Raw genomic sequence first — 57,671 nt, 5'->3', positions numbered from 1 at the left:
GACCCATTCGACGAATGGGATCCTGCGGTCACTTGTTCTCCTTGGTGTCGGCGTCGTCCACGACCTCGGCGTCGACGACATCGGGATCACTGTCGGCGGCAGCGCCGGCCTCACCGTCGGCGGACTCCGCAGCGGCGTTGGCGTAGATCGCCTGGCCGAGAGCCTGCGACTCCTCGGACAGCTTCTCGATCGCGGTCTTGATCGCGGCCGAGTCGGTGCCCTTCAGTGCTTCCTTGGCGTCGTTGACCGCAGCCTCGACCTTTTCCTTCACGTCGGCCGGGACCTTGTCCTCGTTGTCCTTGAGGAACTTCTCGGTCTGGTGGACCAGCGACTCCGCCTGGTTGCGGGTCTCGGCCTCCTCGCGACGCTTGCGGTCCTCGTCGGCGTGCGCCTCGGCGTCCTTGATCATGCGGTCGATCTCGTCCTTGCTCAGGCCGGAACCGTCCTGGATGCGGATCGAGTTCTCCTTGCCGGTGCCCTTGTCCTTCGCGGTGACGTGCACGATGCCGTTGGCGTCGATGTCGAAGGTCACCTCGATCTGCGGGACACCCTGCGGCGCAGGCGCGATGCCACCCAGCTCGAAGCTGCCGAGCAGCTTGTTGTGCGAGGCGATCTCACGTTCACCCTGGTACACCTGGATCTGCACCGACGGCTGGTTGTCCTCGGCCGTGGTGTAGGTCTCCGAGCGCTTGGTCGGGATGGTGGTGTTGCGCTCGATCAGCTTGTGCATCACGCCGCCCTTGGTCTCGATGCCGAGGGACAGCGGGGTGACGTCGAGCAGCAGCACGTCCTTGACCTCGCCGCGGAGAACGCCGGCCTGCAGGGCGGCGCCGACGGCGACGACCTCGTCCGGGTTGACGCCCTTGTTGGGCTCGCGGCCACCGGTCAGCTCCTTGACCAGGTCGGTGACGGCCGGCATACGGGTGGAACCACCGACGAGCACGACGTGGTCGATGTCGCCGACGGAGATGCCCGCATCCTTGATGACGGCCTGGAACGGTGCGCGGGTGCGCTCGAGCAGATCAGAGGTGATCCGCTGGAACTCGCTGCGCGACAGCTGCTCGTCGAGGAACAGCGGGTTCTTGTCGGCGTCGACGGTGATGTACGGCAGGTTGATCGAGGTGCTCTGCGAGCTCGACAGTTCGATCTTGGCCTTCTCGGCAGCCTCACGCAGACGCTGCAGGGCCATCTTGTCCTTGGTCAGATCGATGCCGTTCTGAGCCTTGAACTTCTCGACGAGCCAGTCGACGACACGCTGATCCCAGTCGTCACCACCGAGGTGGTTGTCGCCGGAGGTCGCGCGAACCTCGACCACACCGTCGCCGATCTCGAGCAGCGAGACGTCGAAGGTACCGCCACCGAGGTCGAAGACCAGGATGGTCTGCTCCTTCTCGCCCTTGTCGAGTCCGTAGGCCAGGGCGGCCGCGGTGGGCTCGTTGACGATGCGCAGCACGTTGAGGCCGGCGATCTGGCCGGCTTCCTTCGTGGCCTGACGCTGGGAGTCGTTGAAGTAGGCGGGCACGGTGATCACGGCGTCGGTGACGTCCTCACCGAGGTACGCCTCGGCGTCGCGCTTGAGCTTCATAAGCGTGCGCGCGCTGATCTCCTGCGGGGTGTACTTCTTGTCGTCGATCTCGACCGTCCAGTCACCCTCACCCATGTGGCGCTTGACCGAGCGGATGGTGCGGTCGACGTTCGTGACCGCCTGGTTCTTGGCCGGCTGACCGACGAGCACCTCGCCGTTACGCGCAAAGGCGACCACGGACGGCGTGGTCCGCGAGCCCTCGGCGTTGGCGATGACCGACGCTTCGCCACCCTCGAGCACCGAAACCACGGAGTTGGTGGTGCCGAGGTCGATTCCAACAGCACGAGACATGTTTGGCTTCCTCCTAGTTTGTGGGTGTGCACCCAAGTCCTTTGGCCCCGCGGTTCGATGACGCGGGGATGATGTCCGAAACCCGGCGGGACCGGACTTCAGTGCGTCCGACTCATGTCCTACTCACAATGGAGCGTCGAGTCAAACTTACTTGAGTCAGTGTCACTCAGGTTTCTCGAAGTGTGTAACGGAACCCCTTCCGGGTTTGTTCCCGGATGACTGGAGAAAGTTGAGCGAGTTTCGCTCAACTGGCGACCTGATGATGTGGTCCTTGACACACCTGGGCCCGCCGGGCAGATTCACCAGCAACAGGAAGCACACGATTCCACTTGACCGTTGCCGAGGATCGCCCATGACGCAGACCAGTCCTACACCCACGAGGGGCACCAGGGACTCCCCGCCCTGTCGTCCGTATCGCATCGCCGTCTGGGGTCCCGGCGAGGTGGGCGGTGCCGTCATCCGGGCCGCACTCGCCGACCCCGCCTTCGAGGTGGTGGGCGCCCTCGTCCACAACCGTGAGAAGGACGGTAGGGACATCGGCGAGCTGGTCCGGACTGATCCGATCAAGATCGGCGCCACCCGCGACCGCGAGGCGTTCAAGGAACTCGACGTGGACTGTGTCGTCCTCACCCCGGCGCCGGCCGCGGTGATCAAGGGGCTCGACGACGACGTCGTCGATCTGCTGGAGGCGGGGAAGAACGTCGTGGCGACCGCGGCGTACCACAATGTGTCGATGCCGAACTGGCTCAGCCCGTTCCGCAAGTCCCCGCACCGGATGCTCGAGGCCTGCCATGCCGGCGGCGCCACCTTGCACGGCACCGGCGTCCATCCCACGTTCATCGTCGAGCGGGTCGCGATGACGATGGCCAGGGCGATGTCGTCGGTCAGTCATGTGCGGTCGGTGGAGGCCGTCGACTTCTCTCGTGCCGGATCGATGTGGGGCGGGTTGGGAGCACTCGGCTTCGGCGCCGAACTCGACTCCCTCAGTGCCGAATCCCCGGTCGCACGCGGCGGCGACATCTACTACGCCGATCTCACCGGCAACGTCGCCCATGCGCTGTACGGCGCGGACAGTTCCGAGGTGAGGGTCGAGACGTCGCTACGCGGAATCCCCGCCGAACGTGATGCGCAGGTGGGCGCGACCACCATCAGGAAGGGCACTGCGGCCGCCCTGCACCTGACGCATCGCGGCTACCTCGGTGACCATCATTTCTTCACCAACGAGGAATGCTGGTATCTCGCTTCGGTACCCACTCGGCCCGCTCGCTCCGCTCCCGGCGCCGAAGCGGTGTATCGAGGCGACGATCTGCCGTTCGGCGGGTTCACCAGCCCGATCGCGTACACACTGGTCATCAGCGGCGAACCGGCCGAGATGCGCACCCAGCTCGAGTTCGGCGTCGGGTCCGGCCACACCAACCCGATCACGACCGCGTCGGTACGGGCCGTGCTCGACGCCATCCCGGCGGTGGTCGACGCCGAACCGGGCATCCTCATCGACGACATCGGACCCCACTACCGGCACGACGACCGGGTCCGGCTCCCGTGACCGAGGACGCCCGACCAGAGGTCGCCGCGTGGAACGGTCTGGTCGACGCACTCCGCTCCGCCGGTGACAAACTCGCCGCCGACACCGCGGGCCTGGCCCCGGCAGAACAGGCCGACGGATTCCGCGCCCTGGTGCGCGCGTTGTCGAATCAGTTGTCTCGCTTCGAGGCCGACCGAGAACGCCCGGAGCTCATGCCGTTCAACGGGTGGCGGCACAAGTTCCTGATGGACAACCCCGATTTCCGGTACTGGGTCACCGAGGTCCGAGGTGACCGCGCCTACCGCATCCGCGGGAACCGCGGCGATGCGTCGTACATGTCGGTGACCGTCTACCGCCGGACCGGCGGCATCGGCGCCGAGGCAACGGCCCGCATCGACAGCGACACCATCAGATTCGACGACGACGGCGCCTTCGAGATCGTGCTCGGCGGCACCGCGCCGGGAGCCGGTGACCGGCTGGAGCTACCGGAGAAGGCCGGCGTCGTCTGGGTCCGGTTCTTCCACGACGACGTGGCTCGGGACGAAATGGGTTGGTGCAGTATCGAGCCGGTCGTCGAACCGCCGGTGCCGCCGTCCATCGACGCGGCGAGACTCGCGTCCTCGCTGGACTCTTTGGCGGCCACGACCTCGATGCTCCCGACGATCTTCGAGATGTCGACCAAGGACGATCTCGATCCACCGAACGTGTTGCGGCACTGGTCGGAGATGGCCGGTGGCGCCGTGTTCACCGAACCCGGAATCCACTACGTCCGCGGCGGCTGGCAGCTCGGACCCGGCGAGGCGCTGGTCGTCGAAGGGGATGTCGTCGAGTGTCGGTACTGGAACATCCTGGCGTACAGCCGCTTTCTGAACTCACTGGACTTCCGGTACCGAACGGTCTCGTACACGGGCACGACCGCGACCGTCGTCGACGGACGGTATCGGTTCGTGGTCGCGGCGGAGGACCCGTGCGGTTCGGGCGACTGGATCGATTCCGAGGGGCGCGACTTCGGGATCATCGTGATGCGTTTCCTCCAACCTGCCGACGCGCCTCCTCTGCCGTCCGCTCGGGTGGTCCGGCTCGACGAACTGCGAGGCGAGTGATGGTGACGTGGACGCCACCGCAGCGGAGTGAGGTCGCCGAGAGCATCTACGCGGCCGCAGAAGCCGATCGGATTGCCCGTCCCGAGCGGTACCGGCTAGGGGTCGAGGCAACCGACACGATCGTCGAACGGGCCACTGCCGAGCACGGTGTCGAGGGATTGGGCGACCCGACACTGTGGCGGCCGGGCCTGGAGCAGTATCTGGCGTCGGCGGCCGAGGACGGGCGTCTGAACGCTGTCGGCATCCGTAATGCGCAGGACGCGGTGATCGGGAAACTGCGGGCGCGCTCCATCTTCGACAAGACCCTGCGGAAAAGCCCGGAAGTGGCCGAACGCGAGGTGCTCCCGCCGATCGTGATCATCGGCGGCTGGCGCACCGGGACGACGTTCCTGTACCGGCTCATGGCGCGCGACCCCAGGCTCCGCGCGCCGCGTCCGGTGGAGCTGTACGCCCCGTGGCGGGTCGCAAGGCTGTCCCCGGAGGAACGCGAACGGCTGATCGAAACGCAGGCCGCCGAGCCCAACCCGCTCCACGTGCTGAATCCGGCGATGGCCGCCGTCCACGATTCCGGACCGGCCCTCCCGGAGGAGTGCGTCCTCGGCATGGGAACGACCATGCGCAACTGGGGCTCCAGTTCGACAATGCGCCTCGACAGCTACTCCCGATGGCTGGCCGATCGGGACTTCACCGGCGAATACGCAGCACATCGGACGATGCTGCAGATCCTCGACGACGGTTCCCGGCGGCGATGGCTGCTGAAGGCACCGGCCCACACGCCCGAACTGGCCGCACTGGCCCGGACATACCCGGGTGTCTGCATCGTCCACCTGCATCGCGACATCGTGGAGACCGTGGCGTCGGGCGCCAGCCTGTTCGCGACCTACCGGTCGACCTACAGCGACGAGGTCGACGGCCACGACGTCGGCCGCTTCCAGATCGAGCAGTCGGAGTTGTGGTTCCGTCGAGCGCTCGAGTTCCGCGCCTCCCCAACGGCTGGTTCGGCGACCGTCGTCGACATCGACTACCGGGACCTGGTGTCCCGCCCTGGGGAGACCGTCGAACGGGTTTACGCAGCAGCGAATCTCGATGCCCCGGATGTGGCGGCGATGCTCGCCCAGCACAATGCGGAGCAGCCGCGGCACGGCAAGGGAAAGCACCGCTACAGCCCGGAGGAGTTCGGGATCGATCCCGGCGCGCTGCGTGAGCGGATGGCGTTCTACACCGAGGCCGTCGACGAGTGGACGTCGAGCGCTGCCCCACGGTGATCGACGGCTCGCGGTTCACGCACCGTCGGGTTGCACTTGGATCTCTGTCCCCCGGTTACTGCTCGGCGATCTACCGTGCGGCGCTACCGTCGGAGGTGCCGAGGTCGGGAGGTCGAGATGGGCGACGCCACATCGAGCACCACCCGCTGGGTTCCATGGCGAGTGGCGCCGGCGTCGGGTTTCGAGGTCGACGATCCGACCGGTAGGGGCAGCGTCGGGACCGTTCAGATCGACGAGCGGCAGTTCGTCGTCCTCAACACCTTTCGATACTCCGACCAGGGCGTCGAGAACGATCTGGTGGCCAAGCTGGTACGCGGTGGCATGGGGCAGTCGCAGGCCCGTGCGGCGGTCGACCGGGCCCGGACGTTCGTTCCGCGCGAGGACAACCCGACGGATCTGGCATCGGTCCCGCGCTTCATGCGCTGGTTCGAGGACTCCTACGGAAAGCACTCGCTGGCGGCGTTGATCCACGACGAGCTCATTTCCGACGCCGTCAACTCGGGTGCGCTCGGCAGCGACACCCTGTCCGATCGGTTCTTCCGGGAGATGATGCGCACGTCCGGCGTGCCCTGGCTGAAGCGTTGGCTGATGTGGTCGGCCGTCGCGCTTCGTACCCGTTGGGTCGCAGGCGGTTACCGTCGTCTGAGCATCGTGCTGTGGTTGCTGCTCAGCGTCGTGGGGATCACCGCGACCATCGGCTCCGCGGGTGCGCTGCTGTTCGATTGGCCGTGGCTTTTCGATTGGCCGTGGCCGGTGTCGTCGCCGGGTTGGTCGCTCACCGTGGCTCTGCTCATGATCTTCATCGCCGCGCCCCTGTGGGGACGGCAGTGGGCCGCCAGCCTCATCGCGGCGGTCGGCGCGTTGTGGCTGGTACCCGCCGCTGCCGTCACCAGTCTCGCCTGGATCGTCTACCGCGTGCTGGAGGGGTTCGCCCGCACTCTGCGGCTTCGTTGACACGACCAAGCGGGGCGCCGTCCGGTAGTCCGGACGACGCCCCGCTCGATCGTTACCGACGTCAGGCTGCGCTGACCTGTTCTCCCGCTGCGGGTTCCAGCGCCTGCGCGACGATCTCGGCGACGTCGGTCATCGGGCGCACATCGAGTGCGTCGAGGACCTCGACCGGCACGTCGTCGAGATCGGGCTCGTTGCGCTGCGGGATGAAGACGGTCTTCAGCCCGTTGCGCTGTGCGGCAAGCAGTTTCTGCTTGACCCCACCGATGGGCAGGACGCGGCCGTTCAGCGTGACCTCGCCGGTCATGCCGACCTCGGCGCGCACCCGTCGACCCGTTGCCATGGACACCAGCGCGGTGACCATGGTGACGCCCGCACTCGGACCGTCCTTGGGCACCGCTCCGGCCGGAACGTGCACGTGGATGGTCTTGTTGAGCGACTCGGGGTCGACGCCGAGCTGCTCGGCATGCGCCCGCACGTACGACAGCGCGATCTGCGCCGACTCCTTCATCACGTCGCCGAGCTGACCGGTCAGCTTCAGACCGGGCTCGCCGTCGGTGGCGTTGACCTCGATGAAGAGGACATCACCACCCATTCCCGTGACGGCGAGACCCGTTGCGACACCGGGCACTGCGGTCCGCTCGGCCGATTCCGGAGTGAACCGGGGCCGGCCGAGGTAGTCGCGCAGGTCCGGCTCGTCGATGGTGATCGGTGCGGTGGCAGTCCCCTGTGCGAGGTTGGTCGCCGCCTTGCGGAGCGCCTTCGCGAGAAGCCGTTCGAACTGTCGCACACCGGGTTCCCGGGTGTAGTTCGCCGCGATCTCGCGGAGCGCCGCGTCGGTGACGGTCACCTCGTCGGTCGTCAACGCTGCCCGCTCGGCCTGTCGAGGCAGCAGGTAGTCGCGAGCGATGGCCACCTTGTCGTCCTCGGTGTAGCCGTCGAGGGTGACGAGCTCCATGCGGTCGAGCAGGGCCGACGGGATGTTCTCGACGACGTTGGCGGTCGCGAGGAACAGCACATCGGACAGGTCGAGGTCGAGATCGAGGTAGTGGTCGCGGAAGGTGTGGTTCTGCGCAGGGTCGAGGACCTCGAGCAGGGCCGCGGCCGGGTCACCCCGGTAGTCCGAGCCCACCTTGTCGACCTCGTCCAGCAGCACAACGGGATTCATCGATCCCGCCTCACCGATGGCGCGCACGATGCGGCCGGGCAGGGCCCCGACGTAGGTACGACGGTGACCGCGGATCTCCGACTCGTCACGCACACCACCGAGGGCGACGCGCACGAACTTGCGGCCCAGCGCCCGGGCGACGCTCTCGCCGAGCGACGTCTTGCCGACGCCGGGCGGGCCGGCGAGCACCATGACGGCACCCGATCCGCGTCCGCCCACGACCTGCAGGCCGCGTTCGGCGCGTCGAGCACGCACGGCCAGGTATTCGACGATGCGGTCCTTCACGTCGTCGAGACCGTGGTGGTCGGCGTCGAGGATCTCACGGGCACCCTTGATGTCGGTGGAGTCCTCGGTGCGCGTGTTCCACGGCAGGTCGAGAACGGTGTCGAGCCAGGTACGAATCCACCCGGTCTCCGGCGACTGGTCGCTGGCACGTTCGAGCTTGCCGACCTCGCGCAGTGCAGCTTCGCGGACCTTCTCGGGTAGTTCGGCCTCCTCGATGCGCGACCGGTAGTCGTCGGCACCCTCGGGCTCGTCCTCACCGAGCTCCTTACGGATGGCGGCGAGCTGCTGCCGGAGCAGGAACTCCTTCTGCTGCTTGTCCATCCCCGCGCGGACGTCCTCGGCGATCTTCTCGCTGACCTCGGACTCGGCGAGATGGTCACCCGTCCACTCGATCAGCAGCCGCAGGCGCGCGGCGGTGTCCGGCGTCTCGAGGAGTTCGCGCTTCTGCTCGTCGGTGAGCCAGGACGCGTAACCCGAGGTGTCGGCGAGGTTCGACGGGTCGGACATCTTGTTGACCGCGTCGATCAGCTGCCACGCCTCGCGGCGCTGCAGCATGGCCAGGACGAGCTTCTTGTACTCGCCGGCCAGAGTCCGCACCTCGTCGGTGACCTCCTGGTCCTCGACCTCGGTGGCCTCGACCCACAGCGCGGCCCCGTGGCCGGGTGTCCCGGTCCCGATCTGCGCGCGCTTCTCACCCTTGACGACGGCCGCGAGACCGCCGCCCGGGATACGCCCGACCTGCACGATCGAGGCGACCACCCCGTACGTGGGGTACCGGTCGTCCAGCCGTGGGGCGACCAGCAGTTTTCCGCTCTCACTCGCCCGCGCAGCGTCGACGGTGGCCTGAGCTGCGTCGTCGAGCGGGATCGGCACGACCATGCCGGGCAGGACGACGACGTCCGGGACGAAGAGGACCGGCAGTGAATATGTCTGCGACATGAAACCTCCAGAGTTAAGTCTGATCGACTCAACTGAGGTGGCTGGAAGTTTGTTCCCAACTGATTTATGCCAGGGGCGAACGGGTGGCGATCAACGTACGGGCACCGCCTCGTCGACCAGTTGCTCGCCATGCGCTGACCCTTGCTTACCACCGCTCAGGTGTCAGCACTCCACATGAATCCATCCGGGTCGCTGAACTGCCCGGCGTCGCCGGCGATCACCAGCCGATGCGAGCCGGAACCCGCGGCGTCCTTCGCCGCGGCCTTGCGGCCGTACAGCGCGAGCTTCACCGCGTCCGGGCCGCTCTCGAACTCGACGTATTTGCGGCCGTAACTCTTCCCGACCATGAATCCACGGTCGGCGTAGAACTGCTTGGTGGCCGCGACGTCGTCGACGGCGAGCAGCAGGACCAGGTCGTCGACTGTCCGGGCTGGTGCGCCGGCCGGTTTCTTCGACGAGCTGGCAACCTTCCAGATCGCACCGTCAGGCGCCTGGACCACGCCGCCGTACCCCCAGAAGGACTTCTTGGCAGGCTTGAGCACGGTGGCACCGGCGTCGATCGCGGGTCCGAGGAAGGAGTCGGCGACTGTCGGGTCGGCAACCACGAGTGAGATCACGAAGGCACGGAAACCCTGGCTTGGCGCCTCTGCGGCCCGGAACCGCAGGCGGTCACCGAGTCCGAAGGCCTTGTCGTAGAAGACCTCCGCTGCGCTGATGTCGGGAACTTCGAGGGTGAGTGCGTTGATGTTCGTCATACTTCGACGCTATGGCGCGTCGAACCGTCCCCGCTTCTCGATTCCTGATCGATCGTGCGTCACCGTCAGACTCTCCTCGGCTGGCTTCGATACGGCTCGTCGCAAGCTCCTCGCCTACTCAACCAGCAGGCAGGGACGCCTCGACGCGGGCTCCTCGCCTACTCAACCAGCATGCGAGCGCCGCGGTTTGGTCAGCCGGGGAGGTCGACGAGGCGGGTCGCGAAAACGACAACCTGGGCGACGACCAGCACCGCCAGCGCGACGGCGAACGCCGCCGCCGTGATAACCACTCCCGCGGAGGCCTTCAGCGCATCCCACACACTCTGTAGCGTCATGACCGCGCTCCGAGGCGCGTCGTGGCGAACAAAGGACCTGAGGACGGGTGTCGGCGTACCGACATCGAGTCGAGGGGCATGGGCTGACCTCCGTGCGGACAAATACCCCGGACGACGGTGTCCGGGGTCACATTTATGTACCACACACATCAGGGTTGATGCGACATAACGGACCCCTTGATCAAATGACCAAATCGCATCGGCCCCTTGGTTACTGGCCAGTCCGAAACCCGATCGGCCACGAACTGCGGTCACACAACCGGCGATCTCCGAGGAGCCTGCATGTCGATCCTGTCCCCCGCCACCGCACGGCAGCCGCTGGGCCGCGCGGTCGCCCGCATCGCGCTGGGTGCCGTCCTGGCGATCGCCGGGATCGGCCACCTGACTGCGCAGCGCGACGAGTTCCAGGCCCAGGTCCCCGACTGGGTGCCGTTCGGCAAGGACTTCGTGGTCCTGGCGTCGGGCGGGGTGGAGATCGCGTTGGGCGCGGCGCTCATCGCCCTGCCGCGGCGTCGCAAGGTCGTCTCGTGGATCGTCGCGGCCTTCTTCGTGGCGGTGTTCCCCGGCAACATCCATCAGTATGTCGAGCACATCGATGCCTTCGGCCTCGACACCGACCAGAAGCGTTTGACGCGCCTGTTCTTCCAGCCCGTGCTGGTGCTGTGGGCGGTCGCAGCAGGGACCGGTGAGGTTCATAGCTCGAAACCGCGGTGAGAGCGCGGGTTCGAGCTATAGATCGGCGGCTAGTTCGCGACGGGTGCAGGCATCCTGGCAGGCGGTGTCCACCCCGGCCCGGACCTGCGGCCGGAAGCCCGTGCCAGAGCTGATGGTGAGTGCAGCAACAAGCCCGCCCACAGCGCAGAACGCCGCACAGATGTACATCGCAGTCTGGAATCCGTCGCCCAGCGGCTCACCGGGACCGGCGTCGATGCCGGCCACCGCTGGCAGCACCGCCACGGCCAGCAGCCCGGCGACGCGAGCCACCGCATTGTTCACACCCGACGCGGTCCCCGCGAGCGCGTCGTCGACCGCTCCCAGTGCGGCCGCCGTCAGCGGCGCGACGGTCACCGTCATACCGAGTCCGAACAGCAGGACACCGGGAAGCACATGCGCCAGGTAGTCCGTCCCCGGTTGCACCCGAGCCATAAGCGCGAAGCCTCCGGCGGCGATGAGCGGGCCGACGGTCATCGGCAGCCGTGGCCCGGTGGTCTGGGCGAGCTTCCCCACCAACGGAGACCCGAACAGCATGATGAACGTGCTCGGGAACATCGCCGCACCCGCTTCGAAGGCCGAGTAACCCAGACTCTGCTGCAGCTGCAGGGCGAGCAAGAACAGCGCGCCGCCCAGAGCCGCATACACCAGCAGCGTCGTCAGGTTGGCACCGGTGAACTGCGACGACCGGAACAACCGCAGCGGCAACAGCGGTGACCGCACCCGCGTCTCGATGACCGCGAACGCCACGAGCACCGCCACGCCCACAAGGCCCGCGGTAATCGTTGCGGTCGACCAATCACGCGACGGGCCCTCGATCAGCGCGTAGACGACTCCGGCGAGACCCAAGGCCATCGTCACGGCTCCCGCGACATCGAGCCGACGCGGCGCAAACGGATCGCGCGACTCCGGCACGTGCTTCATCGCGATGACCAGGGCACCCAACGCCAGTGGAACGCTCAGGAAGAACGCCCAGCGCCACGACGCCGCGTCGACGAGCCAGCCGCCGACGAACGGTCCCAGCGCACTGGTCGCGCCGGACATCCCGGCCCACAACCCGACCGCCGCACCGCGATCCGAGGGCGCGATCTCCGCATTGATCAGCGCCAGGCTGCCGGGTACGACCGCTGCGGCCGCCACACCCTGGACGAGTCGGGCGGCCACGAGCCACTCGACGGTCGGGGCAACCCCGCACCCGATCGTCGCCACCGCGAACGTCGCCAGGCCGACGGTGAAGACGAGCCGACGCCCGTATCGATCACCGGCGACGCCGCCGAGCAGCAGGAGTGAGCTCAGGGTCAGCAGATAACCGTCGAGGACCCACTGTTGTCCTCGGAGTCCGGTGTCGAGGTCACGCGCGATGGCCGGCAGTGCGACGTTGACGACCGTGCCGTCGAGAAAAGCGACGCCCGATCCCAGCACCGCGGCGACGATCAGCCACCGACCGGCGGTCGACGCAGCGGGTATCCCGCCTGATGCTGTGTCCGTCGGGCCGTCCGCGGCCATGTGCCCTCCCGAGTTCCCGGGGTCGCTGTCTACCCAGGGTCACGGTCGGATCGCCTACGCGCAACCACCGGTGGACCGACCCGTCAGAGCGTTAGCCGCGCAGGTCAGCGGCGACGGCCTCGACCTGGCCGACCAACTGGTGACCGCCGACCTCGTGACGGTGCACCTGCGCGTCCGGGAGCAGTGCGGCGTTGAGGTCCAGGTGCCCGAACGGGACCTCCTCGTCGTCGACGCAGTGATGTAGGGACAGCTCGACACCACTGGGTGGCGTACCGGCGAAGTCGTACTCCTCGACGCCCCACCCGTTCGGCCCCCAGTTCGGCATCGCCAGGAGAACAGCGCGTCTCGGTCCGGCATACCCCGGCTCGGCAAGCACGTGCAGCAGGATCGACGCGCCGAACGAGTGGGCTACCAGAAGGTCGTCGGCGCCCATCGTCGACAGCCGGGTGCGCAACGGATCAGCCCAGGCCCGCAGGGACATGTCATCGCTCGAGAACTCCGGCATGTCGATCGGCACACCGAGCGCCTTCCCGAGGCCGTCGGCGATCGGGCGGTCGTCGGCGAAACCACCTGCGCCGTGGGCGAACAGCAGCCGACGCATCGTTGGTCCCTTCGTAGTCGTACAGCTACAGGGACCGACTCCGTCCGATGCGATTTCTCATCGAGGGTCGCGAGCCCTTCGAGGGTCGAAAGGAGGGTCCGCTCCTGAGAAGCGCCCGGATCCCGACTGCCGAACCTCAACTCGACCGGCAGACGTCGATCGAAGTCTGCCGGTCGGGTTGACGTCGACCGGTAGTCAGGTGAGCGACGGTGCCTCACCAGGCCTTCGAGGCTCGTCGCTTGCGCTCCTCGCACCTCAGGCAGCAGAGCTGGGTGCGTCGCGTTCTTTCGGATCAGGGAGCGAGAGGGGCACGCACGCCCGCCCCAACAGCGAGCGGCGACCCCCTCAGGGAGTGAGAGGGTTCGCCCGCCCCCAAGCGGGACTCACTTCCCCTTGAGCGGCTTCTCGGCGAGCTTCTCGGCCAGCCAGTCGACGGTCTGCATGCCGAACAGATCGGTGCCCCAGCCGTAGAGGTTGGTGAGGAACCGGACCATGCTGCAGTCGGTGGGCTGGTAGTCGACCTCGGTGCCGCCGCGGCGGTAGTCGGCGGCGAGCTTCCGGGAGTCCTTCGCGGGCACCAGTGACATCGGCGAGTCGTCCTTCGCGCACGACGCGATCAGCACCGGCGCGGTCGGCGACTTGCGGCCCAGCTTGTTGTCCTCGTAGACGGGCTGGAAATCGGCGATCTCGGCCGGGTTCTCACCACTCTTGAACAGCGTGTTCATCGGCACGAACGGCATGGTGAAGTAGGCCGGGGTCTGGCATTGGGTGCGGAAGACGTCGGCGATGGCCTTGCCTGCCGGGGTGAACTTCTCGTCGAATTTCATTGCCGGGTAACGCGGTTCGAGACCGAGCAGCGTCGCGAGGACAAAGGCCGAGCCGACCGACCCGTCGGCGGTGGCGATGAAGTTCTTCTGGTCGACGACCATGCCCTCGAGGACGACGCCCTTGATATCCAGTTCGGGCGCATACTTTTTCGAGTTCTCCGCGGCGAAAGCCGCGCCGACACCGCCGCCGGCGATGCCGAACATGCCCAGCGGCGATGCCTCGGAGAGCTCGTTTCCGTCGTGCCGCAGCGCTGCTCGCAGACCGTCGAGTAGCGCCTTGCCCGCGAACTTGCCGGCGAAGACGCCGTGCGGCTTGGGATCACCGTCGTTGCCGACGTCGCTCATCATGACCGCATAACCCTTGCCGAAGAACTGGCCCAGCGGGCCCAGCGCCGACCACGAAGCGCCGTCCATCGGGTCACCGCCGGTCCACATCGTGGACGGATGGCAGTAGGCGCCGACGCTGTCGTCGGCGAGCTGGTAACCGATCAGCGGCCGGGTGGCATCGGGCTTGCCGTCGCGCGGGATCATCAGCAGACCGGTCGAGATCTCCGGCTCGTCGTGCAACCCGCGGGTCACGTACATCAGCTTGTAGGCGTCGAGCTTCGCCGGACGCCAGCCCATGAACTGGACGGCGACCTTCTTGGCTTTCAACACATCTCCGGGCTTCTCGCGCCCGGACAGGCGAGGCTCGGCATAGAAGGGGTCACCGGCGACCAGCGGGTGGATGACCTCCTGCGGGCTCGCGAGGCGACCATCACGCAGCGCGCCGACGACGAAACCGTTCACCACCTCGTTCAGGCCCGGCGTCCGGTTGGGCGCTGCGGTGGCCGGCGCGACCAGTGCGATACCGGAGACGACCATCGCCAGGACGGCCACGAGCGTGATCCGTCGGGACACACGCGAGAAGGATGAGATCACTGGTAGGTCACCTTGATCGAGGTCAGAACCGACTGCATCAGCGGCAGCAGGTTTCGGGTGGGACGGTGTGTTTCCATCTGCTCGAAGTACGGAACGCTCATCGCGGCGCGCAGTGCGGGCCAGTGGTACTCGACCTGGGTGCGGTACTTCGGCAGAAGTTCGGTGGAGATGTAGATCCAGCGGTCCTCGTAGACCGACCAGTTCCACTCCGGCAGCGGCAGACTCACGGTCACCTTGCGACCGTCGAGCGCACGGCCCGGGACCTGGAGCTGACGGATGTCGCGCGGCGGGACCACACCGGCGACCGACGGCGCGGCCGCCACGGTGCTGCCGTAGGTCATGGCCTCACCGACGTCGACCTTGTAGTTGCGGGTCGCGTCCCACTGCTTGTTGATGACCTCGCCCTGCTCACGCTGCAGCAGACGGGCATTGCCGGCGGCGACCGCGGCGGGCTTCCGGGAGGCGATGCCCTCCCAGGCGCTCATGATCTCGTCGTCGAAGATGCCCGCCTCGTGCATCTCGCGGAGTGCCGGCAGCCGCCGACGACGTAGGCCCGGTGCATCGGCATCAGGTCGGAAACCGCCCTGGTCACGGTCGAGGTGCGCCTCCGCCTCGATCTTCACGACCACCGCGGATCGAGAATCGAAGACCGAAGATCGGAGAGAAGGTCAGAACAGCGCCCGGAGCCGCGCCAGGTCCTCCTCGACCATGCGGGCGTCCCGGTCGAACTCGTCGTCGGACATCGACAGCTGGCGCAGCGTGAACACCACCTCCGCGCCCTCCGGATGCGGCAGCACGCGCAGCGGATTGTGCACGGTGTCGCCGTTCGGGAGGATCACGTCGTGGTCGACGACCCCGAAGGTGTTCCGCGGAACGAACCGGACCGTCACCGTGCCCATCGGGGATTCGGCCACAAGATCGTCGCCGCGTCGGACGACCTCGGAGCTCGCCAGGCCGGCCGCCCACTTCGGGAGATTGCCGGGATCGGAGACGAACTCGTACACGGCCTCGGCCGACGCGCCGATCACCGTACTGAGATGACGACTCCGCATATCCCGACTGTAGATCGGGTTTCGGGCACGTGGGGCCGGGGAACGTCGAATCTCATCCGAAGTCACGCCATCCGACAAGGGAGTCACGACGAATGACAGACGAACCCACCCATGGGCCGACCGACCCCGAGGATCAGCACGACCCGGACGGCGACTCTGAGATGCTTACATCGAAGACGACACAACCTGATCAGGCCGAGGGCGAAGACGACGCTACGGAAACGAAGGACGACGAAGGGTCCGACAGATGACACAAGACGCGGCGAACCGAGACGACTCGAACCAGCGCGTGAACTTCCGAAAGCCCCGGCGGAGAGGTCTGATCACGCGCTTCGGCATCGTGGCCGCGTCACTGATCGCGGCCGTCTCGGGATCGGTCATCGCAGGTGACACGACGGCGGAGGCCCGGCCGGCGTGTTCTGACGTCGAGGTCGTCTTCGCTCGCGGGACCGTCGAGCCCGCGCCACCGCTGGGACTGACCGGCATGTCCTTCGTCGAGGCCGTCCGTAGCCAGCTGCCCGGCAGGTCCGTCGCCGGCTACGGCGTCCCGTACCCGGCGAGCGACCAGTTCGGCAACCGGCTGAAGTTCGCCAAGACCGTCGCCGACGGTGTTCGTACGACGCAGAACCGGGTGAAGTACCTGGCCGCCAACTGCCCGCGCACCAAGGTCGTCCTCGGCGGTTACTCGCAGGGTGCAGTGGTGGCGGGATACGCGGTCCACGCCGGACTCGATCTCCCCGCGCAATACAAGGCCTACGACCGTTTCGTCCCGCCGCCGCTGCCCGCGTCGCTCTCGCGCAATGTCGCGGCGATCGTCTTCTTCGGCGCACCGTCTGACCGGTTCATCACCGACATCGGCGCGCCCCCGGTGCGGGTCTCCACCCCATATCGCGGCAAGACCGTGCGCTACTGCGTCGCCGGTGACACCATCTGCGACGGCGCTCCGGTGGGCGGCCCGAACGCCCTGCACACGCTGTACGCGGTCAACGGGATGACGCTCGACGGCGCACGGTTCGTCGCCCGTCGAATGTGATGCCGGCGGGGGTCATCGATCATCCGGGACCAGCTCGATCGTGAGGTCGAAATGATTGAGCGAATGCGGCATGTCGGTGACCCCCGATCGCACACGCGGCGTCAGGGTATCGTCCCGTAACCCGTGCTGCCGCAACAGTGCTGCGATCACCAGCGAACTGAACAGCATCACGACATTGCGGCCCGGGCACTCCCCCGGGCCGTCGCTGAACGGCACGACGCCGGCAAGCTCCTGGGCGCGACCGTCCAGCCAGGCGTCGGGGGTGAACTGCTGCGCGAAATCCATTGCCTCATCGTCCCGTTGGAAGTACTCGCCGATCACGACCGTGGTGGCACCCGCGGGTAGGACATCGCCGACCCAGTCCACATCGCGTTTCGTCTCACGCAGGATCGCCAGCGTGGTCGGCCATAGTCGAAGCGATTCCAGGACGGTGGCGCGCACGAACGGCAGCCGCGGCGGTCCCCCGTGCTCGAGGGCACGAACATCCTCCCGTGCCCGGTCGAGGGAGTCCGGATGCGCGGCGAGCAGAGCGAGCGAGCGGTGCACGGCGACCGCCACAGCATCGAACGCGAACAGCCACTGGGGAATCTGACCTATCGGGTCGACGTCGGCCCGGTCCTCAACCGGCGCGTCCCGAATGAGGCCGGCCAGGGAATCCGCTGGCGCTGGTGCGACCAGATGCTCGAGGCGGCGTCGGAAACGAAAGTAGGTCGACTTGCGGCGAGGAAATGCATACGCCCAGTTGGCATCGTGGCGCAGCACTGTCAGGAGGTCGGTGACCTCTTCGTCGTCACGGGCATCGTCGCCGAAGACGAGACGGCGCACCATCCGCCAGTGGGAGACGACATAGGAGTCCCAGGTGAGTCGCCCGTCCCGACATGAACCGACGAGGTCGTCGACCTCGGACGCGACGATCTCCGCGCACCGTTGATGCAGCGAGTGGATGGGCGAAGCAGTCTGTAGCGCAAACTCGTTCAGCTCGCGACGCACGGTTCGCCGCTGCCCGTCGGAGATCAGGACGCCGGTCGGCTGGAATCTGCCCACGGCCGAGATCTTCTCCCGGGTCGCGGAGGTGAACGGGTCGGGGGTGGAGCTGAGGATCTCCCGTACCGCCAGCGGCCGAAGAGCCACGATCATCGCCCGCGGGAACCGTAGACGCAGCGCGTCGGCCCCGTACGTGTCGCGCATGTCGTCGAGTATCCGAGCAGCACGTTCGTGGGTGTTCAAGCGGCCGCCGAGGCGCACCATGACCTCACGCCGAGCCAGAACGCCCTCGGACACGATCGGGGTCAAGACCCCGCCGAGGATTCGTGCGGTGTCAAGCACACCAGCTCTCGTAATACTCGGCATCTGTTCCGGCGAGACCACGTCGCTCCTCTCCACGGCGGACCTGTTCGTCGGCTACCCGCCACCGAATCGGAACAAACAGTCATCGCCGCGACAGGCGAAATTCGTGCCATCCGCGCGTAGTGTTGGGCTCAGCGGTTCAGTCACAGCTGCGCGAGGACGGAACTCCGGCGACGCCGCCGCACCGTCCCCAGGCATGATCCGAGTGAGCGAAGACGGACATCTTCATGGGTATACACACCAATATCTCGTCCAATTCCGCCCCCGGCCTGCACACGGCCGATGCCGGCGCCATCGACGCCGACGCCTTCTCCGTCCATCGATTCCCGATGGACATCGACATGCGGACCATCGCCGACTTCGAGGTCGCCCTTCAGCGCATAGCCGCCCAGGGAACCGCGAAAGTCGTGCTCGACCTCAGCAAAGTGGGTTTTGTCGGCGCATGCGGCTTCGAGGCGCTGTCCCGACACAGCGCCGAGGCCCAACGGACAGGCGTGAAGTTCGTATTGGTCTGCGACACCACGATCAGGCGCTACGTCCGGATGCTCGACATCCCGGTGGAGGTAAGGCTCTCCGTCGACGACGCCTGCTGCACCTAGCCCGCGCCTCCACGGCCCGTCTCCCCAGCGCAACGAACCACACTAGTGTCTACAGGGGCCACGTCCGCGCAACGGGAGGTACGGAACGCATGCCGGTGGAAGAGACCGACGACTTCGAGACGCTGCTGCGCTACCTGCGCGACGCCCGCGGTTTCGATTTCACCGGTTACAAGCGAACCTCGCTGAGACGTCGTGTCGCTCACCGAATGGAACAGGTGGAGCTGCAGACCTTTACCGAGTATCTGGACCATCTGCAGGCCAGCGCGGACGAGTGCAACGCCCTGTTCAACACGATCCTCATCAACGTCACGTCGTTCTTCCGCGACGAAGACGCCTGGCAGAGCCTACGCGGCGTCGTGATCCCGCAGCTGCTGGCGCAGCGCGGTCCCGACGACCCGATCCGGATCTGGAGCGCGGGTTGCGCATCGGGCCAGGAGGCGTATTCGCTGGCCATGCTGCTCGCGGAGAGTGTCGGGGCCGAGAGCTTCCGACAGCGGGTGAAGATCTACGCCACCGACATCGACGAGGACGCGCTCGCCGAAGCCCGGACGGCCGCATACGACGCGCGGGCGGTGGAGAGCATCCCCCCTGATCTCCTCGCGACCTACTTCGAGAAGGACGGGTCCCGCTACATCTTCAGCAAGGATCTGCGGCGGGCGGTCATCTTCGGCCGCAACGACCTGGTCCAGGACGCACCGATCTCCCGGATCGACCTCCTGGTCTGTCGCAACACCCTGATGTACTTCAACGCCGAGACCCAGCGCCGGGTTCTCGGCCGCCTGCACTTCGCGCTGGCTCCTCAAGGAGTCCTGTTTCTCGGCCATGCCGAGATGCTCCTGAGCCACGGCGACCGCTTTACGCCGTTCGACCTCAAGAACCGCCTGTTCCGCAAGGTCCCCGGATACCGGAGTGCGATCGGGGCCGCGCCGATCGAAGGGGACCCCCTCATGGCCCCGGAGACCAGTGGCCTGACGTCGCTCCGCGATCTGGCCTTCCGGCACAGCCCGGTGGCCCAACTCGTGGTCACCGGCGGCGACACGGTCGCGATGGTGAACCAGCAGGCGGAGGTGATGTTCGGGCTCTCCGGTCGCGACATCGGGCGGCTGCTGCGTGACCTCGACATCTCCTACCGACCGGTCGAACTCCGCGCCTACATCGAACAGGCCAAGATCGAACGACGATCTTCGCGAATCCGGGACATCGAATGGGCCAGCCCCGGAGGTCAGTCGGTGTGGCTCGAGATCCACATCAATCCGTTGGTGGACGGAGACAACGGTTTGCTCGGTGTCGCCATCGCATTCTTCGACGTCAGCGCGACGCGGGCACTGCTCGACAAACTGGAGGACGCGAACCGGCAGCTCGAGACCGCCTACGAAGAACTGCAGTCCACCAACGAGGAACTCGAGACCACCAACGAAGAACTCCAGTCGACGGTAGAGGAACTCGAGACCACCAACGAAGAACTCCAGTCCACCAATGAGGAACTGGAGACGATGAACGAGGAACTCCAGTCCACCAACGACGAGCTGCAGTCGATCAACGAGACCCTCGGAGAGCGCACGGTCGAGCTGATCGACGCGCGCGAGTTCTTCGACTCGATCGTCAACTCGGCGGAGGTCGGGATCGTCGTCGTCGATCGCGACATGCGGGTCACCGTATGGAATCACGCGTCTGAGCAGATGTGGGGGGTGACCGCCGCGGAGGCTGCCGGTCAACCACTGCCGGGCCTCGACATCGGCATGCCGACCGCCGACCTGCGTCCCATGCTCGGCAGCGCCTTCGTCGATTCGTCCTATACCGGGTCGAGCGAGTTCGAGGCCATCAACCGGCGCGGCCGGACGATCCGCATCAAGGTGCGGTGCAGCCCGTTCCGGGGGCGCAACCGCGACATCCGCGGCGCCATGCTCGTGGTGGAGCCGGTCGACGCGGAGGACGGGTCCGCGTCATGACCAGAGGAATACTCCGCCACGCCGCTGGGTATCACCCCCGACGAACGGCGACGCAGCACTGAGGACGAGGAAAGCCGATGAGCACCGACGATTTCTCTGTGCGGGCCTCACAGCAGGACCCGGCCACGGTGCTGGCCGTGTCCGGGGTCCTCGACTCCACGACGTACCTGCGTGTGCGTGATGCCATCGTCAAGTCGGCCACCGATGCTCCCAAATGCCTGATCGTCGACGTCCGCGGGCTCGAGGTACCCGCGCCGTCGGCGTGGGCGGTTCTGACCAGTGCGGCCTGGCTGGTCCGTGGGTGGCCGGGAATACCTGTCGGAGTCGTCGCCGACCCGGTCCGCTTGGCCCAGCTGCGGCGAGGCGGGATCACCCGGTCCGTGCCGGCCTTTCCGTCGCTCGACGTCGCGTTGGATCGGATGGCGGAGGGTCGGAGTTCACTCGTCACGCAGCGCGTCCGCACGACGATCCCTCGCGGCGTCGGCTCCCCGCTCGCCGCTGCGCGAGGTGCCGTCGCCGACGCGGTCGAGAAATGGAACCCCGACTACGTCCCGCTGGCGCTCGTGCTCGCCACGATCCTGGTACGCAACGTGCTCGCCCACACCTCCTCCGACCCCGACCTCTGGATCGAGGTGCACAACTCCGACCGGTTGTTCGTGGCGGTCAGTGACAACAGCTCGGAGGCCCCGGCGAGAATCGAGGACCCACGCGGAAGTACGCCGGCCGCCTCCGGTCTGGCGTTGCTGACCTCCCTGAGCCGACACTGGAGTTACACACCGCGGGGCACCGGGAAGACCGTGTGGGCCGTGATCGGCCCGGACGAGGTGGCCCGTTTCGCCCGAACCGGAGGTCAGGCCTGACCCGGCTCCGCGGCACCGCTACCGGCATCGGGGAGCGCGAAGAGCCGCTCCCGAAGGACCTGGGCCGCATGCCGCGCTTCTTCGGCGCTCCGCAGGTATCGGTCCCGCAAGACACCCGATGAGACCTTGGCGCACAGGCTCTCCGCCAGTTCGGCCTTCTCCTGAAGGCTCCGGATGGCCATACCCAGCGCGGAGTCGATCTCCGCGGTCTGTGCCTGCAAGAGCGCTTCGGCGGACCACGCGTGCCCTATCCGGCATCGGAAACTGTGCTCGCCGATCTGCATGAGACCGCCATGACAGTCCGGGCACACGTAATTCGTCGGCGGGCCGAGATCCTCGGAGTCGGCGGGCCGAGCGAAGCTGTGCCCCATCGCGATTCGATTCTCGATCTCGAGGATGTGGTCTGGTTCCATGGTGGGCTCCGGGAGTTCTCGGTGACTGAGACCGGTCAGCACTTTGGCAGCGTTCTCGGCGGTCACGACGTAGTCGGGAGCGACGTGGGTGATGGCGGTGCTCGGCAGCACCGGGAACGAAGCGTCGTCGGGATCCTGCACGATGGTCACACCGCCGCGCTCGCGGATCGCCGCCATGCCGTTCACACCGTCGTCGAGCGCGCCCGACAGCAACACACCGGTGCCGGCCGGACCCGCGTGGAGCGCGACCGACCGGAACAATGCGTTGATCGACGGGCGGTGTCTGCTCTCGGTGGGGCCGTCGGTGACGGCGAGCCGGAGCCCGTCGAGCAGGAGATGCCGGTCCGGGACGCAGACATAGACGGTTCCGGACCGAACCTCCATTCCGTCGACAGCGGCCACCGCGGGCAACGGACCCGCGCGATCGAGGATGCTGGGCAACGCGCTCGAGATCCCGACCGGCATGTGCAGTACGACGAGAACCGCCTGCGGGAAGTCCTCCGGAAGGGCGGCCACGAGACTGGAGAGCGCTTCGACGCCGCCGGCTGATGCACCGATGGCCACCACCTGTTGCTGTGCCATTCCCACGACATACCCCGCATATCGGTTGGACAATCCGTTGGGCGTTCGCGACGTGGTGAACGAGCGTCAAAGGCCAGCGTACGCCGCATTCAGCCCGCAAGGAGCGCGACGATCGCCCGTGCGAGTCCGCGACGGGCGAGTTCTTGATCCTGGAAACTGCCGAGTTGCTTCTCCGACACCAGACCCCGCATCGCGCCGGGCAGGAACGCCGCGACCTCCCGGACGCGTTCCGGGTCGACGTCGAGGTCGGCGAAGGCGCGCTGACAGGACTCCACCCACGACGGACCCCAGGAGGCGAACTCGGCGGCGGTCTTGGGGAACAGTCGCCGGAGTTCGTCGGGATCGCGGGGCAGCGCTGCCCGCAGGGTCTCGATGGCGCGGGATTCCGGTGCCGTCAGACCCGCGTACATGAGTTCGATGATTGCCTCGACGCGTTCGGCCAGCGGCGCTTCGGGTTTCACGCTGACCGGTAGATCACCGCGCTGTTCCGCGGTGCGGTGCAACACCGCTGCCCAGAGTCCGTCGATGTCGTCGAATTGGTATTTGATCGCACCCCAGGTCGCGCCGATGTCCTTGGCGATCCGGTTGCCCGACACCGATGCCGGATCACCAGAGGCTAGCGAACTGATCGCCGCGTCGAGCATCGCATCGCGGGTGGCCTGCCCACGTCGATTCGCGCGCCGAGCACCGGGCGCCGGAGTACCGGCCGGGGTGTGGGCGTCGACGGGGGTCATGGTCGCCGATGGTAACCGTTGGGGGTTCACGCCTGGCGTTCTGCGGCCACGAGTTCACGGACCGCCGGCGCCACCTCGTTCGCGAACCTCGCCAGATCGTCGGGGTCGTCGGTGGCCAGAATGTATGTGCTCATCCCGAGGGAGACCGTCAGGTCGGTCAGTTGTTCCGCCCACTGCGAGGGTGTACCGGCGAGCAATCCGGCGTCGGAACCGAAAGTGCCCGCGATGTTGTAGATCCGGGTGATGTCCGCGGGGTTCCGGCCGGCCTCGCGCGCCGCGTCGTCGATGACCGCCGACTTCTCCGCGACCTGGTCCGGCGGGACGAACTGCAGGCTGGGCACCCACGCGTCGGCGACTTCGCCTGTCAGCCTCAACATCCGGGGTCCCAGGGCGCCGAGCCAGATCGGGATGTCATGAGCCGGAGCGGGTCCGGCGTGGAGGCCGTGGACGGGATAGAACTCGCCGTCGAGATCGACTGTGCCGCCTGCCCAGAATGCCCTCATCACGGTGATCGCCTCGGCGAGGGCATCGACTGCCTCGCCGGGCGTCCGGCGGGGTCCACCCGCGGCGACCACACCATCCCAGAACGCTCCCGCGCCGAGACCGAGTTCGACGCGACCACCGGTCAGGATGTCGAGGGTCGACGCCGCCTTCGCCAGCATCACCGGTGGGCGCAGCGGCAGATTGGCAACGTTGGGCGACAACCGGATCGACGTCGTGCGGGCACCGATGACCGACAACAGGGTCCACGTGTCGAGGAAGCGTCGCTGATAGGGATGGTCCTGCACGCTGACGAGATCGAGTCCGGCCGCCTCTGCGACGTCCACGAGCTGCAGCAGGTCGTCGACCCGGTCGGCCCGCGGACTCGGGAAGAAACCGAAGCGCAACGGTTGCCCGTAGTCGGTCATGATGACTCCTCGTCGGATCGGCGATCGAACTCTTCCCGAGCGGCGGCCACCCGTGGCGCCAGCCCGATGACGACCGACGCGAACTCGGCGACGGCCGCCCGCACTTCCACACCGAGATCGGTCAGGACGTACTGCACACAGGATCGCCGACTCGGCATGACCCCGCGAGCGACCAAGCCGTCGCGCACGAAACGCCGCAACGTCTGCGAGAGCATGCGGTCGTTGATACCCACCACGGCCCGGCGCAGTTCGCCGTAGCGTCGGGGTTCGGTGTCGAGTGCGATGAGCACCGTCATGGGCCAGACGCCCCCGATGGTCTCGAGCGCGGCGCGAACAGTGTCGGAACCGGCGAGGAGGTCGTCGATCGTGACCGGACCCTTCGATCCGCCCTGTCCCGTGTCCATGCTGCGAGCGTACGCCTCTCTGGAAACAAGAGCACTCTTGAAATAAGAGTGAACGCGGAAGCGTTGTGGACGGCAGGATCAGAGACCACAACGAGAAGGAGTCGTCATGACCTCCCCACAAACGAGCAAGTCGCCCGCGGCGAACCACTCTCGCGCCGGCCGTGTCGTAGAGCTGGGCCATCCCTGGCGCGGCATCGGCCCATTCCTCTTCGCAGTCCACCATCTCGACGCCTACCCGGCCGGCAATGCCGAGATGGGTCCCGCCACCGGCGTCGACGACCGACAGCTCGGCAGCGACTTCGGCCACCCGTCGGGCTGGAACATGTACCACGGGACCACGATTCCGGGCTTTCCCGCGCACCCACACCGTGGTTTCGAGACCATCACCGTGGTCCGCCGGGGCGTCGTCGACCACGACGACTCGACGGGCGCCAGTGCGCGGTACGGCAACGGCGACGTGCAGTGGGTGACCGCAGGCAAGGGCGTTTCCCACTCGGAGGTGTTCCCCCTCCTGAACGCAGATCGCGACAATCCATTTGAGCTCTACCAGATCTGGCTGAACCTCCCGGCGCGCGACAAGACCGCCGATCCGGAGTTCACGATGCAGTGGCACGAGGACATCCCCGTCGTCGTGCACGACGAGGACGGGGCGAAGGCCACCGTGCGGGTGATCGCCGGAACCTTCGGACCCGCCACGGCACTCGAGCCGCCGAAACACTCCTGGGCGTCGGATCCGGCAGCCGACGTGGTGATCTGGCTGATCGATCTCGAACCGCACGCGAGGGTCGATCTACCGGCACCGGCCTCGACGGACACCCGCCGGATGCTGTATGTCCACGGAGAGGGAGCTCGCGTCGAGATCGACGGTGCCACAGTCGAATCGGGACTCGGCTTCGAACAGGCCCGGGCGTCGGCGTTGGCCCTCGCCAACGGGGACGAACCGTCGACGATCCTCGTACTGCAGGGCGCAGAGATCGGCGAGCCGGTCGTCCAATACGGCCCGTTCGTCATGAACAGTGCCGAGGAGATCGATCAGGCCTACAGCGACTACCGCCGCACGCGGTTCGGCGGTTGGCCGTGGGGTTCCGACGCCCCGGTCCACCCGCGGACCGAGGGACGCTTCGCCCGGTTCCCGAGTGGACGGGTCGAGCGGCCCGGGCAGTGATTCCCGGGTCGGCTCAGCTGGCGGCATCCTCCAGCTCGGTCAGCTCGGTCGGCGTCGAGAACGAGTACATGACGCGATCGATCTCGGCGGTGAAGTCCTCGGCGGCCTCGATGTTGGAGGCATGCCCGGTGTCCAGCACGACGAGTTGATCCAGATAGCCGCGGATCGAAAGCGTGTGGGCGATGCGCTGGGTCATCGCATGCGGGAGCAGCAGGTCGTGACGTCCACCGAGGACCGTGGTCGGCACGGTGATGGCCTCGGCCCCGACCGGCCCCAGAGCCAGCTCGATGAGCGCGACCGCGGCCTTGGCCCGCGCGACCGGATTGCACGACCGGCTCATCGACAGAACGAACTCGGCGTGATCCGCCGTCGCCGAGCGGCCGTTGAGGATGCGGGTCCGGACGAGACTTCGGGCGAATCGGCCGCCGGGGAACGGGAACGGGACCGACAGTGCGGCCTGACCGAGCCAGATCGGCGCCTTGAACATGCTGTTGAGGAACGGCAGGACCCGGGTCTCCGCGGCGATCCCGCCCCAGGTCGTGTTCGCGAGCACCAGTGCGGCCGCACGCTCCTCGACCTGGTCGGGATGACGGTGCGCCCATGCCTGCACGGTGATGCCGCCCATGCTGTGTCCGACGAAGACGGCCTTCGAGTCACGCGGCACAGCCTGATCGACCACCGTGTGAAGGTCGTCGGCCAGGACGTCGGCGTCGAAACGGCGCTTGCCCCACGTGCTCTCGCCGTGACCCCGCTGGTCGTAGGCGATCACGTGGTAGCGCTCGGCGAGGGCGTTGATCTGTGGGTTCCAGTACTCGATGCAGCACGACCATCCGTGGACCAGCACCAGAACCGGCGCATCCGGCGACCCGTAGTGGTGAACGCGGAGACGGGCGTCATCGTCGGTGAGAGCCCAGGTGGCACGCTCGGGCTCGCGCGAGTTGAACATCGCATCCGCGAACTGCCGGCTGCGGAGACGGCGCCGGGCCTCAGCCGGTCGTACAAGTCCCGTCAGCATCGACTGGACCTCCGCCAGTCGTGCAGTGCGCAGCGCACCACCTGCGTTCATCTCGGCCTCCCGGCGTCATTGCTGTAAGCCATGTCACAGCGCCGGCCCAATGATACAAACCGGCATCCAATGTTCCAACACTTTCGTCGGAAATGTTGAAACCACGGGTAACCGACAGGGCCGCACCTCAAACCTCCAGCAAGACGCCGGTTTCAAACATTTTCACAGAACCCTCTTGCATTCCGATTCGACGAGTCCTACCGTGACCGCATGGCGCAAACGCCGCTGTCGATGACACCCACCGGATGGTTTCAGGTCGCCTGGTCTCCCGAGATCGCCGTCGGGACCGTGCACACGATGAAGTACTTCGGGCGCGAGATGGTCGCCTGGCGATCCCGGTCCGGGCGGATCTCCGTCTTCGACGCCTACTGTGAGCATCTCGGAGCCCACCTCGGTCACGGCGGCCACGTGGAGGGCGAGAACCTGGTCTGCCCCTTCCACGGTTGGGAGTGGAACCAGGAGGGACGCAACGTCTGCATCCCCTACGAGAACCACCCGAACAAGGGCCGGCGCATCCGCAGTTACCCCGTGGTCGAACGCAACGAGGCCGTCTGGATCTGGCACGACGTCGACGGGCGGCCACCGCATTTCGACGTCCCGGACATCTTCGCCGACTTCGACGACAACGCCACCGCGGACGACTATTACCCGCCGATTCCGGGTGCGACATTGTTCCGGCCGGGCCTCGAGATCCACCCGCAGTACATCATGGAGAACGGCGTCGACTTCGCCCATTTCAAGTTCGTCCACAAAACACCGTTCATGCCGGACTTCACCCGGCACGACTTCTCCGGCCCGGTGTCCCATGTCGACTTCACCATCGCCTTCGACGAAGGCGCGACACTCGAAAGCGCCACCAGCGGTGTCGAATCCATCAACGCCGGCCTCGGTTGCTCGGTCACCAAGAGCTGGGGCATGGTCGACAACCGCACGATGCCTGCGGTCACCCCGGTCGACGAGCACACCTCGGACGTGCGCTTCACCGTCTGGATCGGGCGCAAACCCGGCGAGGAAACCGGCGAGATCACCCGATACGGAAAGACCATGGCCGACCTGGTGATCGAACAGTTCGCCGCCGACGTCGACATCTGGGCCCACCAGCGCTACTCCGATCCACCGGCGTTGTCCCGCAAGGAGTACGCGGGATTCAGCGCACTACGGCAGTGGGCCCGGCAGTTCTATCCCGACGGCGGCGCCTCGGCCGACGAGTACGTCCGGATCCGCCGGTCCGAGCTCGAAGCACTCCGCGCGGCAGCGCACGTCGAGACCGGCGCAGCTGCGCAGTCCTGACCCGACCTCCTCTCCCCGCCCCGAAAGGACCTCGCATGACGGCACCCGACAAGATCCGGTTGTTCCAGGTGGCCACCGGCAACCTGGGCACCGAGATGATCGACCGCATCCGCAATCACCCGGATCTGGAACTGGTCGGCCTGCACTGTTATTCGCCGGACAAAGTGGGCCGGGATGCCGGGGAGATCGTCGGTATCGGCCCGATCGGCGTGGTCGCGACCGGCACCGTGGAGGAGATCATCGCCGCGCGACCCGACGTGCTCACCTTCCACGGCGTCTTCCCCGACGAGGACCTCTACGTCCAGGTCCTCGAGGCCGGGATCGACATCGTGACCACCGCCGACTGGATCACCGGCTTCCACCGCGACACCAACCATCCACATCACTCCGGGCGCAAGGTCAGCGAGGTCATCGCCGAGGCCTGCGCCAAGGGCGGCGCCACCTTCTACGGCACGGGCATGAATCCCGGTCTGGCGCAGATCCTCGGCATCGTGCACACCGCCGACGTCGCCGAGATCGAGAACGTCACGGTGACCGAGTCGGTCGACGTCTCCTGTCATCACTCGGTCGACACCTGGAAGGCCGTCGGTTACGGGCTACCGGTCGACGACCCGTCGATCCCGGACTCGCTCTACAAGTACACCGCCGTCTTCGCCGACTCGGTGTACCTCATGGCCGACGCCTTCGATCTCGAACTCGACGAGGTGACGTTCTCCTACGAGTTGGGCGCCTGCACAAAAGATGTCGACCTCGGTTGGTACCAGCTGCCCGCAGGATCGTTGGGCGGCAGCTACATCAAGTACCAGGGCATGGTCGACGGTGTGCCACGCGTGGAGTCCCATCTGGAGTGGCAGATGACACCGCACACCGACCCCTCGTGGAACATCCAGGCCTGCTACATCACCCAGGTGACCGGAGACCCGAACATCTACTCCAAGCACATGATCTTCCCGCGCAAGGGATTCGACCTCTCCAACCCGGAGAACTTCGCGTCGATCGGCATGACCGTCACCGGCCTGCCCGCACTCAACTCGATCCGGTCGGTGGTCGCAGCCCCGCCCGGGATCGTGACCAGTGCAGACCTCCCGCTACGGAGCTTCGCCGGCCGCTTCAAGATCTGAGCCGGCGCGGTGTCGGTATCGACCTCGGCGAACCCACTCTTCGAGAATTCCCTCCCTCGAGAAAGCCTTCCGGGAATCCCCTTCAGCCGAGGTCGATACTGATGCCGGTGAGCTCGGCGCCGACCTCCCACAAGCGTTCGGCGACGGCACGATCCTTGGCCTTCGGCGACGGCTCGACCAGCACCGGCGGACCAGCGAGACCGAAACTTCCTGTCGGACCGTAATACTGGCCGCCCGACACCTTCGGATCGGTGGCGGCCCGCAGAATGGGCAGGGCGCCCTCGGGCGGATCCATGATGAATCGATCGGTGAGCCAGCGCAGCGATGGCGCGTGATACGCCCACTGCAGGAATTTGTTCTGCTCGCGCATCACCCCGGTCCGAGTACCACCCGGGTGCGCGGCCAGCGAGATCGCCGGTGCGTCAGCGGCTCTCAGCCGACGGTCGAGTTCCAGCGAGAACAGCATCTGGGCGAGCTTGGCCCGGGAGTACGCGCCGGCGCTGGTGAACGTGCGGTCCATCGGGATGTCGGAGAAGTCGATGTTGCCCGCACGATGTGCGTGGCTGCCGACGGTGACGATCCGCGCGGCATCGGCGGCGAGCAAGCGGTCCATCAGCAACCCGGTGAGCGCGTAGTGGCCGAGGAAGTTGGTGCCGAAGTCCATCTCGAAGCCGTCGGGTGTCAGGTCGCGCTGGCCGCGCATGACACCGGCGTTGTTCACCAGGACGTCGAGCCGCGGATGGCGTCGCCGGACCTCCTCGGCGGCAGCGCGAACGGAATCGAGACTGGCGAGATCGAGGTCGAGGATCTCCACCTCGGCACCGGGTACCTCGGCGACGATGTCCTCGCGTGCGGCGGCAGCGGTCTCGGCGTTGCGGCACGCCAGCACCACCGTGGCGCCGAGAGTGGCGAGCCCTCGAGCGGCTTCACGCCCGATGCCCCCGTTTGCCCCGGTGACCACGGCGACCCGCCCGGTCTGTGGAGGCGCGTCGGCCAATGTCCAACCCGTCTTCACGTGCTCCCCCTCTGACTCCGGCACAACGGACGCTGTTGTTCGTATCACATCTCATGTGACAGTTCCGGTTCGGGTGTCACACGCGACCGCACCCCGAATGCATTCCGGAGAACGCAGTCGGGGTGCGACGCAACCAGTGGTCGTGCGACGAGCGGGTCAGACCGTCACAGGCGCCGGGGCGGCGGCGCTGAACTGTCCGGCCGGCGCGAACCTGGCGAGGACCTGGTCGAACGGTTCTCCCGCCACCGCAGAGATGAAGTTCTCGACATCCTCACGGGTCCGCAGACCGAGGAGCGGATTCGGGTCGGACAGCAGACCGAGCAGTGCCTGCGCGACGTTCGGATCGACGGCGGCAGCCGGAAACGACAACTCCAGGTGGGTCGCGAAATCGGGGTCGCCGAGGAACAGACGGGTTACCTCGGTGGCCGCGTGACCGCGGCGCTCCCAATGCTTCTCGAACTCCTCGGCCAGCCAGTCCGCGGTGAACTCGCCGTCGTGGGCGCGGGCGGCCTTGACCAGCTCGGCGACCTGGATGAGCGTGTTCTGGGCACCCTGGCCGGCGACCGGGTCGACGGCGATCGCGGTGTCGCCGATCGCGGCCACCGGATGACCACCCTTGGTGGTGGCGACCGCCCGGCGCACGGTCGGGGTGACCGCCCCCTTCAGCCACGAGACCGGGTCGGACTCGATGACCTCGAGCTGCTCGATGACCGGCGCGTCCTCCGGGAAGAACTCCGCGAAGATGCCGGCGATGGTGCGCCGAGCGGTCACCGCGTCGTGGACGTCGTCGATGCGCGGCGCCCAGGCGCCCGACGGTTTGGCGAAGACGATGAAGGACCAGGTCGCGCCCTCGTCCTTGTGCAGGAACGGGCCGACGAACAGCTCGCCGTTCTCGCTGTCGAGGTTGTACAGCGAGTGACCGGCGCCCGCCTGCGAGCGATAGGAGAACACGTCCGGTCCGTGATCGACGCCCTTCAGCGTGACCTGCAGCAGACGTCGCTGCGGCTCGCGGTACTTCGTCCGCGACTCGTCGACCGGGAACAGCGTCGACAGCCCGCCCTTGCCGGTGGCGACGAGGGTGAGGTCGGCGCCACCGGCGATCTCGTCGAGGTTGTCGAGATCGACGGTGGTGACCTCGAACCGCCCGCCGCGGTCCAGGAAACGACCCAGGCGGTCGTCGGCGCGCAGGCGGAGGTCGACAGCCGCGGCGACGTAGCCGTAGTCGGGGTCGTATTCGAGAACGGGGGCGCGATCCTCGCCGGCGCCGCCGTACAGGCGCACGCTCATACCGGTGGTCTTGCCGACGTCGTAGAGGTCCTCGATGATCTCGGCATCCCACTCCTGGGACTTGCCGAAGAGCACGCCGACGCCGGTCGGCGGCACCTTGTTGCGTAGCGAGTCACGGTCGCGGTCGCTGTAGATCGTGACGTCGAAACCGGCGTCGAGGAAGCCGAGACCGGCGGTGGTCCCGGCGAGGCCGGCGCCGATGATCGCGACGGATCGTCGTGTGGTCATGTGTGTCTCCTGGGTCGGATGCAAGCGGTGCATGTGATGACTGGGAGACAGGGTGCCGGTGGGATCGTCGCGGCTGAAGGTTTAGACGCAGCACGAACTAATGGGTGGCCGCGGGGGCTGACCTCGATACGCGTCGGCCTCGCCACGCTCGGACGGCGCCACTCGGCCGGCGAATGAGTCCAGCGGCCTCGCCACGCTCGGTCGGCGCTACTCGGCCGGCGAATGAGTCCAGCGGCCTCGCCACGCTCGGACGGCGCCACTCGGCCGGCGAATGAGTCCAGCGGCCTCGCCACGCTCGGACGGCGCTACTCGGCCGGCGGAAGCCCGTGCACCCGATAGCGCTCGTATGCGACGACACCGAACAGCCGGGTCTCCACCAGATCGAGATCGACACGATCGGTGACCGGCGGCAGCATCGGGGTGCCGCCGCCCACGACGACCGGATACCGGAAGATCCGCAGCTCGTCGATCAGGCCGAGTTCGAAGGCCTGTGACGCCAGGTGCGCTCCACCGATCTCGATGTCGCGGTCCGTCGCGGCGCGGACCTCCGCGACCTCGTCGGCGACGGATGCTCGGGCGAGTCTGGCGTTGCCCTCGACCGCGTCGAGGGTCCGACTGAAGACGACTTTCGGCAGCGCCGCCCAGATGTCGGCGAAGACAGCGCCCGCCTCGGTGTCGCGCATGGCCGGGTCGGTCTCCCAGACCCGCATCGTCTCGTACAACCGGCGACCGAGGATCGTGCCGCCGAGGCTCCCGACGCGATCGGTGTGGAATGCGAAGAGTTCGTCGCTGTGTCCCGGCCATTGGAAGTCGCCGTCGCGATCGTGGATGAAGCCGTCCACCGAGACGCCCATCGTATAGATCAGCATGCAACTCCTCACAGTCGGTTTCGAGGGGATTGTCCGAGGTTACGGCCATTTTTCGAGGTAGACCCGGCAATGGGAACCCACGAACATCCTGTGGGTCGGCCGACACCCGCCGCGGCGGCGGTGACGCGCCGTCGCGGACAAGTACCATCGCCCTCTGTGCGCACGCCCGTTCCCGAAGTAGCCCCGGTCGTCGCGACGCCCAACGAGGACGCCGCGACCGGTAACACCTCGGGTTATCGGCTCGACCTGGACGGCCTGCGCGGAATCGCGATCGCATTGGTCGCCGTCTTCCACGTCTGGTTCGGGCGGGTGTCGGGCGGCGTGGACGTTTTCCTGACTCTCTCGGGATACTTCTTCGTCGCATCGCTCCTCAAGCATGTGCTCGCCACCCAGCCCGCCTCTGCGTCGTGGGGCAAGGCGCTCAACCCGGGGCCGCGATTCTGGCGCCTGGTCCGACGACTGCTTCCCGCGCTGCTGCTGGTGCTGGCCTTCACCGCCGCGCTGATCGCTCTCGTGATGCCGACGACCCGGTGGGGTCCGCTCGGTGCCGAGCTGCAGGCCAGCGCGCTGTACTACCAGAACTGGCATCTCGCGTTCGAGTCGCAGGACTATGCGGCCGCCGACTCCGCGAACAGCCCGATGCAGCACCTGTGGTCGATGTCGATGCAGGGTCAGTTCTTCCTGATCACCTTGCTCAGTGCACTCGCCCTCGGCGGTCTGCTGCGCGCGTTGGCTCTCAAGATCGAGTTCTTCCGCCGACCTCAGGTCGTGCGCGGCATCGTCGGGTTCGCGCTCCTGGGCGTCGCGCTGGTCTCCTTCGCGTGGGCCAACTATCGCCACGGCATCAATCAGCCGTTCACCTACTACGACACCGTCGCCCGACTGTGGGAGCCGCTCGTCGGCGGCCTGCTCGCCGTGTGGATGCCCAAGCTGGCGCTGTCCGCGCGCATGCGCAACCTGCTGAGCCTCATCGCCCTCGGCCTGATCATCACCTGCGGTTGGTGGATCGCCGGTGTCCAGGAGTACCCCGCGGCCTGGGCGCTCGTGCCCGTCGGCGCGACGCTCATCCTGATCTGGGCGGGCTCCCCGGCGACCGCACGCCCGGCCGAGGGACAGGCCCAGGTGAGTCGTGGACTCGCGTATCCGCAACTGGTGTGGCTCGGTTCCATCGCCTATGCGCTCTACCTGTGGCACTGGCCGCTGCTGATCTTCTACATGGCGTGGCGCTACCAGGACGAGGTGTCCTGGCTGGAGGGCACCGGAATCCTGGGTGTCTCGGTCCTGGTCGCGTGGCTGACCACGAAGTACGTCGAGGCCCCGCTGCGTTCCGGGTCGCTGCGGCGCCAGAAGTCCGACGCCGCGGCACCTGCGAAGGCGAGCACGCCGGGCTTCCAGAACTCGCGCGGCTACCGCTTCGCCCTCCTCGCGGTCCTGCTGATCATCAGCGTGGCCGCCGGCAGTGCCGCGGTGACGTGGCAACGCGACGCCGCGAACGCGACCCTCGACACCGAGAACCTCGACCCTCGCCTCTACCCCGGCGGACGTGCCTTCCTCAACGGTGCGCCGGTCCCGAAGGTGACGGCGCAGCCGAGTCCCGACGTCGTCGACATGGACTGGCCGATCACCTCCTACGACTCGATCATCAGCGGCTGGAAGGACCCGTCGATCAAGGTCGGGTACTACGGCGACGTGAACGCGACCCGCACCATCGCCCTGGTCGGCGGTTCGCATGCCGAGCAGTGGATCACCGCGCTGAACGACATCGGCAAGCGACACAACTTCCGCGTCACGACCTACCTCAAAGTCGGTTGTGCGCTCACCACCGAGCACGTCTTCACCTGGTTCGGCCAGAAGTACTACCAGTGCAACGACTGGTCGAATCGCGTGATGGAACGCCTCGCCGTGGACAAGCCCGACTACGTGTTCACCACCTCCACCCGTCCTCCCGAGGGGGCCGCCAAGGGCGACTACGTGCCCAAGGACTACGAGGAGATCTTCGCCCAGTTCCGCGACCGCGGGCAGAAGGTGATCGGCATCCGGGACAACCCGTGGTCGACCGGCAAGCTGAAGCCGCCGGAGTGCCTCGCGAGCGGCCGCAAGCCCGAGGTCTGCGGCGTCTCACGTGCACAGGCCATGGCGCCCACCGACCCGGCCGCCGCGCTCGCCGACAAGTTCCCGAACATGACCTTCCTGGACTACACCGACGCCATGTGCGACGACACGTACTGCCCGGCGGTGGTCGGGAACATCCTGATGTGGCACGACTACCACCACCTGTCCGCCACGTTCGTACGCAGCCTCATCCCGGCGATCGAGGCCGACCTGCAGAAGGCCACCGGCTGGTGGTGAGCTCGACACGCCCCTCGGCTTACGCCTCGGGGCTACTCGGCCACCGCTAGAGCGCCCAGCACCGCCTTCGGGCCGGCGAACACCGCCTCGCGGATGTGATTGCGCACCAGTGTCCATGTGGGGCAATCACATTCGGCTTCGACGCCGCGGGCATCCACGCCCTCGCCGCGGCACAGCGCGATGGCGCGCTCGAGATGGAAGTCCTGCGTCACGATGACCAACCCCTCCGCGCCGAACACCTCTCGCGCACGACGGCAGCTCGCCGCGGTGTCGAGGCCCAGCGGGTCGTCGACCATCACCACTGCCGGCACCCCGTGGGATTCGAGGTAGGCCCGCATCACCGCCGGCTCGTCGCCGGCCTCGGGAGAACCGTTGCCGGAGTTGATGATCCGGTCAACGCGGCCGTCGCGGTACAACGCCGCCGCGACATCCAACCGGCCGCGAACATAGTCGCCGGGAGCACCGTCCTCCACCAGCGAACCGAGCACCAGGAGCGTCGACCCGTCCGGCACCTGCTCGGCGTCGAGGACCCGGTCACCGGCCACGACATACATCCACGTGGCTGCGACAGTGATCCACAGTTCGACGACCACCAGCAACACCGGTACGACGAGACGCGCTGCTGACCTCACCTGTACAACCTAGGTGTACGAATACATCTCACCCAAGATGACGATTCGCCGCCGCTCCAGTGACGCCGGGCCGATACTGAGGCCATCTGCTGCGCTCAGCCCCGATGCGTATCCGACACCCGCGTATCCGACAACCGTGGAAGAGAGTGTGCATGCAGTACATGCCGGTGACCTCGTCGATGTTCCTACTGGCCGAAACGCGCGAGCAACCGATGCACGTGGGCGGGTTGCAGCTGTTCGTGCCGCGCGAGGGCCAATCGTCGGCCGACCTCGTCGAGGAGGTCATCGAGGCCTTCTCGTCCTGCAGCGAGATCCATCCCCTGTTCCGCAAGCGCCCGGCGCCGCCGGTCACCATCCTGGGCAACGTCGCCTGGACCTACGACGACGAGATCGACTTCGACTACCACGTCCGCCGCGCGGTACTCCCCCGCCCGGGACGCATCCGCGAACTGCTGCGCTACGTGTCGCTGAACCACGGCACCCTGCTCGACCGGAACCGGCCGATGTGGGAAGCCCACGTCATCGAAGGCCTCGACGACGGGCGGGTCGCGATCTACAGCAAGATCCACCACTCGATCGTCGACGGGGTGTCGGCGCTCCGCCTGCTGCAGCGCATGCTCACGCCCGATCCCGACGACCGGTCCGGGTCGGCACCGTGGGACCCGAAGCTCATCGGGAAGAAGCGTCCACGACCCGCACCGACCCTGCGCTCGCGGATCGCCGGGATCGCCGACGCCGGCCTGCAGGTGGCGGGGATCGCTCCCGCGGCCGCCAAGGTCGCCGTCGCCGGCCTGCGCAAGCCCGGCTTCGTGCCGCCTGTTCCCCGCGCCCCGCGGACCATCCTCGACGTGGCGATCGGGAGCGCACGCCGGTTCGCCGCCCAGCAATGGGAGATCGAGCGACTACGTGCGGTCGCCGACGCGCTGGACATCACCCTCAACGACGTCCTCGTCGCGATGTGTTCGGGCGCCCTGCGCTCGTATCTGATCGAGCACGACGCGCTGCCCGATTCGCCACTGATCGCGGCCGTTCCCGTGTCGATGCACACCGAGGACGACTCCGACGGCAATGCCGTGACCGCCATCATGGTCGACCTCGCGACCGACGAGCCCGACCCCGAACGCCGGCTCAACTCGCTCGTGACGTCGGCCCGGCAGGCGAAGAACGTCGTCCGCGGACTCAGGCCGTTGCAGGCACTCGCGCTGGGCGCCGCGAATTTCGCGCCGCTCGCGTTCGCGACCGTGCCGGGCTTCGTCCAGTACGTCCCACCGCAGTTCAACATCATCATCAGCAACGTGCCCGGACCGTCCGAGGAGCTCTACTGGAACGGCGCCCGACTCGACGGCGTCTACCCGGTGTCGATCGCCATGGAGGGGCTGGCGTTGAACATCACCGTGACCAGTTCTGCGAAGCACCTGAACTTCGGGCTGATCGGTGCCCGTGCGCAGGTCCCGAGTCTGCAGCGACTGCTGACGCACCTCGACACCGCCCTCGAGGAGCTGGAGAAAGTGGCCCGCGTCCGCTGACCCCGGCGCCGGCCGGGAGGCCAATTGGGATCCTCCCCACCCTGACTCGACAGTAAGTTACTGGCGAGTATCATTCGGTGTGAGTTTAGACCAGCAAGAATTAGGCCAACCTTGGCAGCGCGCCACCGGCGCGAAGAATTACGGTTACCTGTAGTACACCGCTCCGTGGGGGCAGCCCTGCGCACTCTGTGCGCTTCCCCCGGTGGCGGGACGACCTAGACGAAAGGCCGGTACGCGCCCGTGACAGCCACGACGATTGCCATCGGCACCACAGCAGCGGTGATCAGCCTCTTCTGTTGGTACCTGTTCCTCGCCGGGGTGGTGCGGATGTTCCGCACCATCAAACTCGGCCAGAAGGTCGACGGATCCCGGTTCTGGCCGGTGATCCCGCGCCTGACGACCATGATCAAGGAATTCATCGCCCACACGCGGATGGTGAAATTCCGGACGGTGGGTTGGGCCCACTGGCTGGTCATGATCGGCTTCATGGGCGGCGCCCTGCTGTGGTTCGAGGCCTACGGACAGTCCATCGACCCGGAGTTCCACTGGCCGCTCTTCGGTGACACCTTCGCGTGGCACCTATGGGACGAGCTGCTGGGCATCGGCACCGTGGTCGGCATCCTCGTGCTGATCGTGATCCGCCAGCTCAACCACCCGCGTGTCCCCGAGCGCCTCTCGCGGTTCTCCGGGTCCCGCTTCGGCGCGGCCTACTTCGTCGAGGCCGTCGTCCTGCTCGAGGGTCTCGGCATGATCCTGGTGAAGGCGTCGAAGATCGCGACCTACCACCACTACAACGCCTACTCGGACTTCTTCACCATGCAGGTGGCGAAGATCCTGCCCGCGTCACCGACCCTGGTGTCGATCTTCGCGGTCATCAAGCTCATGAGTGGCATGGTGTGGCTGGCCGTCGTCGGCCTCAACACCGACTGGGGCGTTGCGTGGCACCGCTTCTCGGCGTTCTTCAACATCTACTTCAAGCGTGAGGCCGACGGCGGCGTCGCCCTCGGTGCGGCCAAGCCGATGATGAGCCAGGGCAAGGTCCTCGACATGGAGACCGCCGATCCGGACGTCGACGCGTTCGGTGCGGGCAAGATCGAGGACTTCTCCTGGAAGGGCTGGCTCGACTTCAGCACCTGTACCGAGTGTGGCCGCTGCCAGTCGCAGTGTCCGGCCTGGAACACCGGCAAGCCGCTGTCGCCGAAGCTGCTCATCATGTCGCTGCGCGACCACGGCAACGCCAAGGCCCCGTACCTGCTGGCCGGCGGCCGCAAGGACATGGGCGGCGACGAGGTCGGTCTGGTCGACGCCGAGGGCAACGTCCTCGAGGACAAGCTCAACGCGATCCCCGAGGCCGCACGTGCCGAGGCCTCCCGCAAGCTGGTCGGCGAGTCCAAGGGCCGGATCGGCGGCGGTGAGGGCATCGAGTCGGCCGACGGTGAATTCGATCCCGAGGCGCTGGGTGCGGTCATCGACACCGAGACCCTGTGGAGCTGCACCACCTGTGGTGCCTGCGTCGAGCAGTGCCCGGTCGACATCGAGCACGTCGACCACATCCTCGACATGCGTCGCTACCAGGTGCTGATCGAGTCGGACTTCCCGACCGAGCTGGCCGGCATGTTCAAGAATCTCGAGAACAAGGGCAACCCGTGGGGTCAGAACGCCTCCGCGCGGACCGCCTGGATCGACGAGATGGACATCGAGATCCCGGTCTTCGGCAAGGATGTCGAGTCGTTCGAGGGCTTCGAGTACCTGTTCTGGGTCGGTTGCGCCGGCGCCTACGAGGACCGCGCGAAGAAGACCACCAAGGCCGTCGCCGAGCTCCTCGACATGGCCGCGGTCAACTTCATGGTCCTCGGCGAGGGCGAAACCTGTACCGGTGACTCCGCACGACGCGCCGGCAACGAGTTCCTCTTCCAGATGCTCGCGCAGCAGAACATCGAGATGCTGGGCGAGGTCTTCTCGACCGCTCCCGAGCAGCGCAAGAAGGTCGTCGTGACCTGTGCACACTGCTTCAACGCGCTGGGCAACGAGTACCCGCAGCTGGGCGCCAAGTACGAGGTCGTCCACCACACGCAGCTGCTGAACCGTCTGGTCCGCGAGAAGCGCCTCGTGCCGGTCGCCCCGCTCGGCGAGGGCGTCACCTACCACGACCCGTGCTACCTGGGCCGTCACAACAAGGTCTACGACGCCCCGCGTGAGCTGATGGGTGCGGCCGGATCGACTCTCACCGAGATGCCGCGTCACGGCGAACGGTCCATGTGCTGTGGTGCCGGTGGTGCCCGCATGTGGATGGAAGAGCAGATCGGCAAGCGCATCAACATCGACCGGGTCGACGAGGCGCTCGACACGCTGGGCGCCGGGAGCGCAGCGAGCGGGCCCAATGGACACGGCGACACCACCGGCGAGGTCAAGAAGGTCGCGACCGGCTGTCCGTTCTGTCGCGTGATGCTGACCGACGGTGTGACCGCCCGGACCAGTGGCACCGAATCCGAGGGCAAGGTCGAGGTCGTCGACGTCGCGCAGCTGCTGCTCGACTCGGTCAAGCGCGGCAAGACCGAGGTCAAGCTCGGCGGCCGTTACCTCGGACCGCGTCCGAGTGCTCCCGAGCCGGAGCCGGAACCCGAGCCCGAGAAGGTTCCGGCCGCAGCGGCCGCGACCGCGACGGCGACCACCGAGGCAGCTCCGAAGCCGAAGGTCGGACTGGGCATGAAGGGCGGCAAGAAGCCCGGTGCCGCAGCCAAGACCGAGGCGCCTGCGGAGGCTCCTGCCGAGAAGAAGCCCGCATCCAAGGGCTTCGGCATGAAGGGCGGCAAGAAGCCGGGCGCTGCGGCTGCGGCACCGGCCGCCGCGTCGGCGCCCGCGGAGGCTCCTGCCGAGGCACCGGCCGAGAAGAAGCCCGCATCGAAGGGCTTCGGCATGAAGGGCGGGAAGAAGCCGGGCGCGGCGGCGAGCAAGCCTGCTGCGTCCGCAGCTCCTGCACCCGCCGAAGCCGAGTCGTCGGAGGCCGTGAAGGCCGAGGCACCCGCAGAGGCGAAGCCGGCCAAGGCCAAGGGCTTCGGCATGGCTGCAGGTAAGCGTCCCGGGCAGAAGACGGCCACCCCGAACGCGGCAGCAGCCGACGCCGGTGTGACCGCCCCCGCCGAGAACAAGGTCGACGAGGCGGAGTCGGCACCCGATGCCGCCCCGACCGTCGACACCGAGTCGGCGACCACCGCGGCCACGGACACATCGGTCGCTGCCGCGACGGACACATCGGTCGCTGCCGCGACGGAAGAGAAGCCGGGCAAGGCCAAGGGCTTCGGTATGGCTGCGGGCAAGAAGCGTCCGGGCGGGATCGGCAAGGCCGCTCCGAAGCCGGCCGCGGAGGCTCCGGCAGCAGCTCCCGCCGCGGAGGCACCTGCCGCCGAGGCATCGGAGACCGAGGCACCGGCCGCCGAGGCCGAGCCTGCGGCCGAAGCGCCCCAGGGCGGTTCGGCTGCGGTGCTGACCGAGGAGAAGCCGGCCAAGGCCAAGGGCTTCGGCATGGCCGCGGGCAAGAAGCGCCCCGGTGGCGCGAGCAAGGCCGCTCCGAAGGCCGCGGCACCTGCTGCGGCCCCCGCAGAGGCCACCCCCGCTCCCGAGGCAGCCCCGGAAGCCGAAGCGCCCGCCGAGGCACCCGGTGTCGAGGAGACCCCGGCAGCTGGAGCACCGGCAGCAGAGGCACCGGCCGAGACGAACGGGACCGAGGTCCCGACCCCGTCGGACAACGGCTCGGGCGACGCCCGGACCATCGCCGAGACCGGGGCGTCGAAGGCCAAGGGCTTCGGCATCGCGGCCGGCAAGAAGCGGCCCGGCCACAAGTAGTCACAGCAGTACCGAAACGGGCTCCGACCACCACGGTCGGGGCCCGTTTTTCATGCGCTGGACCACGGTCGGACAGCACTGGCGGAAACCCATTTGCATCCGGCTGCGACAATTGAACTCGTGAGTAGGCCCCATGTGTCGCATCTGAACCAGAACCTCAAGCCGCTCGAGCAGTCGCTCAAGCTGCAGAACGTGTGTTACGAGATTCGCGGACCCGTACACGCGCACGCGCAGCGGCTCGAGGCGGAGGGCCACCGCATCCTCAAGCTGAACATCGGCAACCCGGCTCTGTTCGGATTCGAGGCACCCGACGTGATCATGCGCGACATGATCCACGCGCTCCCGTACTCGCAGGGATACTCCGAGTCCGCCGGTGTGCTGTCCGCTCGTCGTTCGGTGGTCACGCGGTACGAGCTGATCCCCGACTTCCCCTTCTTCGACGTCGACGACGTCATCCTGGGCAACGGCGTCTCCGAGCTCATCACGATGACCATGCAGGCACTGCTGAACGACGGCGACGAGGTCCTGATCCCGGCACCGGACTATCCGCTCTGGACGGCGATGACCTCGCTCTCCGGCGGCACCCCTGTCCACTACCGCTGCGACGAGGCGAACGACTGGAACCCCGACATCGCCGACATCGCGTCGAAGATCACCGATCGCACCAAGGCGATCGTCATCATCAACCCCAACAACCCGACGGGTGCGGTCTACTCACGCGAAGTCCTGCAGCAGCTCGTCGAACTGGCCCGTCAGCATTCGCTGCTGATCCTGGCCGACGAGATCTACGACAAGATCATCTACGACGACGCCGAGCACGTGAACGTCGCGTCGTTGGCTCCCGATCTGCTGTGCCTGACCTTCAACGGCCTGTCGAAGGCTTACCGGGTGTGCGGGTACCGCGCCGGCTGGGTCGTGATGACCGGACCGAAGGACCACGCCAAGGGATTCATCGAGGGTATGGGCATCCTCGCCTCCACCCGACTGTGCGCGAATGTTCCCGGGCAGCATGCCATTCAGGTGGCGCTCGGCGGTTATCAGTCCATCGACGCGCTCGTCTCCCCCGGCGGGCGGCTCTTCGAGCAGCGCAACGTCACCTGGGAGAAGCTCAACGAGATCCCCGGCGTCAGCTGCGTGAAGCCCAAGGGCGCCCTCTACGCCTTCCCGCGCCTCGATCCCGAGGTGCACGAGATCCACAACGACGAGTTGTTCGTCCAGGACCTTCTGCTGCAGGAGAAGATCCTCGTCGTGCAGGGCAGCGGGTTCAACCTCGACGACACCAACCACTTCCGCATCGTCACGCTGCCGTGGTCGCGAGACCTCAAGGAGGCTGTCGAGCGGATCGGCAACTTCCTGTCGTCGTACCGCCAGTAGGGCGGGCACTCTTCGCGCTCCCGCGTGCGTATTTACCTCCCGCCTGGCTGTCTCCCTCGCGCTCGTCAGACCTGCCAAGCGGGAAGGAGACACGACGGCGGGAGTTCGACGCGGCGACAGGCCCGGGTCTCGACGACCCGGGCCTTTTCGCTTCCCAGACTGTTTCGGCACGCGTACCCGGGGAATCCGCACTGAGACGGGTTCGCACAAGGGTCTAGACATTTGTGTAACCGTTGGTAACGTGTAACTCCAATCGGGGTCTACAGCGAGGTGACACGGATGTCCGAACAGGCAGTGCAGGTGCGGCCCGAATGGCGGCGGGGGACGGTGTCCGGCGACGGCGTGACACTGGCGACCTTCGAACTGGGCGACCCGGGAAATCCGACGGTCCTGCTGGTACACGGCTGGCCCGACACCCACCACCTCTGGACGCACATCGCGCCCCGGTTGGCCGAGAAGTACCACGTGGTGGCCTACGACTGCCGTGGCTTCGGCGAGAGCGATCGTCCCCGCGAGGTCGGGGCGTACCGGTTGGCCGAACTCGCCGACGACCTCTTCGCCGTCGCCGAAGCGGTGAGCCCGGATGCTCCCGTCCACGTCGTCGGCCACGACTGGGGTTCGGTCCAGGCCTGGGAGGCCGTGAGTCGGCCACGGGCGCACACCCGCATCGCGTCCTTCGTCTCGGTTTCCGGACCGAATCTCGATCACCTCGGCCAGTTGCTCCGTGCAGGGCTGACCCGCCCGACGCCCCACCGCGTGCGAACCATTGCGACGCAATCGCTCTCGTCGGCCTACACAGGATTGTTCCAGCTTCCCGTCCTCCCGAACGCCCTGCTGACCGCGCTCGGGAACCCCCGGGCGTGGAAGCAGTTCCTGCACACCGTCGAGGGCACACCACCGGAGAACGTCGTCGTCGCCGGAACCCTGCGTCGCGACATGATCACCGGACTCGCGTTGTACCGGGCCAACATCCGCCAGAAGCTGAGCCGTCCCGACCCGCGCCCGACGACGGTGCCGGTCCTGCAGGTGGTCAACGAACGCGACATCGCCCTGCGCCCGGCCATCTACGACAACACCCCGGACTATGCGGCGAAATTGTGGCGACGCGACACCCCCACCGGCCACTGGCTGCCGTACACCCACCCCGCCTACCTCACCGACACGGTCCTGGACTTCCTTGCCGCACAGACCGGTAGCGACGCACCGCCGACCGTCGAACGGTTGCGGGTCTTCGCCGAACCGAAACCCCTTGCCGGGAAGCTGGTGGTGATCACCGGTGCGGGCAGCGGTATCGGTCGCGAGACCGCTCTGCTGCTCGCCGAGCGTGGTTGCGAACTCGTGCTCGCCGACCGGAATCTCGACTCCGCCGCCGAAACCGAGCAGGCCTGCAAGGTCGCCGGGGCGGTGGCACACGCCTATCTCCTCGATGTCTCCGACACCGGCGCGTTCGTGTCCTTCGCCGCGACGGTCCGGGAGCAACACGGCGTCCCCGACGTGGTGATCAACAACGCCGGAATCGGCTTGGCCGGTGGAGCTCTCGCCGCCACCGACGAGCAGGTCGACCGACTCCTCGACGTCAACCTGCGCGGCGTCATCACCGGGAGCCGCGAGTTCGGCCGGCAGATGGTCGAACGAGGGGTCGGCGGGCACATCGTCAACGTGTCGTCCGCTGCGGCGTTCACGCCGTCGCGCAGCCTCGGCCTGTACTCGGCATCGAAGGCCGGCGTCCTGCTGTTCTCCGAGTCGCTGCGGGCCGAGCTCGCCGAACACCGCATCGGCGTGAGCGCCATCTGCCCGGGCATCGTCGACACCAACATCGTGTCGTCGACACCGATCGCCGGTCTCGACTCGGATTCCGAACGGGCGCAACGTGATCGCCTGGTCCGCTTCTACCAGCGTCGTGGTTTCACCCCGGATCGCGTGGCGACCGAGATCGTGTCGGCCGTCGAGCACAACAAGGCCGTCGTCCCGGTGACACCCGAGGCGAAGGTCGGCTATCGCATCTATCGTTTCGCGCCGTGGTTGTCGCGCATCGGCGCCCGACAGAAGGTCACCGGATGAGCACCGTCGAACGCCCGCGTACTGATCTGTCCCAGACCGATCAGGCCGATCAGGCCGATCCCGGACCCGTCGAGCTACACGCCCGCAATGTGGCCTTCGACTGGGACGACGTGCCGCTGCACTGGATTCCCGGCCACCCCGTGGCGTCGAACTTCATCAGCGTCCTGAATCTTCTTCTGCCGGAAGGTGAACGCTGGTTCGTGCAGACCTACAACGAGGCGCTGCCGCTGGTCGCCGACGAGGAACTGGCCTCCCGGATGCGCGGTTTCATCGGCCAGGAGGCCATGCACGCCGAGGCCCACGACCACGTGCTGTGGGAGTTCCTCGATCACCACGGCATCGATCCGCGCCCGTACCAGTTGCAGATGGAGTGGATCTTCCGTCGGGTTCTCGGTCCGGCGACGGGCGGCTCCACCGAGGCCCGACACAAACACCTCGTCGAACGGTTGTGGCTGATCGCGGCGCTCGAGCATTACACCGCGGTGCTCGGCGATTTCGCGTTGAACAACAACTGGATCGAGGCCGGCGCGCACCCGACGATGGCCGACCTGTTCATGTGGCACGGCGCAGAGGAAGTGGAACACCGCGCGGTCGCGCACGATGTCGCGACATACTTCGGGGACAGCTACCTGCGGCGGGGACGCGCCATGCTCGTGGTCCTGCCGATCCTGTTGTTCCTGGTACAGCGCGGCTACCGGTTCATCATGAAGCAGGACACCTCGGTGTCGTACAACTACCTCCAGAAGAAGTGGCAGTTCCATCGCGGGGTGCGCGCCAACGTGCTCCCGCCGCTGCGGAGCATCGTCTTCTCCACCTTCAGTTACTTCCGCCCCGGGTTCCGCCCGGAGCAGATCGGCAGCACCGCCCAGGCCGTCGCCTACCTCGCGTCGTCGCCGGCCGCGCGCAACGTCGCCTGAGGAAGTCCGATGAACCAACGCGCACATCCGCATTCGACGAGCCTGACCCAACCACCCCCGCATCTCTACGGGCGGTGGCGACACGATCCGATCCTCACGGTCGGCACCGCGTTCATGCGGGCCTGGTGGCCTGCGTGGCGCCCGTTGTCCCCGTTGCGAGCGGCACCGGCCAATCCCGGGATCACGCAGGTGCGGATCGTGCAGCGCGAGGTCGTCGCGCATGACGAGAACGTGATCGCGTTGACGCTCGCCGCTGCCGGGGGCGGAGTGCTGCCGTCGTGGCATGCCGGTGCCCACATCGACGTGCTGCTGCCGTCCGGACGGATGCGCGAGTACTCGCTCTGCGGCGACACCGCCGACCGCGAGCACTACCGCATCGCGGTGCGTCGTATCCCCGACGGCGGCGGCGGTTCGATCGAGGTCCACGACGCCCTGAGGGTCGGGGACGTGGTGTCGATCAAAGGACCGCGCAACGCTTTTCCGCTGGCCGTTCCCGGCCACGGCTCCCCGGCTCGCCGGATTCGTTTCATCGCCGCAGGGATCGGCATCACCCCGATCCTGCCGATGCTCTCGGTGGCGGAACGTTTCGGGCTGGACTGGTCGATGATCTACACCGGGCGCTCCGCCGACTCGATCCCGTTCCTCGACGAGGTCGCGAAGTTCGGCGACCGCATCACCATTCGCACCGACGATCAGCACGGACTCCCGACCATGTCGGAACTGGTCGGGCCTGTACCGGATTCCGACGCCGACCTCGCCGTGTACTGCTGTGGGCCGGTGCCGATGCTGGAGAACCTCCGCCGCCATCTGTTCGACCGCCCCGACATCGAGCTGCACTACGAGCGCTTCAGCCCGCCACCGGTGGAGAACGGTTCACCGTTCACCGTGACGCTGGCGTCCACGGGTGCGCAGGTCCCGGTCGCAGCTGACGAGTCGGCGCTCGCGGCGATCCGGCGGGTGATGCCGTCGGTGCCGTACTCGTGTCAGCAAGGCTTTTGTGGCACATGCAAGGTCAGGACGTTGTCCGGCGACGTCGATCACCGCGACAACATCCTGACCGAGCCCGAACGCGAGGCCGGGACCATGCTGACCTGCGTCTCACGCAGTGCCGGCGGGAACCTCACGCTCGATCTCTGACTCCTCTCCCCGCGGACGGGCGGGCCCTGCTCCCTGAGGAGCATCCGGCGCTTGCAGATGCGTAACCCCCGCTCCCTGAGGAGCATCCGGAGCTTGCGAAGGATGCGTCTCGAAGGGCAGCTGCCGCCCGCCTACCGTGCCGCGCAGCAGGAACACCGCCGCCACACCGGCTGCCGCGGTGATGACCACCGCCGCCCACACCGCGTTGTGCAGGCCGTCCATGAACACCTCCTGGACTGCGGCACGGACCGTGTCGCTCATCGCGGTGGGCACCCGGCCGGCGACCTCGACCCCGGCCATCACCGATTGCTCCGCGGTAGCAATCACCTCTCGGGGTAACCCACTGCCCGACAGCCGATCCCCGATGCCGGCGACATAGGCCGAGGTCAGGATCGAACCGAGCACCGCGACGCCGAGGGTGCCGCCGATCTCGCGGGTGGTGTCGTTGACCGCGCTCCCGGCACCTGCCTGTTCGGGACGCAGCGCATCCATGATGAGCTGCGTGCAGGGGCCCGAGATGAACGCCAGACCGGCGGCCATCAACGACATGGCCCAGATGATCAGTTCCCAGTATCCCGATGTCCGCGAGGATAACTCGACGAGGGCGAACCCGCCGGACATCAGGAAGGCACCCGTCACCGCGACGTAGCGCGCCCCGAACCGGTGCGACAGGACCATCGCCACCGGCGACAGCACCGCCATCACGATGGCGAACGGCAGGGTCCGCACACCGGCGGCGAGCGGGCCGTATCCCTTGACCGCCTGGAAGAACTGGGTAATCAGGAAGATGAACCCGAACAGGGCGAAGAACGCCACACTGATCATCCCGGCGGCAGTGGCGAAGTGCCGGTTGGCGAACAACCGCACGTCGAGGATGGGATGGGCGATCCGTAGTTGGGTCACCACGAACACGGTCAGGATCGCCAGAGCGGCAACGATTCCGAGGATCGTGCGGGTCTCGCCCCAACCGACGTGCGGTGCTTCGATCAAGGTGTACGTGAGCAACCCCAGACCCGCGACCGAGAGAGCCACCCCGACGGCGTCGAATCGAGGCACCGCCAGCGGTCGGGTACCGGGCACCACCGTGAGGATGACGGCGAGCGCGACCAGTCCGAACGGGACGTTGACCCAGAACACCGACGTCCACGAGAAGTGTTCGAGCAACCAGCCACCCAGCACGGGACCGATGGCGACGGCGATACCGGAGACCGCCGCCCAGATACCGACCGCCGTCGCGCGTTCCCTGGTGTCGACGAAGATCGTCGTGATGATGGCCAGCGTCGCCGGGAACACCAGTGCCGCAAAGAGTCCCAGACCACCTCGGGAAGCGATGAGCTGTCCGAGGTTCTGCGACGACGCCGCCAGGACCGACACCCCCATGAAGCCGATGACACCGGTGAGGAGCATCCGCCGGTGACCGAACCGGTCGCCCAGATAGCCGCCGGTCAGGAGGAGGCCGGCGAACACGAGCGTGTAAGCGTCGACGATCCATTGCAGGCCGGAGATCCCGGCGTCGAGGTCGCGGGCCAGCGTCGGCAGGGCGACGTTGACGATCGTGTTGTCGATCATGACCAGCAGTTCGGCAAAGCTGAGGGCGCCGAGCGCCCACCAGCGTGAGCCCATACGTCCAGTACGCATCGGCATTCTCCTGTTCCGTGAGCGAAGGTTCGGATATGGAACGCCGTACCACTGTTGTAGAACACCGTTCTATTCAAGAAGAACACCGTCCTAGTAGATTGTCAATATGTCCCCCGCGAAGCCGCGCACCCGAACCTCAGCCGCCGAGATCCGTTCATCACTGATCCGAGCCGGCCGCACGATCCTCGAGCGGGACGGCGAGGCGGGGCTGACCGTCCGGGCGGTGGCGGCCGAGGCGAAGGTCGCGCCGATGGGCGTCTACAACCACTTCGACGGCCGCGACGGGCTGCTCGATGCCCTGATCACCGACGGTTACGCCGAGCTGGGCCGTGCGGTGGCCGCCACCGACGACGATCCATCCACGCGTCTGCGGAGCTCGGGGCGCGGCTACCGTCGCTTCGCCACGTCGAGTCCGGTGGTCTACGGGCTGATGTTCTCGGCCCGGTACACACCAGAACTCGAGGTCGCGGCTCACGCCTTCGAGGTACTGGTCGACGTCATCCGCTACGGTCAGGTCGCGGGGGTGGTCGCGGCGGGCGACCCGACGACGCTCGCGATGCAGACGTGGTCGGCGGTGCACGGGGCGGTCAGCCTGGAACTCATGGGCGCACTGCCACCGGACGTCGAAGCCGACACGAACTACGAGAACGTCCTGGACTTCATCGCGCGGGGCCTGCGGGCACAGCCCGACGCGTGATCCCCTGTCCGACCGATCCCCTACCGACTACGGCAAGACGATCGGCGGTAGTCCGGGGATCGGGTTCGGGATCGTCACGCCGCGCTGCGGCCGCGGTGCGCGGGACCTGGGCCGTGGTGAGGGTGCCGGCTCGTTGGTCGTCACGGGCGGTGGCGGCGGCGTGTACCGCTGCGCCGGTTGACGCGCCTCCGCAAAGATCGCGGGGTCGGCGTACTCCTGGGTGGTCGGGGCCGTCGTCGTCGGCGTGGTCGGACCGGAAACCGGTGCCGGCGAGGACTCGTTGCTCCCCGCGGCCACGGCGACCGCGACTCCGATGACGGCGAGTGCGCAGACCAGAGCCACGCCTGCCAACAACCGCGTCGCCGGAATCTTGCGCCGAGGACCAGACGGCATCGGTTCGGTCTGATGGACGGTCGGATATGGCTCCGGTGCAGGGATGTTCGCGTGCGGCGGCATGACCGGGCCCAACACGTGCTCGTCGGCAGGCTCGGGTTCCTGAACCGGAGTGGGCCCGGAATGCGCCACCAGGGCACCGAAAGCCGTTGCGGGAACCGGGTCCGCCGGTTGCGTGAACGGCGACCGGTACTTCTGGTCAACACCAATGATCGGGAAATCGCCTGAGCGGCCGGGGCTTCCGGCTCGCCGGTCGAAGGGCAGCGACAGTTTCTCGGTGGGGGCGTCATCAGGCGCGATCCCGGTCACGACTCGATCGTCGTCCCCTGGTTCCGGCTCGGCCGGGTACGGACCGTCGGCCGTCGCGGTGGCCTCGGCGGAGTCAGTGCTGCCGCTGTCGTCCGCGGCGGCACGGTTCGCAGCGGCATGGTTCGCGGCGGGATGGTTCACTTCATCGCCGGTGAGGGAGACGCGCTCATCGCATTCGGCGACATCGGCACCGGCATCATCGGCATCTGTGTCGCTGACGTCGGGTTCGGAGGCGTCGGGTTCGGTGACGTCGGGTTCGGAGGCGTCGGGTTCGGAGGCGTCGGGCTGCGCAGTGGCGGCTTCGGCCGGGGCGTCGGCCGCCAGCCCCCCGACGGGCGTCGACGGGTCAACGGCGACCGCGTCGCTGGGATCGTCAGCAGCCACTTCTGGCTCGGACTCCCGTCGGGCGCCGTCGAGCGGCCCGGTTGGTTCTGCGGCGCTCAACGGACCGGGAGCGGCGTCGACGATCGGTACCGGTACGGCTTTCGCGATCCCGTCGCGGAGGCCGGGCCACACGCCGAGGCCGTCGGTGATGACGACGGCATGGGCCTGCGCTCCGGCCACCGCTGCGCGAGCCAACTCTTCACCGCGCGCGATGAGCGCACCACCGGCCTCCTCGACATCTCGCCGGGCCATCCGGAACAACCGAATGTGACGGCGTCCCATCAGAAAGGTGCCATCGGAATCCTGCAGTCGTTCACGTCCGCGCGAGATGAGCTCGAAGAGCTCGTCCTGCCACTCGGGCGTCGTCGGCGATTCGACCCGTCCGATCCGGGTCAGGTGGTCGGCGATGGCACGATCGAGCGCTCCGAGCGAGAGCGCGGCGTCGGCATACGTGTCGGCGACCGTGCCGCGGGAGGTGTCGAATCGTCCGACCGACACGCACCCGTTCCCGTCGAGCCCCATGAGGACCACTTGAGGGTCGCCGTCCAGACCGCGCAGACGGAGCTTGGACCGCACGTCGTCGAGCACCGCGGGTTCCACCGGGCGCTCTGCTGCCGCAGAGGCCGGTCCCACAGCCGCATCGAACACCGTGTCGGTCATCTGATAATTCCTGCACTTGTGTGCACCTCGCCCAGCACGCCCCCACGGCGAGAAGGTGCCCCCTGATCAAATCGCGGGGTTCAACCTAACACGTGTATGGAGGGAACCGCTTTCGACGACGAGCCGTTCACCTGCGTGAACGAACTGGTTGTCTCGGTTTTTCGGGCTGGCACCGGTCCGCCGAGCGCGCGGTAATCCCATCCGGCCGACCGCCAGGCCTGGGAGTCGAGGCAGCGTCGGGCGTCGACGATTCGCTTGTGTCGCACCACCGGCGCCAGCTCGTCCGGCGACATGTGCACGAACTCCGCCCATTCGGTTGCGACGACGACAACATCCGCACGATCGCAGGCCGCGCGTGCCGAGGCGGCATAGCTCAGCATCGGTTGCACTCGGCGCGAGTTGTCCATCGCCTGAGGGTCGAACACGGTGACCGATGCACCGTCGAGCGCCAGACGGCCGGCGACGGCGAGCGCAGGAGAGTCCCGGACGTCGTCGCTCTCCGGCTTGAAAGCCGTTCCGAGTACGGCGACGTTTCGACCCAGCACCTCTCCCCCGAGCGCTTCTGCCACCAATTCCGCGGCGGCGCTGCGTCGACGCATGTTGATGGCGTCGACCTCGCGCAGGAACCCCACCGCGCGAGGGGCACCCATCTCATCGGCTCGTGCTGTCAGTGCCCGGATGTCCTTGGGCAGGCAACCTCCGCCGAAACCCAACCCTGCGTTGAGGAAACGCCGCCCGATCCGGGCGTCGTGCCCCATCGCGTCGGCGAGCGTGCCGACGTCGGCGCCGGCGATCTCGCACAGTTCGCTCATCGCATTGATGAACGAGATCTTGGTGGCGAGAAACGCGTTGGCCGATACCTTGACGAGTTCAGCTGTGGCCCAGTCGGTCTCGATGAACGGGATTCCGGTTTCGAGGACCTCGCGGTAGATGTCCCGGACCACCTGACCGGCCAGGGATTCCGCCTGCGGGGCCTGCGGGTCGTCGACGAGTCGCCCGACGCCGAGGACCATCCGGTCGGGCGAGAGGGTGTCCTCGACGGCGAAGCCCTCGCGGAGGAACTCCGGGCTCCACGACAGCTCGACGTGAGCTCCCGGCGCGCAGAGCTGCGAGATCCGTTGTGACAGTTCCTCGCACGTGCCGACGGGGACGGTCGACTTGCCGATCAGAACGTGCGTACCCCGGAGCGTGGGCACGAGCGCATCGACGGCCGCGTGGACGTGGGACAGGTCGGCGCGGTGACCACGCACCTCTTGCGGGGTGCCGACGCCGATGAAATGGACCGAGGCGTGGTCGGCGGCGACGGAATGGTCGGTGGTGAAGCGCAACCGGCCGGCGTCGAGGTTACGGCGGAGGATGTCGGCGAGCCCGGGTTCGAAGAACGGGACGTCGCCGGCCTGCAGACGTTCGACCTTCTGTGGGTCGATGTCGATACCGACGACGTCGTGTCCGAGTTCGGCCATGCAGGCCGCATGCGTCGCGCCGAGATAGCCGCAACCGATCACCGTGAGCTTCATGGTTGCAACGATTACCCAGGTGGGCCTGCCGCCAACCAACCATGGCGTGGCGGGTGGTGATCGGGTGGGTGAACGTCAGTCGACCGCCGCCGGTTGAGTAGGCGAGGAGCCTGCGACGAGCCGAATCGAAGCCTGTCGCGCAGTCAGTCGTTCTTGATGAAATTCAGGTACGCCTTGGACGGGGTGGGGCCGCGTTGTCCCTGGTATTTCGAGCCGACCTTTTCGCTGCCGTAGGGGTGCTCGGCCGGGCTGCTGAGTCGGATGAGGCACAGCTGGCCGATCTTCATGCCTGGCCACAGTGTGATCGGGAGGTTGGCGACGTTGGAGAGTTCCAGGGTGATGTGGCCGGAGAAGCCGGGGTCGATGAAGCCGGCGGTCGAGTGGGTGAGGAGGCCGAGGCGACCGAGCGACGACTTTCCTTCGAGGCGTCCGGCGAGGTCGTGGGGCAGGGTGCAGACCTCGAGGGTGGAGCCCAGCACGAACTCACCCGGGTGCAGCACGAACGGCTCGCCCTCTGTCGGTTCGACGAGGGTGGTGAGTTCGTCTTGACGTTGGGCCGGGTCGATGTGGGTGTACCGGGTGTTGTTGAACACGCGGAACAGACTGTCGAGCCGGACGTCGACGCTGGAGGGCTGGACGAGCGCAGGGTCGAATGGATCGATGGCGAGGCGCCCGTCAGCGATCTCGGAGCGGATGTCGCGGTCGGAAAGCAGCACGTGTCGAGGTTATCGAATGGTCAGGGTGGATCTGCGGCGGTATCCGACGGCCCCGCCTTCTCTGCCTCGACCCGCGTGCCGAACCGGCGTCGGCAGGCGTCGGCCCGCATCCGGCTGAGTACCTCGTCGGTGCGGTGAGCGCGGTTCACCCGTGGCGTCTGATCCGGATGTGATCGCGGCGGGTGCCAGACGACGCGACCTGCGTCGAGCCCGTCTGCCACGATGGTGGTCGCCCACTGGTCCTCGCGTGTGCCGACCGCCCGGTTGTGCGCACCGCATGTGGTGGTCAGGTTGTCGATGTCGGTGGTGCCGTTCTGGGCCGCCCACTCGATGACGTGATGGAGTTCGCAATCGAAAGACGAACGAGTGCAGCGTGGGCAGGTGCAGCCGCCGTCGCGGCCCACCGCGGCGATCCGCTGCGCTCGGGATGCCAGGCGTTTCGAGCGTCCGAGGTAGAGGACCTCGGCGGTGTTGTCTCGAAAGACCTCCAGGTGCTGCTGCGCTTCGGCGGCGAGTTCGACGGCGTCCTTGATCGGGAGCAGTGCGCCTGTCGCGGTGCGCGCGGGAGCTCCGGCACGCTCGCGGAGCGCTGACTCGGTGATCGTGACGATGACGTGCGGTGGCAGTCCGTGGTGAGAACCGCCGAGGGCACCGCCGTCGAGGACGCAGCGCAGCAGTGCGCTGAATGCGTCGTGGTTGCGTTTCTCGGTCGAGCGGTCGTCACGCTCGGCGGCTGCCGCGAGGGCTTCGGGGTCGGCCTTCGCCGGGTCTCCGATGGGTGACGACGGATCGTCGGGGTTGTTCATGCCCGGCGCTGCCCACACCGCCAGCACGACGTCGAGCATCGCCCGCGTCTTGGGGTCGAGCGTCGCCGTCAGTTTGGACATCAACTGGGCGTCCTGCGGCCCGAGCCGCATGCCCCTCATGCGTGCGCGGTCGCGGTCGTCGGTGAGAGTTCCGTCGGGGTCGAGGTGGGCGAGGATGCGTGCGCCGAGTTCGCGGAGCGAGGCCGGGTCGTACTCGCGGGCGTAATGGGCGAGCGTCGCCTCCGCGGCTTCGCGGTCTGCAGCGTCGACGCCGGCCGGGATCTTCCGCATCACCTCGACGATGACGTCGACATTTCTACCCGAGATACCGCCGTCGGCAACGCCTTTCGCGGTTTCCGGGAACCTCGGTTCGAGGGCTTCGCCCTGCATGTCGGGGAACTTGCCGATCGCCCACACACGGTTGAGGAGCCGGTTGGCCTCACCCCTGCGGTTGAGCACGCTGGTGACGAAGTTGGTCACCGTCTGGCAGCCGGCCTTGCGGTATGCGGAGCGCTCGTCGATGGCAACCATGTGGTCTGCGAAGAGTGACAGCATGCGACGCTCGGCGCGCTCATGCTCGATCGCGACCTCGAGCAGGTCGGTATCGGAGCAGGCTGTGGACGCCGTCTCGCTGATCTCGTCCAGCAGTGCGTGCAGACGCTCGTACTGGTCGAGAAGAAGTGGTTGTGGTGCAGATGGCTCGCCGAAAGCCATGATCAAACCCCCGTCATCATGGCTAACTCGAAACTATGTTCGAGTCTACGTGTGTCCCCGCAGGTGCGCAACCGTTCTGCGAAGAATTTTCGCGCCGCTCGCGGAGACCCCGACCCCGGTTTGCTAGGCTTTCGGTCGCGAGCCCAGCGCTCGCACGCCGATGTAGTTCAATGGCAGAACATCAGCTTCCCAAGCTGAATACGCGGGTTCGATTCCCGTCATCGGCTCCACAAGTACCGGTGCGCCTTCAGAAGGCGCCGCGCGTATCGCGAGCGACCAATTTGGCGCGCATGGCATTTCAGGCCTCCTTCGGTGTCCGACGTCATCCTGCATGCAGACTCGACTCTTCTCCGTCCGACTCGGCAGCCCCGGCGGACCAAAGCCGGTCCGCCGGCGACGATTCCCCTGGTAGACCCTGGACGTCCCTGCGAATCGATCTCTACCCGTTGCGGAGATGTATACAACCGGCTTGCGTGTTCAACGTGAGAGTGTTGCGTGTCCCACGGCCGTAACATGACGAAACACCCTCACGGACCCGTAATCAGGTTCTCCATCAGGGACTTAGCGTTCACCCCGCTCAACGTCGAGCGCAGGAGACCGTCGCACAACCAGCCCTCGGTGTACACAATCATCTCAATATCTAGGAAGAAGGCCACCGGATGGATTCAGTGTCCGTTCCTGGGCACGATGACTTTCACCGCCACCTACGTCTCCGCCCTGACCGTGATCGGTTTGGTCGGCTCGGCGAATGGCATGGGACTCGCGCTGGTTCCGTACACGTTCGTCGGCCTCGGTTGCGGATTGCTGTTCCTCGTACTCTTGTCCAGTCGGGTCCACCGGGCCGGCCGCACGTCAGAGAGCGTCCCCGAACTTCTCGGAAAGCGATACGGGGACAAGATTGTTCGTGTCACGTCGGCCGGAACCATCGTCATCGCCTATTTCGTGTACCTGATCGCCCAGCTCTTCGCGGTCGGCATCCTGCTCTCCACGACGATCGGTTTCAAGGTCTGGGCCGTGATCCTGGTGGTCGGCACCATCTTCGTGCTCTACACCCTCACCGGCGGTATGCAGGCCGTCGCCCGAACCGATGCCTACCAGCTCGTGGTGCTGGTCGCGGCGGTGCTGCTCACGCTCGTCCTCGTCGTCACCAAGGTCGGCAGCGACGGTTTGAGCTGGAGCGACGGCCCCGGCCTGTCGCAGTTCCTCGGCGGTCCGGTACCGAGCGCGATGCTCGCCTTCGGCTGGGGCCTCTCGTGGGGGCTCGGCGTCGCCTGCATGCCGAATTACCTGCAGCGCATCCTGTCCTGCCCGGACGTCCGGACCACGCGACTGGTTCTCGGCTGGGGCTCGGCCATCTCCTTCTGGCTGGTGAACGCGCCCATCCTGGTCATCGGCATCGGTATCGCGATCATCGACCCGACCATGACCGGCGACTCGGCACTACCGTCGTTCCTGCTCACGCACGGCGGCACGATCATCGCGGCTCTCGCCCTGACCGGCCTGATCTCCGCGGTGATGTCGACGACCGACTCGCTGCTCCACGTCATGGGCGTGTACTTCGGACGCGACATCCTCTGCACTCTGCGGAAGATCGATGATGACGCAACAGCATTGAAGCTCACCCGGATCTCCACCGGTGCGATCGGCGCGCTGGCCGTCGCCACGGCCACCTACATGTCGTTCAGTCCGCTGCCGCTGATCCTCACGTTCGCGTCCTACGCCGTTTCGCTACTCGCCGCCGGCCTGTTCGTCCCGCTCTTCATCGGCCTGCTCTGGCCGGGGGCGTCGAAGACCGGTGCCGTGGCGTCAATGGTTGTCGGCGTCATCGTGCTGATCGTGTTCGAGGTCCTGCGCAAACAGGGCGTCATCGAGCTTCACGGCATCGTTCCCACGTTGGTGTGCGCGATCATCGCGATGATCGTCGGATCGTGGTGGGACGGCCGCCGGGCCGTGTCGACGACACCGCAGTCCGATGAGGTGGAACAACCGGTCGCCGTTCCGACGGTGTGATCGACCCGCGGCCGGGCTGTCGTCTCGCAGAGAATGCGTCACGGCAGCCCGGCTGTGTCATGTGCCCACCCCGCCGTCCACAAACGTGAGATGCCGAGCGGAACATCATCAGCCGGCAACTCTCCCGGGACGGTTCGACGATCCGGGAGGAGGCCGTCGCCGACTGCGCGATGACCGATCGGATCGGCCCCACGCATCACCTGCAATGGTGGCGCAGGCTGGTCGACGTCCTCCGACGCGGACCCGTTCGGCGAACACGCTGCGTCACCCCTGTTGATCCCTGGGTCACACAAATCCCGGCCCGGGGAATGCGCCCACCGCGACCACCGTTGCGCGAAGAGTCAACGACATCGTCGGAAGAGGTACAGCATGAAGATCGGGATCATCGGAGCAGGATTCATCGGCGGAACGCTGACTCGCCGGCTGACCGAACTGGGACATGAGGTCCGCGTGTCGAATTCGCGTGCGCCCGAGACGCTTTCGGAGCTGGCGGAGGAAACCGGCGCTACAGCCGTGTGGGCAAAGGACGCAGCCGAGGACGCCGATCTCGTCATCGTGTCCATTCCGCAGAAGAACACCCCTGACCTGGCCCCGGGCATCCTCGACTCCCGCAAACCGGGCGCTCCGGTCATTGAGACCAACAACTACTACCCGCAGCAACGCGACGGGAAGATCGAGGCCATCGAGAACGGCACCCCCGAGAGCGTGTGGGTGTCCGAGCAGCTCGGGGTGCCCGTATACAAGGTGTTCAACGGGATCTACTGGAAGCACCTGCTCAAGAAGGGTCTCCCGGACGGCGCCGAGGGTCGGATCGCACTGCCGATCGCCGGCGACGACCCGGACGGCAAGACGATCGTGTTCGCCATCGTCGACGAGCTTGGTTTCGACCCGGTCGACGCCGGGCCGCTCGCCGAGTCGTGGCGTCAGCAGCCGGGAACACCCGTCTACGGCAAGGATTTCGGCGTCGACGACACGCTCGCCGCACTCGAGGAGGCGTCGCCGGAACGCACCCCGGAGTGGCGCGCAGCCTGACCGCTGCCCCCGGCCTGACATCCAGAGTTCCGTGTGATCTCGTGTCCGCTTTCCGGACGCACGATCACACGGAACTCGTCGGCGTTTCAGCGAGAAGATCGTCGACGATGGCGCGCGCGGTGGCCAGCGCCGTCTCGTCCCCGATACGCGCGCCGGTGTTGGCGGCCGCAACCACGGCGTCCAGCTGGAACGCGAGACTGTGCGCATCGCGCCCGGCCAGGTGCCCGTCCTCCTGAGCGCGGCGGATCTCCCTCTCCAGCAAGGTG

The 57,671-nt window shown here is 67.1% G+C and carries 47 protein-coding genes, 1 tRNA gene and 1 pseudogene (2 of these 49 cut by a window edge); 23 read left to right on the top strand and 26 right to left on the bottom strand.

From position 1 onward, the window contains the following. Nucleotides 1-32: the start of a nucleotide exchange factor GrpE gene (grpE, locus tag M1L58_RS12725; protein WP_005195173.1), read on the bottom strand. 592 nt of this gene lie to the left of the window's left edge; only the first 32 of its 624 coding nucleotides appear in the window; its start codon is at nt 30-32; its stop codon lies beyond the left edge, outside the window. After that, on the bottom strand, nt 29-1,876 hold the full coding sequence (gene dnaK / locus M1L58_RS12720) for a molecular chaperone DnaK (protein ID WP_005195174.1): 1,848 nt from the start codon (nt 1,874-1,876) through the stop codon (nt 29-31). The genes grpE and dnaK overlap by 4 nt, the downstream gene beginning before the upstream one ends. Before the next feature lie 352 nt (nt 1,877-2,228). On the opposite strand from dnaK, the gene M1L58_RS12715 reads away from it, so the two are divergent. From M1L58_RS12715 to M1L58_RS12700, 4 genes are all read left to right on the top strand, one after another. Beyond that, nucleotides 2,229-3,422, top strand: coding sequence for a hypothetical protein (locus M1L58_RS12715; RefSeq protein ID WP_248659150.1), 1,194 nt, complete (start codon nt 2,229-2,231; stop codon nt 3,420-3,422). Further along, a complete protein-coding gene (locus tag M1L58_RS12710) occupies nt 3,419-4,504 on the top strand; it encodes a DUF1214 domain-containing protein (protein WP_248659149.1) in 1,086 nt (361 codons plus the stop codon). The genes M1L58_RS12715 and M1L58_RS12710 overlap by 4 nt, the downstream gene beginning before the upstream one ends. After that, nucleotides 4,504-5,769: a sulfotransferase family protein gene (locus M1L58_RS12705; RefSeq protein WP_248659148.1), complete on the top strand. Its 1,266-nt coding sequence runs from the start codon at nt 4,504-4,506 to the stop codon at nt 5,767-5,769. Before M1L58_RS12710 ends, M1L58_RS12705 begins: the two co-directional genes overlap by 1 nt. Before the next feature lie 117 nt (nt 5,770-5,886). Then, entirely contained in the window at nt 5,887-6,723 is an 837-nt protein-coding gene (locus tag M1L58_RS12700) for a DUF1353 domain-containing protein (protein ID WP_248659147.1), read from the top strand. Nucleotides 6,724-6,784: 61 nt separating this feature from the next. Here the strand turns inward: M1L58_RS12700 and lon are convergent, their stop codons facing one another. The 3 genes from lon to M1L58_RS12685 all read right to left on the bottom strand — a co-directional run bounded on the left by lon (nt 6,785) and on the right by M1L58_RS12685 (nt 10,202). Further along, complete coding sequence (gene lon / locus M1L58_RS12695; RefSeq protein WP_248659146.1) at nt 6,785-9,112, bottom strand: endopeptidase La; 2,328 nt, start codon at nt 9,110-9,112, stop codon at nt 6,785-6,787. Nucleotides 9,113-9,267: 155 nt separating this feature from the next. Continuing rightward, nucleotides 9,268-9,867 (bottom strand): glyoxalase, encoded by a 600-nt coding sequence (locus M1L58_RS12690; RefSeq protein WP_248659145.1) that lies wholly within the window; start codon nt 9,865-9,867, stop codon nt 9,268-9,270. Between the two features lie 191 nt (nt 9,868-10,058). Further along, on the bottom strand, nt 10,059-10,202 hold the full coding sequence (locus M1L58_RS12685) for a hypothetical protein (RefSeq protein WP_167330284.1): 144 nt from the start codon (nt 10,200-10,202) through the stop codon (nt 10,059-10,061). Between the two features lie 282 nt (nt 10,203-10,484). On the opposite strand from M1L58_RS12685, the gene M1L58_RS12680 reads away from it, so the two are divergent. Further along, complete coding sequence (locus M1L58_RS12680) at nt 10,485-10,916, top strand: DoxX family protein (protein WP_248659144.1); 432 nt, start codon at nt 10,485-10,487, stop codon at nt 10,914-10,916. A gap of 15 nt (nt 10,917-10,931) precedes the next feature. Here M1L58_RS12680 and M1L58_RS12675 read toward each other — a convergent pair whose 3' ends face one another. From M1L58_RS12675 to M1L58_RS12655, 5 genes and pseudogenes are all read right to left on the bottom strand, one after another. Continuing rightward, nucleotides 10,932-12,419, bottom strand: a complete 1,488-nt coding sequence (locus M1L58_RS12675) for a DHA2 family efflux MFS transporter permease subunit (protein ID WP_248659143.1) — start codon at nt 12,417-12,419, stop codon at nt 10,932-10,934. A gap of 91 nt (nt 12,420-12,510) precedes the next feature. Beyond that, nucleotides 12,511-13,020, bottom strand: a complete 510-nt coding sequence (locus tag M1L58_RS12670; protein ID WP_248659142.1) for an alpha/beta hydrolase — start codon at nt 13,018-13,020, stop codon at nt 12,511-12,513. A gap of 383 nt (nt 13,021-13,403) precedes the next feature. After that, a complete protein-coding gene (locus M1L58_RS12665) occupies nt 13,404-14,711 on the bottom strand; it encodes a lipase family protein (RefSeq protein ID WP_282578655.1) in 1,308 nt (435 codons plus the stop codon). A 53-nt stretch (nt 14,712-14,764) separates the two neighbouring features. Then, nucleotides 14,765-15,345 (bottom strand): annotated as a pseudogene (locus tag M1L58_RS12660) (hypothetical protein); the annotation flags it as partial. A 91-nt stretch (nt 15,346-15,436) separates the two neighbouring features. Next, nucleotides 15,437-15,820, bottom strand: coding sequence for an SRPBCC family protein (locus M1L58_RS12655; protein ID WP_248659140.1), 384 nt, complete (start codon nt 15,818-15,820; stop codon nt 15,437-15,439). Between the two features lie 247 nt (nt 15,821-16,067). On the opposite strand from M1L58_RS12655, the gene M1L58_RS12650 reads away from it, so the two are divergent. Then, nucleotides 16,068-16,853 (top strand): cutinase family protein, encoded by a 786-nt coding sequence (locus tag M1L58_RS12650; protein WP_248659139.1) that lies wholly within the window; start codon nt 16,068-16,070, stop codon nt 16,851-16,853. A 12-nt stretch (nt 16,854-16,865) separates the two neighbouring features. Here M1L58_RS12650 and M1L58_RS12645 read toward each other — a convergent pair whose 3' ends face one another. Further along, nucleotides 16,866-18,179, bottom strand: a complete 1,314-nt coding sequence (locus M1L58_RS12645; RefSeq protein ID WP_248659138.1) for a cytochrome P450 — start codon at nt 18,177-18,179, stop codon at nt 16,866-16,868. Nucleotides 18,180-18,427: 248 nt separating this feature from the next. Here M1L58_RS12645 and M1L58_RS12640 point away from each other — a divergent pair, with 248 nt between their 5' ends. The 3 genes from M1L58_RS12640 to M1L58_RS12630 all read left to right on the top strand — a co-directional run bounded on the left by M1L58_RS12640 (nt 18,428) and on the right by M1L58_RS12630 (nt 21,608). After that, the gene (locus M1L58_RS12640; protein ID WP_248659137.1) at nt 18,428-18,799 is read left to right on the top strand and encodes an STAS domain-containing protein; all 372 of its coding nucleotides are present in this window, start codon (nt 18,428-18,430) and stop codon (nt 18,797-18,799) included. Between the two features lie 89 nt (nt 18,800-18,888). Further along, the gene (locus tag M1L58_RS12635; protein WP_248659136.1) at nt 18,889-20,748 is read left to right on the top strand and encodes a CheR family methyltransferase; all 1,860 of its coding nucleotides are present in this window, start codon (nt 18,889-18,891) and stop codon (nt 20,746-20,748) included. 77 nt (nt 20,749-20,825) lie between these two features. Next, nucleotides 20,826-21,608 carry a sulfate transporter gene (locus M1L58_RS12630; protein ID WP_248659135.1) on the top strand — a complete coding sequence of 261 codons (783 nt, stop codon included), beginning with the start codon at nt 20,826-20,828 and terminating at the stop codon, nt 21,606-21,608. Here the strand turns inward: M1L58_RS12630 and M1L58_RS12625 are convergent. The 4 genes from M1L58_RS12625 to M1L58_RS12610 all read right to left on the bottom strand — a co-directional run bounded on the left by M1L58_RS12625 (nt 21,599) and on the right by M1L58_RS12610 (nt 24,649). Continuing rightward, nucleotides 21,599-22,603: a chemotaxis protein CheB gene (locus M1L58_RS12625; protein WP_248659134.1), complete on the bottom strand. Its 1,005-nt coding sequence runs from the start codon at nt 22,601-22,603 to the stop codon at nt 21,599-21,601. The genes M1L58_RS12630 and M1L58_RS12625 overlap by 10 nt on opposite strands. Before the next feature lie 89 nt (nt 22,604-22,692). After that, complete coding sequence (locus M1L58_RS12620; protein WP_248659133.1) at nt 22,693-23,337, bottom strand: TetR/AcrR family transcriptional regulator; 645 nt, start codon at nt 23,335-23,337, stop codon at nt 22,693-22,695. Nucleotides 23,338-23,363: 26 nt separating this feature from the next. After that, nucleotides 23,364-24,245: an LLM class flavin-dependent oxidoreductase gene (locus M1L58_RS12615; RefSeq protein ID WP_248659132.1), complete on the bottom strand. Its 882-nt coding sequence runs from the start codon at nt 24,243-24,245 to the stop codon at nt 23,364-23,366. Then, nucleotides 24,242-24,649: a winged helix-turn-helix transcriptional regulator gene (locus M1L58_RS12610; protein WP_248659131.1), complete on the bottom strand. Its 408-nt coding sequence runs from the start codon at nt 24,647-24,649 to the stop codon at nt 24,242-24,244. Before M1L58_RS12610 ends, M1L58_RS12615 begins: the two co-directional genes overlap by 4 nt. 106 nt (nt 24,650-24,755) lie before the next feature. Between M1L58_RS12610 and M1L58_RS12605 the strand changes: the two genes are divergently transcribed. Then, the gene (locus M1L58_RS12605) at nt 24,756-25,814 is read left to right on the top strand and encodes a pirin family protein (protein ID WP_248659130.1); all 1,059 of its coding nucleotides are present in this window, start codon (nt 24,756-24,758) and stop codon (nt 25,812-25,814) included. 13 nt (nt 25,815-25,827) lie between these two features. On the opposite strand, the gene M1L58_RS12600 is transcribed toward M1L58_RS12605, so the two are convergent. Continuing rightward, entirely contained in the window at nt 25,828-26,880 is a 1,053-nt protein-coding gene (locus M1L58_RS12600; RefSeq protein WP_248659129.1) for an alpha/beta fold hydrolase, read from the bottom strand. 210 nt (nt 26,881-27,090) lie between these two features. Here M1L58_RS12600 and M1L58_RS12595 point away from each other — a divergent pair, with 210 nt between their 5' ends. Together M1L58_RS12595 and M1L58_RS12590 are read left to right on the top strand one after the other, a co-directional pair. Beyond that, the gene (locus M1L58_RS12595; protein WP_248659128.1) at nt 27,091-28,170 is read left to right on the top strand and encodes a Rieske 2Fe-2S domain-containing protein; all 1,080 of its coding nucleotides are present in this window, start codon (nt 27,091-27,093) and stop codon (nt 28,168-28,170) included. Between the two features lie 35 nt (nt 28,171-28,205). Next, nucleotides 28,206-29,291: an NAD(P)H-dependent amine dehydrogenase family protein gene (locus M1L58_RS12590; RefSeq protein ID WP_248659127.1), complete on the top strand. Its 1,086-nt coding sequence runs from the start codon at nt 28,206-28,208 to the stop codon at nt 29,289-29,291. An 82-nt stretch (nt 29,292-29,373) separates the two neighbouring features. Here the strand turns inward: M1L58_RS12590 and M1L58_RS12585 are convergent, their stop codons facing one another. The 3 genes from M1L58_RS12585 to M1L58_RS12575 form a co-directional block, all read right to left on the bottom strand. Then, nucleotides 29,374-30,306, bottom strand: a complete 933-nt coding sequence (locus M1L58_RS12585; RefSeq protein WP_248659126.1) for an oxidoreductase — start codon at nt 30,304-30,306, stop codon at nt 29,374-29,376. Between the two features lie 156 nt (nt 30,307-30,462). Next, the gene (locus M1L58_RS12580) at nt 30,463-31,821 is read right to left on the bottom strand and encodes a styrene monooxygenase/indole monooxygenase family protein (RefSeq protein WP_248659125.1); all 1,359 of its coding nucleotides are present in this window, start codon (nt 31,819-31,821) and stop codon (nt 30,463-30,465) included. A 305-nt stretch (nt 31,822-32,126) separates the two neighbouring features. Next, nucleotides 32,127-32,690: a dihydrofolate reductase family protein gene (locus M1L58_RS12575; protein ID WP_248659124.1), complete on the bottom strand. Its 564-nt coding sequence runs from the start codon at nt 32,688-32,690 to the stop codon at nt 32,127-32,129. Nucleotides 32,691-32,846: 156 nt separating this feature from the next. Here M1L58_RS12575 and M1L58_RS12570 point away from each other — a divergent pair, with 156 nt between their 5' ends. Beyond that, complete coding sequence (locus tag M1L58_RS12570) at nt 32,847-35,039, top strand: acyltransferase family protein (protein ID WP_248659123.1); 2,193 nt, start codon at nt 32,847-32,849, stop codon at nt 35,037-35,039. Nucleotides 35,040-35,071: 32 nt separating this feature from the next. On the opposite strand, the gene M1L58_RS12565 is transcribed toward M1L58_RS12570, so the two are convergent. Beyond that, nucleotides 35,072-35,593 (bottom strand): SanA/YdcF family protein, encoded by a 522-nt coding sequence (locus M1L58_RS12565; RefSeq protein WP_248659153.1) that lies wholly within the window; start codon nt 35,591-35,593, stop codon nt 35,072-35,074. A 230-nt stretch (nt 35,594-35,823) separates the two neighbouring features. Here M1L58_RS12565 and M1L58_RS12560 point away from each other — a divergent pair, with 230 nt between their 5' ends. From M1L58_RS12560 to M1L58_RS12535, 6 genes are all read left to right on the top strand, one after another. Further along, nucleotides 35,824-37,197 (top strand): WS/DGAT/MGAT family O-acyltransferase, encoded by a 1,374-nt coding sequence (locus M1L58_RS12560; RefSeq protein WP_154882306.1) that lies wholly within the window; start codon nt 35,824-35,826, stop codon nt 37,195-37,197. A gap of 240 nt (nt 37,198-37,437) precedes the next feature. After that, nucleotides 37,438-41,040: a (Fe-S)-binding protein gene (locus M1L58_RS12555; RefSeq protein WP_248659122.1), complete on the top strand. Its 3,603-nt coding sequence runs from the start codon at nt 37,438-37,440 to the stop codon at nt 41,038-41,040. Between the two features lie 120 nt (nt 41,041-41,160). Next, nucleotides 41,161-42,414, top strand: coding sequence for a pyridoxal phosphate-dependent aminotransferase (locus tag M1L58_RS12550; RefSeq protein WP_248659121.1), 1,254 nt, complete (start codon nt 41,161-41,163; stop codon nt 42,412-42,414). Between the two features lie 279 nt (nt 42,415-42,693). Next, nucleotides 42,694-44,475, top strand: a complete 1,782-nt coding sequence (locus M1L58_RS12545; RefSeq protein ID WP_248659120.1) for an SDR family oxidoreductase — start codon at nt 42,694-42,696, stop codon at nt 44,473-44,475. Further along, nucleotides 44,472-45,392: a metal-dependent hydrolase gene (locus tag M1L58_RS12540; RefSeq protein WP_248659119.1), complete on the top strand. Its 921-nt coding sequence runs from the start codon at nt 44,472-44,474 to the stop codon at nt 45,390-45,392. The genes M1L58_RS12545 and M1L58_RS12540 overlap by 4 nt, the downstream gene beginning before the upstream one ends. Nucleotides 45,393-45,401: 9 nt before the next feature. Then, entirely contained in the window at nt 45,402-46,529 is a 1,128-nt protein-coding gene (locus M1L58_RS12535) for a PDR/VanB family oxidoreductase (protein WP_248659118.1), read from the top strand. Here the strand turns inward: M1L58_RS12535 and M1L58_RS12530 are convergent. Next, a complete protein-coding gene (locus M1L58_RS12530; protein WP_248659117.1) occupies nt 46,491-48,167 on the bottom strand; it encodes a DHA2 family efflux MFS transporter permease subunit in 1,677 nt (558 codons plus the stop codon). The genes M1L58_RS12535 and M1L58_RS12530 overlap by 39 nt on opposite strands. Nucleotides 48,168-48,273: 106 nt before the next feature. Between M1L58_RS12530 and M1L58_RS12525 the strand changes: the two genes are divergently transcribed. Then, nucleotides 48,274-48,864 (top strand): TetR/AcrR family transcriptional regulator, encoded by a 591-nt coding sequence (locus M1L58_RS12525; protein WP_248659116.1) that lies wholly within the window; start codon nt 48,274-48,276, stop codon nt 48,862-48,864. A 27-nt stretch (nt 48,865-48,891) separates the two neighbouring features. On the opposite strand, the gene M1L58_RS12520 is transcribed toward M1L58_RS12525, so the two are convergent. The 4 genes from M1L58_RS12520 to M1L58_RS12505 all read right to left on the bottom strand — a co-directional run bounded on the left by M1L58_RS12520 (nt 48,892) and on the right by M1L58_RS12505 (nt 54,363). Then, on the bottom strand, nt 48,892-50,610 hold the full coding sequence (locus M1L58_RS12520; RefSeq protein ID WP_248659115.1) for a hypothetical protein: 1,719 nt from the start codon (nt 50,608-50,610) through the stop codon (nt 48,892-48,894). Between the two features lie 80 nt (nt 50,611-50,690). Beyond that, a complete protein-coding gene (locus tag M1L58_RS12515; protein ID WP_248659114.1) occupies nt 50,691-52,127 on the bottom strand; it encodes a UDP-glucose dehydrogenase family protein in 1,437 nt (478 codons plus the stop codon). A gap of 143 nt (nt 52,128-52,270) precedes the next feature. Further along, a complete protein-coding gene (gene dcd / locus M1L58_RS12510) occupies nt 52,271-52,843 on the bottom strand; it encodes a dCTP deaminase (RefSeq protein ID WP_006868890.1) in 573 nt (190 codons plus the stop codon). 20 nt (nt 52,844-52,863) lie between these two features. Further along, on the bottom strand, nt 52,864-54,363 hold the full coding sequence (locus M1L58_RS12505; protein WP_248659113.1) for an HNH endonuclease signature motif containing protein: 1,500 nt from the start codon (nt 54,361-54,363) through the stop codon (nt 52,864-52,866). 156 nt (nt 54,364-54,519) lie between these two features. Between M1L58_RS12505 and M1L58_RS12500 the strand changes: the two genes are divergently transcribed. The 3 genes from M1L58_RS12500 (at nt 54,520) to M1L58_RS12490 (ending at nt 57,405) form a co-directional block, all read left to right on the top strand. Next, nucleotides 54,520-54,593, top strand: a tRNA-Gly gene (locus tag M1L58_RS12500). A gap of 457 nt (nt 54,594-55,050) precedes the next feature. After that, nucleotides 55,051-56,373: a sodium:solute symporter family protein gene (locus M1L58_RS12495; RefSeq protein WP_248659112.1), complete on the top strand. Its 1,323-nt coding sequence runs from the start codon at nt 55,051-55,053 to the stop codon at nt 56,371-56,373. A gap of 273 nt (nt 56,374-56,646) precedes the next feature. Continuing rightward, nucleotides 56,647-57,405 carry an NADPH-dependent F420 reductase gene (locus M1L58_RS12490; RefSeq protein WP_280985378.1) on the top strand — a complete coding sequence of 253 codons (759 nt, stop codon included), beginning with the start codon at nt 56,647-56,649 and terminating at the stop codon, nt 57,403-57,405. A gap of 64 nt (nt 57,406-57,469) precedes the next feature. On the opposite strand, the gene M1L58_RS12485 is transcribed toward M1L58_RS12490, so the two are convergent. Further along, nucleotides 57,470-57,671: the 3' portion of a TetR/AcrR family transcriptional regulator gene (locus M1L58_RS12485; RefSeq protein ID WP_248659111.1), read on the bottom strand. It continues 425 nt past the right edge of the window; only the last 202 of its 627 coding nucleotides appear in the window; the start codon falls outside the window, past its right edge; its stop codon occupies nt 57,470-57,472.

The sequence above is a fragment of the Gordonia sp. C13 genome (genome assembly GCF_023218005.1).
In the GTDB taxonomy this organism is placed as follows: Bacteria; Actinomycetota; Actinomycetes; order Mycobacteriales; family Mycobacteriaceae; genus Gordonia; species Gordonia namibiensis.
The sequence above is the reverse complement of the archived record's forward strand: the minus strand, read 5'-3'. Positions and strand labels throughout refer to the sequence as shown.

Excerpts from the sequence above, each read along its gene's own strand:
- dnaK (WP_005195174.1), bottom strand. The coding sequence starts at position 1,876 with ATGTCTCGTGCTGTTGGAATCGACCTCGGCACCACCAACTCCGTGGTT.
- M1L58_RS12715 (WP_248659150.1), top strand. The coding sequence starts at position 2,229 with ATGACGCAGACCAGTCCTACACCCACGAGGGGCACCAGGGACTCCCCG.
- M1L58_RS12705 (WP_248659148.1), top strand. The coding sequence starts at position 4,504 with ATGGTGACGTGGACGCCACCGCAGCGGAGTGAGGTCGCCGAGAGCATC.
- M1L58_RS12700 (WP_248659147.1), top strand. The coding sequence starts at position 5,887 with ATGGGCGACGCCACATCGAGCACCACCCGCTGGGTTCCATGGCGAGTG.
- lon (WP_248659146.1), bottom strand. The coding sequence starts at position 9,112 with ATGTCGCAGACATATTCACTGCCGGTCCTCTTCGTCCCGGACGTCGTC.
- M1L58_RS12690 (WP_248659145.1), bottom strand. The coding sequence starts at position 9,867 with ATGACGAACATCAACGCACTCACCCTCGAAGTTCCCGACATCAGCGCA.
- M1L58_RS12685 (WP_167330284.1), bottom strand. The coding sequence starts at position 10,202 with ATGACGCTACAGAGTGTGTGGGATGCGCTGAAGGCCTCCGCGGGAGTG.
- M1L58_RS12680 (WP_248659144.1), top strand. The coding sequence starts at position 10,485 with ATGTCGATCCTGTCCCCCGCCACCGCACGGCAGCCGCTGGGCCGCGCG.
- M1L58_RS12675 (WP_248659143.1), bottom strand. The coding sequence starts at position 12,419 with ATGGCCGCGGACGGCCCGACGGACACAGCATCAGGCGGGATACCCGCT.
- M1L58_RS12670 (WP_248659142.1), bottom strand. The coding sequence starts at position 13,020 with ATGCGTCGGCTGCTGTTCGCCCACGGCGCAGGTGGTTTCGCCGACGAC.
- M1L58_RS12665 (WP_282578655.1), bottom strand. The coding sequence starts at position 14,711 with ATGGTCGTCTCCGGTATCGCACTGGTCGCGCCGGCCACCGCAGCGCCC.
- M1L58_RS12655 (WP_248659140.1), bottom strand. The coding sequence starts at position 15,820 with ATGCGGAGTCGTCATCTCAGTACGGTGATCGGCGCGTCGGCCGAGGCC.
- M1L58_RS12650 (WP_248659139.1), top strand. The coding sequence starts at position 16,068 with ATGACACAAGACGCGGCGAACCGAGACGACTCGAACCAGCGCGTGAAC.
- M1L58_RS12640 (WP_248659137.1), top strand. The coding sequence starts at position 18,428 with ATGGGTATACACACCAATATCTCGTCCAATTCCGCCCCCGGCCTGCAC.
- M1L58_RS12635 (WP_248659136.1), top strand. The coding sequence starts at position 18,889 with ATGCCGGTGGAAGAGACCGACGACTTCGAGACGCTGCTGCGCTACCTG.
- M1L58_RS12630 (WP_248659135.1), top strand. The coding sequence starts at position 20,826 with ATGAGCACCGACGATTTCTCTGTGCGGGCCTCACAGCAGGACCCGGCC.
- M1L58_RS12625 (WP_248659134.1), bottom strand. The coding sequence starts at position 22,603 with ATGGCACAGCAACAGGTGGTGGCCATCGGTGCATCAGCCGGCGGCGTC.
- M1L58_RS12620 (WP_248659133.1), bottom strand. The coding sequence starts at position 23,337 with ATGACCCCCGTCGACGCCCACACCCCGGCCGGTACTCCGGCGCCCGGT.
- M1L58_RS12615 (WP_248659132.1), bottom strand. The coding sequence starts at position 24,245 with ATGACCGACTACGGGCAACCGTTGCGCTTCGGTTTCTTCCCGAGTCCG.
- M1L58_RS12610 (WP_248659131.1), bottom strand. The coding sequence starts at position 24,649 with ATGGACACGGGACAGGGCGGATCGAAGGGTCCGGTCACGATCGACGAC.
- M1L58_RS12605 (WP_248659130.1), top strand. The coding sequence starts at position 24,756 with ATGACCTCCCCACAAACGAGCAAGTCGCCCGCGGCGAACCACTCTCGC.
- M1L58_RS12600 (WP_248659129.1), bottom strand. The coding sequence starts at position 26,880 with ATGAACGCAGGTGGTGCGCTGCGCACTGCACGACTGGCGGAGGTCCAG.
- M1L58_RS12595 (WP_248659128.1), top strand. The coding sequence starts at position 27,091 with ATGGCGCAAACGCCGCTGTCGATGACACCCACCGGATGGTTTCAGGTC.
- M1L58_RS12590 (WP_248659127.1), top strand. The coding sequence starts at position 28,206 with ATGACGGCACCCGACAAGATCCGGTTGTTCCAGGTGGCCACCGGCAAC.
- M1L58_RS12580 (WP_248659125.1), bottom strand. The coding sequence starts at position 31,821 with ATGACCACACGACGATCCGTCGCGATCATCGGCGCCGGCCTCGCCGGG.
- M1L58_RS12575 (WP_248659124.1), bottom strand. The coding sequence starts at position 32,690 with ATGCTGATCTATACGATGGGCGTCTCGGTGGACGGCTTCATCCACGAT.
- M1L58_RS12565 (WP_248659153.1), bottom strand. The coding sequence starts at position 35,593 with ATGTATGTCGTGGCCGGTGACCGGGTCCTCGACGCCGAGCAGGTGCCG.
- M1L58_RS12560 (WP_154882306.1), top strand. The coding sequence starts at position 35,824 with ATGCAGTACATGCCGGTGACCTCGTCGATGTTCCTACTGGCCGAAACG.
- M1L58_RS12545 (WP_248659120.1), top strand. The coding sequence starts at position 42,694 with ATGTCCGAACAGGCAGTGCAGGTGCGGCCCGAATGGCGGCGGGGGACG.
- M1L58_RS12540 (WP_248659119.1), top strand. The coding sequence starts at position 44,472 with ATGAGCACCGTCGAACGCCCGCGTACTGATCTGTCCCAGACCGATCAG.
- M1L58_RS12535 (WP_248659118.1), top strand. The coding sequence starts at position 45,402 with ATGAACCAACGCGCACATCCGCATTCGACGAGCCTGACCCAACCACCC.
- M1L58_RS12530 (WP_248659117.1), bottom strand. The coding sequence starts at position 48,167 with ATGCGTACTGGACGTATGGGCTCACGCTGGTGGGCGCTCGGCGCCCTC.
- M1L58_RS12525 (WP_248659116.1), top strand. The coding sequence starts at position 48,274 with ATGTCCCCCGCGAAGCCGCGCACCCGAACCTCAGCCGCCGAGATCCGT.
- M1L58_RS12520 (WP_248659115.1), bottom strand. The coding sequence starts at position 50,610 with ATGACCGACACGGTGTTCGATGCGGCTGTGGGACCGGCCTCTGCGGCA.
- M1L58_RS12515 (WP_248659114.1), bottom strand. The coding sequence starts at position 52,127 with ATGAAGCTCACGGTGATCGGTTGCGGCTATCTCGGCGCGACGCATGCG.
- M1L58_RS12505 (WP_248659113.1), bottom strand. The coding sequence starts at position 54,363 with ATGGCTTTCGGCGAGCCATCTGCACCACAACCACTTCTTCTCGACCAG.
- M1L58_RS12495 (WP_248659112.1), top strand. The coding sequence starts at position 55,051 with ATGACTTTCACCGCCACCTACGTCTCCGCCCTGACCGTGATCGGTTTG.